53 protein-coding genes (1 of these 53 cut by a window edge) are annotated in these 56,803 nt (G+C 62.8%); 16 read left to right on the top strand and 37 right to left on the bottom strand.

The annotated features are described in order from the left end of the window. Both NKI85_RS14900 and NKI85_RS14905 read left to right on the top strand, forming a co-directional pair. A partial coding sequence (locus tag NKI85_RS14900) for a hypothetical protein (RefSeq protein WP_352524952.1) occupies positions 1-201 on the top strand: 201 nt, incomplete at its 5' end. A 33-nt stretch (positions 202-234) separates the two neighbouring features. Further along, positions 235-393, top strand: a complete 159-nt coding sequence (locus NKI85_RS14905; protein WP_352524950.1) for a hypothetical protein — start codon at positions 235-237, stop codon at positions 391-393. A gap of 75 nt (positions 394-468) precedes the next feature. Here the strand turns inward: NKI85_RS14905 and NKI85_RS14910 are convergent, their stop codons facing one another. The 5 genes from NKI85_RS14910 to NKI85_RS14930 all read right to left on the bottom strand — a co-directional run bounded on the left by NKI85_RS14910 (position 469) and on the right by NKI85_RS14930 (position 4,502). Further along, on the bottom strand, positions 469-801 hold the full coding sequence (locus NKI85_RS14910) for a four-helix bundle copper-binding protein (protein ID WP_352524948.1): 333 nt from the start codon (positions 799-801) through the stop codon (positions 469-471). Between the two features lie 10 nt (positions 802-811). Beyond that, positions 812-940: a hypothetical protein gene (locus NKI85_RS14915; RefSeq protein ID WP_352524946.1), complete on the bottom strand. Its 129-nt coding sequence runs from the start codon at positions 938-940 to the stop codon at positions 812-814. Positions 941-1,498: 558 nt separating this feature from the next. After that, positions 1,499-2,728, bottom strand: a complete 1,230-nt coding sequence (locus tag NKI85_RS14920; protein WP_352776909.1) for an NAD(P)/FAD-dependent oxidoreductase — start codon at positions 2,726-2,728, stop codon at positions 1,499-1,501. After that, a complete protein-coding gene (locus NKI85_RS14925; protein WP_352524942.1) occupies positions 2,725-3,438 on the bottom strand; it encodes a methyltransferase domain-containing protein in 714 nt (237 codons plus the stop codon). Before NKI85_RS14925 ends, NKI85_RS14920 begins: the two co-directional genes overlap by 4 nt. Then, positions 3,435-4,502 (bottom strand): type III polyketide synthase, encoded by a 1,068-nt coding sequence (locus tag NKI85_RS14930; protein WP_352524941.1) that lies wholly within the window; start codon positions 4,500-4,502, stop codon positions 3,435-3,437. Before NKI85_RS14930 ends, NKI85_RS14925 begins: the two co-directional genes overlap by 4 nt. Positions 4,503-4,763: 261 nt before the next feature. Here NKI85_RS14930 and cueR point away from each other — a divergent pair, with 261 nt between their 5' ends. Beyond that, a complete protein-coding gene (gene cueR / locus NKI85_RS14935) occupies positions 4,764-5,162 on the top strand; it encodes a Cu(I)-responsive transcriptional regulator (RefSeq protein ID WP_352524939.1) in 399 nt (132 codons plus the stop codon). Then, positions 5,159-5,716: a cytochrome c gene (locus NKI85_RS14940; RefSeq protein ID WP_352524937.1), complete on the top strand. Its 558-nt coding sequence runs from the start codon at positions 5,159-5,161 to the stop codon at positions 5,714-5,716. The genes cueR and NKI85_RS14940 overlap by 4 nt, the downstream gene beginning before the upstream one ends. A 59-nt stretch (positions 5,717-5,775) precedes the next feature. Here NKI85_RS14940 and atzF read toward each other — a convergent pair whose 3' ends face one another. Genes atzF through NKI85_RS14980 form a run of 8 tightly spaced genes read right to left on the bottom strand, consistent with a single transcriptional unit; the run spans position 5,776 to position 14,084 of the window. Beyond that, positions 5,776-7,584: an allophanate hydrolase gene (gene atzF / locus NKI85_RS14945; RefSeq protein WP_352524935.1), complete on the bottom strand. Its 1,809-nt coding sequence runs from the start codon at positions 7,582-7,584 to the stop codon at positions 5,776-5,778. Next, positions 7,581-7,931 (bottom strand): cupin domain-containing protein, encoded by a 351-nt coding sequence (locus tag NKI85_RS14950; protein ID WP_352524933.1) that lies wholly within the window; start codon positions 7,929-7,931, stop codon positions 7,581-7,583. Before NKI85_RS14950 ends, atzF begins: the two co-directional genes overlap by 4 nt. Beyond that, positions 7,924-8,592: a cysteine hydrolase family protein gene (locus NKI85_RS14955; RefSeq protein WP_352524931.1), complete on the bottom strand. Its 669-nt coding sequence runs from the start codon at positions 8,590-8,592 to the stop codon at positions 7,924-7,926. Before NKI85_RS14955 ends, NKI85_RS14950 begins: the two co-directional genes overlap by 8 nt. Continuing rightward, complete coding sequence (locus tag NKI85_RS14960; RefSeq protein ID WP_352524929.1) at positions 8,592-10,124, bottom strand: ABC transporter ATP-binding protein; 1,533 nt, start codon at positions 10,122-10,124, stop codon at positions 8,592-8,594. The genes NKI85_RS14955 and NKI85_RS14960 overlap by 1 nt, the downstream gene beginning before the upstream one ends. 10 nt (positions 10,125-10,134) lie before the next feature. After that, positions 10,135-10,836 (bottom strand): biuret amidohydrolase, encoded by a 702-nt coding sequence (gene biuH / locus NKI85_RS14965; RefSeq protein ID WP_352524927.1) that lies wholly within the window; start codon positions 10,834-10,836, stop codon positions 10,135-10,137. 14 nt (positions 10,837-10,850) lie between these two features. After that, positions 10,851-11,777 (bottom strand): ABC transporter permease, encoded by a 927-nt coding sequence (locus tag NKI85_RS14970; RefSeq protein WP_352524925.1) that lies wholly within the window; start codon positions 11,775-11,777, stop codon positions 10,851-10,853. A gap of 13 nt (positions 11,778-11,790) precedes the next feature. Beyond that, on the bottom strand, positions 11,791-12,936 hold the full coding sequence (locus NKI85_RS14975; RefSeq protein WP_352679161.1) for an ABC transporter permease: 1,146 nt from the start codon (positions 12,934-12,936) through the stop codon (positions 11,791-11,793). Between the two features lie 20 nt (positions 12,937-12,956). Continuing rightward, positions 12,957-14,084, bottom strand: coding sequence for a BMP family ABC transporter substrate-binding protein (locus NKI85_RS14980; protein ID WP_352524922.1), 1,128 nt, complete (start codon positions 14,082-14,084; stop codon positions 12,957-12,959). Positions 14,085-14,416: 332 nt separating this feature from the next. Here NKI85_RS14980 and NKI85_RS14985 point away from each other — a divergent pair, with 332 nt between their 5' ends. Continuing rightward, complete coding sequence (locus tag NKI85_RS14985; protein ID WP_352524976.1) at positions 14,417-15,076, top strand: GntR family transcriptional regulator; 660 nt, start codon at positions 14,417-14,419, stop codon at positions 15,074-15,076. A gap of 102 nt (positions 15,077-15,178) precedes the next feature. On the opposite strand, the gene doeB is transcribed toward NKI85_RS14985, so the two are convergent. From doeB to ehuR, 10 genes are all read right to left on the bottom strand, one after another. Then, positions 15,179-16,180 carry a N(2)-acetyl-L-2,4-diaminobutanoate deacetylase DoeB gene (doeB, locus tag NKI85_RS14990; protein WP_352776910.1) on the bottom strand — a complete coding sequence of 334 codons (1,002 nt, stop codon included), beginning with the start codon at positions 16,178-16,180 and terminating at the stop codon, positions 15,179-15,181. Positions 16,181-16,185: 5 nt separating this feature from the next. After that, the gene (doeA, locus tag NKI85_RS14995) at positions 16,186-17,364 is read right to left on the bottom strand and encodes an ectoine hydrolase DoeA (protein ID WP_352524920.1); all 1,179 of its coding nucleotides are present in this window, start codon (positions 17,362-17,364) and stop codon (positions 16,186-16,188) included. A gap of 38 nt (positions 17,365-17,402) precedes the next feature. Then, complete coding sequence (locus tag NKI85_RS15000) at positions 17,403-18,395, bottom strand: cyclodeaminase (RefSeq protein ID WP_352524919.1); 993 nt, start codon at positions 18,393-18,395, stop codon at positions 17,403-17,405. Next, positions 18,392-19,384, bottom strand: coding sequence for a hydroxyectoine utilization dehydratase EutB (eutB, locus tag NKI85_RS15005; RefSeq protein WP_352776911.1), 993 nt, complete (start codon positions 19,382-19,384; stop codon positions 18,392-18,394). The genes NKI85_RS15000 and eutB overlap by 4 nt, the downstream gene beginning before the upstream one ends. A gap of 10 nt (positions 19,385-19,394) precedes the next feature. After that, positions 19,395-20,168: an ectoine utilization protein EutA gene (gene eutA, locus NKI85_RS15010; RefSeq protein WP_352524917.1), complete on the bottom strand. Its 774-nt coding sequence runs from the start codon at positions 20,166-20,168 to the stop codon at positions 19,395-19,397. Further along, on the bottom strand, positions 20,165-20,824 hold the full coding sequence (ehuD, locus tag NKI85_RS15015; protein ID WP_352524916.1) for an ectoine/hydroxyectoine ABC transporter permease subunit EhuD: 660 nt from the start codon (positions 20,822-20,824) through the stop codon (positions 20,165-20,167). Before ehuD ends, eutA begins: the two co-directional genes overlap by 4 nt. 16 nt (positions 20,825-20,840) lie before the next feature. Continuing rightward, complete coding sequence (gene ehuC / locus NKI85_RS15020) at positions 20,841-21,500, bottom strand: ectoine/hydroxyectoine ABC transporter permease subunit EhuC (protein WP_352524915.1); 660 nt, start codon at positions 21,498-21,500, stop codon at positions 20,841-20,843. A gap of 186 nt (positions 21,501-21,686) precedes the next feature. Beyond that, a complete protein-coding gene (ehuB, locus tag NKI85_RS15025) occupies positions 21,687-22,538 on the bottom strand; it encodes an ectoine/hydroxyectoine ABC transporter substrate-binding protein EhuB (protein ID WP_352524913.1) in 852 nt (283 codons plus the stop codon). A 65-nt stretch (positions 22,539-22,603) separates the two neighbouring features. Further along, positions 22,604-23,389, bottom strand: a complete 786-nt coding sequence (gene ehuA, locus NKI85_RS15030) for an ectoine/hydroxyectoine ABC transporter ATP-binding protein EhuA (protein ID WP_352524912.1) — start codon at positions 23,387-23,389, stop codon at positions 22,604-22,606. Between the two features lie 121 nt (positions 23,390-23,510). Next, positions 23,511-24,896 carry a MocR-like ectoine utilization transcription factor EhuR gene (ehuR, locus tag NKI85_RS15035; protein ID WP_352524910.1) on the bottom strand — a complete coding sequence of 462 codons (1,386 nt, stop codon included), beginning with the start codon at positions 24,894-24,896 and terminating at the stop codon, positions 23,511-23,513. Positions 24,897-24,978: 82 nt separating this feature from the next. On the opposite strand from ehuR, the gene NKI85_RS15040 reads away from it, so the two are divergent. The 4 genes from NKI85_RS15040 to NKI85_RS15055 all read left to right on the top strand — a co-directional run bounded on the left by NKI85_RS15040 (position 24,979) and on the right by NKI85_RS15055 (position 29,630). Further along, positions 24,979-25,470 carry an Lrp/AsnC family transcriptional regulator gene (locus NKI85_RS15040; RefSeq protein WP_352524909.1) on the top strand — a complete coding sequence of 164 codons (492 nt, stop codon included), beginning with the start codon at positions 24,979-24,981 and terminating at the stop codon, positions 25,468-25,470. 145 nt (positions 25,471-25,615) lie between these two features. Beyond that, positions 25,616-27,109 (top strand): NAD-dependent succinate-semialdehyde dehydrogenase, encoded by a 1,494-nt coding sequence (locus NKI85_RS15045; protein ID WP_352524975.1) that lies wholly within the window; start codon positions 25,616-25,618, stop codon positions 27,107-27,109. 31 nt (positions 27,110-27,140) lie between these two features. Continuing rightward, on the top strand, positions 27,141-28,520 hold the full coding sequence (locus NKI85_RS15050) for an aspartate aminotransferase family protein (protein WP_352776912.1): 1,380 nt from the start codon (positions 27,141-27,143) through the stop codon (positions 28,518-28,520). Between the two features lie 9 nt (positions 28,521-28,529). Beyond that, positions 28,530-29,630: an alcohol dehydrogenase family protein gene (locus tag NKI85_RS15055; RefSeq protein WP_352524907.1), complete on the top strand. Its 1,101-nt coding sequence runs from the start codon at positions 28,530-28,532 to the stop codon at positions 29,628-29,630. A gap of 12 nt (positions 29,631-29,642) precedes the next feature. Here NKI85_RS15055 and NKI85_RS15060 read toward each other — a convergent pair whose 3' ends face one another. Then, complete coding sequence (locus NKI85_RS15060) at positions 29,643-31,016, bottom strand: aspartate aminotransferase family protein (protein ID WP_352524906.1); 1,374 nt, start codon at positions 31,014-31,016, stop codon at positions 29,643-29,645. Positions 31,017-31,182: 166 nt separating this feature from the next. On the opposite strand from NKI85_RS15060, the gene NKI85_RS15065 reads away from it, so the two are divergent. Further along, positions 31,183-32,301 (top strand): NAD(P)/FAD-dependent oxidoreductase, encoded by a 1,119-nt coding sequence (locus NKI85_RS15065; RefSeq protein WP_352524905.1) that lies wholly within the window; start codon positions 31,183-31,185, stop codon positions 32,299-32,301. Positions 32,302-32,538: 237 nt separating this feature from the next. Then, positions 32,539-33,546 (top strand): cell division protein FtsZ, encoded by a 1,008-nt coding sequence (gene ftsZ / locus NKI85_RS15070; protein WP_352524904.1) that lies wholly within the window; start codon positions 32,539-32,541, stop codon positions 33,544-33,546. A gap of 6 nt (positions 33,547-33,552) precedes the next feature. Here the strand turns inward: ftsZ and NKI85_RS15075 are convergent, their stop codons facing one another. From NKI85_RS15075 to NKI85_RS15105, 7 genes are all read right to left on the bottom strand, one after another. After that, entirely contained in the window at positions 33,553-34,608 is a 1,056-nt protein-coding gene (locus tag NKI85_RS15075) for a phosphotransferase family protein (protein WP_352776913.1), read from the bottom strand. Between the two features lie 6 nt (positions 34,609-34,614). Beyond that, positions 34,615-35,856: an acyl-CoA dehydrogenase family protein gene (locus NKI85_RS15080; RefSeq protein ID WP_352524973.1), complete on the bottom strand. Its 1,242-nt coding sequence runs from the start codon at positions 35,854-35,856 to the stop codon at positions 34,615-34,617. Positions 35,857-36,049: 193 nt separating this feature from the next. Next, positions 36,050-38,191 (bottom strand): beta-galactosidase, encoded by a 2,142-nt coding sequence (locus NKI85_RS15085; protein ID WP_352524901.1) that lies wholly within the window; start codon positions 38,189-38,191, stop codon positions 36,050-36,052. 18 nt (positions 38,192-38,209) lie between these two features. Then, positions 38,210-39,349, bottom strand: a complete 1,140-nt coding sequence (locus NKI85_RS15090; protein ID WP_352776914.1) for an ABC transporter ATP-binding protein — start codon at positions 39,347-39,349, stop codon at positions 38,210-38,212. 57 nt (positions 39,350-39,406) lie between these two features. Beyond that, on the bottom strand, positions 39,407-40,258 hold the full coding sequence (locus NKI85_RS15095) for a carbohydrate ABC transporter permease (protein ID WP_352524899.1): 852 nt from the start codon (positions 40,256-40,258) through the stop codon (positions 39,407-39,409). After that, positions 40,258-41,142, bottom strand: a complete 885-nt coding sequence (locus NKI85_RS15100) for a carbohydrate ABC transporter permease (RefSeq protein WP_023677182.1) — start codon at positions 41,140-41,142, stop codon at positions 40,258-40,260. Before NKI85_RS15100 ends, NKI85_RS15095 begins: the two co-directional genes overlap by 1 nt. Positions 41,143-41,213: 71 nt before the next feature. Then, a complete protein-coding gene (locus tag NKI85_RS15105; RefSeq protein ID WP_352524897.1) occupies positions 41,214-42,485 on the bottom strand; it encodes an ABC transporter substrate-binding protein in 1,272 nt (423 codons plus the stop codon). Positions 42,486-42,748: 263 nt separating this feature from the next. On the opposite strand from NKI85_RS15105, the gene NKI85_RS15110 reads away from it, so the two are divergent. Then, a complete protein-coding gene (locus NKI85_RS15110) occupies positions 42,749-43,951 on the top strand; it encodes an ROK family transcriptional regulator (RefSeq protein WP_352524896.1) in 1,203 nt (400 codons plus the stop codon). 61 nt (positions 43,952-44,012) lie between these two features. Here the strand turns inward: NKI85_RS15110 and NKI85_RS15115 are convergent, their stop codons facing one another. From NKI85_RS15115 to NKI85_RS15140, 6 genes are all read right to left on the bottom strand, one after another. Continuing rightward, the gene (locus tag NKI85_RS15115; RefSeq protein ID WP_352524895.1) at positions 44,013-45,383 is read right to left on the bottom strand and encodes an alpha-glucosidase/alpha-galactosidase; all 1,371 of its coding nucleotides are present in this window, start codon (positions 45,381-45,383) and stop codon (positions 44,013-44,015) included. A gap of 21 nt (positions 45,384-45,404) precedes the next feature. Continuing rightward, a complete protein-coding gene (locus NKI85_RS15120) occupies positions 45,405-47,072 on the bottom strand; it encodes an ABC transporter ATP-binding protein (protein WP_352524971.1) in 1,668 nt (555 codons plus the stop codon). Between the two features lie 9 nt (positions 47,073-47,081). Continuing rightward, positions 47,082-48,215, bottom strand: coding sequence for an ABC transporter permease (locus NKI85_RS15125; protein WP_352776915.1), 1,134 nt, complete (start codon positions 48,213-48,215; stop codon positions 47,082-47,084). A 1-nt stretch (position 48,216) separates the two neighbouring features. Then, entirely contained in the window at positions 48,217-49,224 is a 1,008-nt protein-coding gene (locus NKI85_RS15130) for an ABC transporter permease (RefSeq protein WP_352524893.1), read from the bottom strand. 106 nt (positions 49,225-49,330) lie between these two features. Beyond that, positions 49,331-51,415 carry an ABC transporter substrate-binding protein gene (locus NKI85_RS15135; protein ID WP_352776916.1) on the bottom strand — a complete coding sequence of 695 codons (2,085 nt, stop codon included), beginning with the start codon at positions 51,413-51,415 and terminating at the stop codon, positions 49,331-49,333. A 118-nt stretch (positions 51,416-51,533) separates the two neighbouring features. After that, a complete protein-coding gene (locus NKI85_RS15140) occupies positions 51,534-53,000 on the bottom strand; it encodes an alpha-glucosidase/alpha-galactosidase (RefSeq protein WP_352524891.1) in 1,467 nt (488 codons plus the stop codon). A gap of 277 nt (positions 53,001-53,277) precedes the next feature. Between NKI85_RS15140 and NKI85_RS15145 the strand changes: the two genes are divergently transcribed. The 4 genes from NKI85_RS15145 to NKI85_RS15160 all read left to right on the top strand — a co-directional run. Next, positions 53,278-54,075, top strand: coding sequence for an AraC family transcriptional regulator (locus NKI85_RS15145; RefSeq protein ID WP_352524969.1), 798 nt, complete (start codon positions 53,278-53,280; stop codon positions 54,073-54,075). A gap of 527 nt (positions 54,076-54,602) precedes the next feature. Next, on the top strand, positions 54,603-55,040 hold the full coding sequence (locus NKI85_RS15150; RefSeq protein ID WP_352524889.1) for a CBS domain-containing protein: 438 nt from the start codon (positions 54,603-54,605) through the stop codon (positions 55,038-55,040). 145 nt (positions 55,041-55,185) lie between these two features. Further along, entirely contained in the window at positions 55,186-56,112 is a 927-nt protein-coding gene (locus NKI85_RS15155; protein WP_352524888.1) for an NADP-dependent oxidoreductase, read from the top strand. A 384-nt stretch (positions 56,113-56,496) separates the two neighbouring features. Next, on the top strand, positions 56,497-56,803 hold the start of the coding sequence (locus NKI85_RS15160; protein ID WP_352524887.1) for an FAD-dependent oxidoreductase. It continues 1,385 nt past the right edge of the window; only the first 307 of its 1,692 coding nucleotides appear in the window; the start codon lies at positions 56,497-56,499; its stop codon lies beyond the right edge, outside the window.

The raw sequence follows: 56,803 nt of genomic DNA on the forward strand, positions 1-56,803 counted from the left end.
CGTGCTCCCGGTGCCCCACGTCCCGGATGGGCTCACCATAAGGCCGTTCCAAAACAAGAACAGCAGGACGAAAAGGCACCACAGATCACATACCGGATAATGGGTACGTGGATGATGGGCGGCATGGCGCTCGTCTGGGTCCTGGTGTTCGTCGCCCTCTTGCTCGCGATTGCAGCCCTGGTCAAATACCTGCGAACCTGAAGCCGTAGACACCGTCAGGCATACGACTATGCGATGGCAATTTCCGAGGAGAAGGGGCCATGTTGCTGCCAATGCTGGCGCTGGAAAGTGTATGGCGGACTGGCGAAGGTCTTGATCCGCGAGCACGGTTTCACCGGCAGGCAGGCCGTCGACGTCTGGGGCCTGTCGGACGGCTGCGGCGGTGGCGTGTAGACTGCCGTGGCAACACGATTCCCCGCGCCGATGGCTAATGCCGAGCCGGCGGGCTTGTCGCCCGCCGGCGGACGATCAAGCCGCCATCCTTCTGCAGCTCTCGGCGCAACGCCGACAGGCTTCGACGCAGTCCTGCATATCGCCGATGCGCTCGCAGTCTGCTGCGCACTCGTCGCAGATTTCTGCGCATTCGCGGCAGACATGTTTGTGATGCGCCGAACCGAGCAGCATGAAATGCGCAGCGGTCCGGCAGATCTCGGCGCAGGCGAGCATCAGCCGGAAATGTTCCGGCTCGGTGTGTTTACCGCCGGTTTCGAGGCAATGCCCCGAAGCGATGCCGAGGCAGGCTTGATAGCAATCCAGGCAAACCTCGATGCAGTCCTTCATTTCGGGAGACTGGTTGTGCATGATCGTGTCCTCACTCCGCCTTGGCCTGCCAAGCCTTGTGGGTTGTCATCGCTTTGTCTGTGTAGCCGGACGAGGCGGCGACGGCTGTTGCGACGCCGGCCATCAGGCCGACAACTATAAGGATTGTCTGCTTTCTCATGGTCTTCTCCAATCGGATTGGGGCTGTGAGCCCGAAAACAGGATGGACACCCTGTTTAGGCGTCCGTTCAGGACATCCGATCGATTGGCGGCCGTTCAATTCGCCGAGGCACGGTGCCATGGGCGCGCGTCGGACCGGATTGAACCTGCCTTGCCGGAGCGCTCGACGCGCTTAATGCCGTTTCATCGATGAGGACGGCATGACAGGCCGATCCGCAACACGCCGATCCGCAACACTGGACGGCATGGTGAGCGGGACAGGTTGCGTCGTCAAAGTGCCCGCCGGTAGCGGCGGGTTCGCCCGCCGCTACGGACTCATTCGAGGTCGAGAGATGCTGCACGGGCGATGCGATCAGTTGGTCGGCGGCAGAAGGAACCGGGTCGACGGCAGAAGGAACCGGCCGGCCGGCAACAATCAGCAACGCGGCAAAGATGATCCACGCCACCCATGAAAGGTCCATCCCTGTCGCAACCCGAACTTGCATTCGCGCCCAACGCGCGGTGGCCCTAACTGTTCCGACAGCCAGTGTTCGGCGTGCCCAATGCGCCGCACTACTCGTCAGACGAAGCCGGGAACCGGCCTTGTCTTGCCGCTCAGTTGCGCGCCCAATGTCAGTGCTTGCGGGAAATTCCGGACGATCGCCGCCATCAAGGTGGCGCTGCCGGGGCGAAGGGCAATTCCGGCGATAGCAGCGGCAGCGTAGACCCGGGTCGAAAACAGTCTTTTCCAGGCCGCCTCATAGCGTCTGGCGGCAGCCTCGCGCGCTGCTTGGCCACCTGGAGTGGATGCGAGTTCGCAAGCCAGCATCCAGCCAGACTGAAGCGCCATCGAGATGCCCTCGGCGATAACAGGATGAGACTCTCCGGCTGCATTGCCGACGCGGAAGATGTCCCGTTCGTAGCAGGAGCGAATTCCCGGCCGGATCGGCCCTGCGGCAAGCCACGGACCGTCGAGGAGAGCCGAATCCAGGGCGTCCCTCACGCCCCGGCATGAGTCCAGCAGGTGGCGGGAGACCGCATCGGCGGCCGACACATGGCTCCGGTGTTTGGGGCCATGTTGTTTACGCAGCCGCGCGAGCATATCGCGCCGAATGCAGCACGAGATCGACAACCGGCCATGATCCGCCGAAACCATGCCGCCGTAGCCGCCAGGGAAGGCCAGCAGAGGCATCAAATCCGGCGCCAGGGACGACCCGGTGAAATGCGCCTTGAAGCCGAGCAGGCCCGACGGGCGATTGGTCTTTCCGAGCTGGCTGGGCAATGGTCCCGGTTCCCAAGAGCCGTGCGCGGCGACAATCACCGGCGCTCGCAACGTCGTCGTTTCGTCTCCGGCTTGAATTCGTACCCTTTGCATCTCGCCATCCCGGTCGATGGCGACGGCGCGGCAGGGCTGAAAGATTTCGACACCCGCCGATCGCGCGGCCTGCAAAAGCAGGGAATCGAGAATGTCCCGGCCGAGCGCCCGGCCGACGCCATCTTTTGCAGATCTTATAGAGCGCCCATCTTTTGCACGAGGCATTTCTGCCTCGACGCAGGTCTCGCCGGAAAAGAAGCCGACACGGCGGATTTCGGGGCCGGCATTGGCACGCCAGGCATCGCCGATCTCGAGCTGGTCCAGAAGCGCAAGATTGCTTGCCGACATGTATTCGCCGCAGACCTTGCGGCGCGGGAACGCGCTCTTTTCCACAATGGCCACGCCCCATCCACGCCGGACCAGCGTGAGCGCGACGGAGGTCCCCGCCGGGCCGGCGCCGATGATGATCGCATCATGGGTCGATAATCGCGTCATGGGTCGTTGCCGGAGCTGGCGCCAACGAAAATGTGGGAAAACAGGCCGGCGCGCCGTTCCTCGACCGGTTTGCCGTTGGCGGTAAGCCAGAGCCCGGAAAGCTCGCTGCCGCGAAAGCCGGCACGCACGCTTTGCGCCGCGTCGTTTCGTGTGACGTCGTTGGCGCCGATTGCCGGGAGAAGACGGGTCGCGGCCAGCGCCAGTTTCGCCCGCAGCGGCTCTGTCGCCAGCAGCAACGGGGCTTTCGGCCTAATCAACGAAAACAGGCGCACGAGTTCGGCATCGTCCAGATGATGCAGAAACAGATTGACAGTGATCGCATCGAACCGCGTGCCCTCATTCTTTCTTGCCCAGTCGAAGACATCGGCAGTGACGCCTTCGACCGTCCATCCCAGCCTGTCAAAATCATCGCGCAATTGCGGCGTGATGAGGTCGACGCGGTCGAGCATCACCAATTCGACGTCAGGCCAATGCCTGGCCATGCGCCGCGCTACCGCCAGCATGAAGGAGCCATCGCCGGCGCCGATCTCCAGAACGCGGCGTGGCGGCTTTGGAACAAACCTCCTGAGCAACGACGTCATTATCGGCACCTGAAACATCAGCATATTGATGCGACGAAGGTCGCGGCGCGCGGTCAGCGCTCGCGGATCTTCGGCCGCAAGTCCGTCAAGGATTTCCGGCGCAAGCTGCCGGCGCTCCAGGCCGCTCATGACACCGTTCGAAAGAGCATGGTTTCGGCCGTCAGCCCGGGACCGAACGACATGCCGCAGCCGACCAGGCCGGGTGGCGCCTTCAGCATCTCCTTCATCACGAACATGACGGTCGCCGACGACATGTTGCCGTATTGGCGTAACACCTCGCGCGATGGTTCCAGCGCGGTGGGCTCCAGTTTCAAGGCCCTTTCGACGGCGTCGAGCACCGAACGTCCACCCGGGTGTACGGCCCAAAGGTCGATCGCCTCGGTCGGTCGGCCGCCGAGGATGGCGGCCTGGTTGTTGCGTAACGCTTCATGAATCGCTGCCGGGACCTGGCCGGAAAGAACCATTTCGAAGCCGTGGTCGCGAATATTCCAGCGCATCAGATCCCGCCGTTCCCTCGCCACCATACAGTGAAAGCTATCGAGCTCGATGCCGGCCGGCTCGGCGGTGATGAGCGCGGCCGCGCAGCCATCGCCCCAAAGGCAGAACGACAGCAGCTTTTCCAGTTCGGTGGTTTCACGCAGATGCATCGTGCAGAGCTCGATATTGACCAGCAGGACCTTGGCCTGCGGGTCGGAGCGAACGATGTGGCGGGCCAGTTTGAGGCCGTTGATCGCCGCGTAGCAACCCATGAACCCGATCATCGTGCGTTCGACACTGTCGGGCAGCCCGCAACGCGCAACCAGCTCCAGATCGATGCCCGGCGCCGAAAAACCGGTGCAGGTGGTGACGATAAGATGGGTGATGCGGGAAGCGTCGTCGCCAAGCTGCAACCCGTCGATGCCCTTTTGCGCCAGAACAGGTGCGGCATCGTCGAACATCGCCATTCTCATGGCCGTTCCGGGAAACGCACCCCGGATGAAGGTCCCGGCCAGGTCGGCATTTGGTCCTTCGGGGTCGGACGCCGGCGCAAAGCAGGAATAGCGGTGCTCGATGCCGGCAAGATCGGCCATGCGTTCGAAGAGTCTCCGGCGATCGGCCGCGAGCATGGAGGCCGCGAAACGCAGGTAGAATTGATGAACCTCGTGCTCCGGCACCGCTGTCGCGATCCGGTTGATATAGGCCTTGACGGGCATATTCTGTCTCCTCGGCGTATGCACGATGTAACGTGCCGCCGGAGGGTCTTCTCATCGGTACCCGGTGTCGAACACCGGGTTTTGAGCGCTGTTCGATAAACGTTTCCGAAAACTGATTTCTTCCCGAAGGTTCAGTATGCGCTGTTGGCAGGCAAACGGTTGGAGCCTGCGGGCGGTTGCGTCGGGCATCAAAATCGCCACATCAGGTTGACCTTCCATCTACTGGAAGGTCTATTGCTTCGACAAAGGAGATTTTCCACCATGAACATCGGCATCGCATCCGAAAAATCCGGCCTGCCGGCCAAGACGATCCGTTATTACGAGGACATCGGGCTCTTGCATCCGGCCCGGACAGACAATGGCTATCGCGATTACTCGACGGCCGATATTCACCGGCTGCGCTTCGTGCAGCGCTCGCGAAGCCTGGGGTTTTCGGTCGACGAATGCCGCCAGTTGCTCTCGCTGTACCAAGACAGGGAACGTGACAGCGCCGACGTGAAAGCGATCGCGAAAGCCAAGCTGGTGGAGGTCGACAGGAAGATCGCCGAACTGGTCGGATTGCGCGGCTTACTCCACCATCTGGTCAGTCACTGCCACGGCGACGAGCGGCCGGATTGCCCGATCATCGACGAGCTGGCGGGACAAGGCATGGCCCAGTGAGGCTCGCAGCTGCTGCAACAGTGCTGTCGCTTGCCTGCGTCTCTGTCGTGCTCGCCGCCGGCCATTCGGGCCGTGATGCGGTCATCGAGGCTCGCCAGGCCTCGATGAAGGAAATGGCCGCGGCGGCAAAGGCGATCGCCGGGATGTTCGACGGCAAGCGGGCCTATGACGCCGCGGCGTTCAAGGCGGCGGCCGAGACCATCCGCGCCCGCACCGGCCCTTCCCTGATTGCCGAATTCCCCAGCGCGACATTGGGCGCGCCTTCAGGCGCCAAGCCGGATATCGACCCCGCCCGCGCGGAGTTCGAAGGGCTGGCTCGCCACATCGGGACGCTGGCCAGCGCCCTGGCCTCCGACGCCGAGCAGGCGCCGCCGCGTATCACCGACGACATGAGAATGGGTTCCGGCCTGGCGATGGGCGGTGGCAGCCTGCTTGGCAAGCGGCCGGGGCCGGCGGAAGCCGACCCCGCCAAATTGCCGGCGGAGCACCTCCTGCATCTCATCTTGCAGGATTGCTCGAGCTGCCATTCGAAATTCCGGCAAAAGGTCGAGTGATGGCCGGCTGAACGCCAGCCGGCGGACGGCGATCCAGCGTCGACCGGCATTCTTTCTCGTCAGCTCCGCAGTTGCTGATCCGCCACGAAATTGCGCCAGCCGCCAAAATGCGAAATCTCCTCTGCATCGGTAAGGCCGGCACTTTCGACGAGGAAGCCTTTCGGCGAAGTTCCGTCGTCAAGCACAAGCGTTCCGATGCCGAGCGGCGGCGGGATCGCGGCGACGAAGCGGCCGAAGGCTTGCGGCGATAGCCGCCAGACTTCGACCTCGATCGCAGTCCCCTCACCGTTGCAGGTCCGCTCGAGACCTGGTCTCGACACCGACTGGCCGGCAAGCGCGTAAAGCCGGTAGAGCGGCGCCGTTCTTGCAGCCCGGGCGAACATTGCGCCGAGCCGCTGCAACTGGCCGTTCAGCGCCATCCCCGACAGATGGGCGCCGACCACGGCCAGTTCGATCGTGCCTTCATCCACGTCCGCTCGCGCATCGCCACGCAACGGCTGCGGCCAGCCGGTAGCGCCCAGCGAAAGACCGCTTGCCACATGGATGTCGCGGGCAAGCGACGCCGTCAGGTGGTCCTTGCCAGCCGCGGCAAGCAAGGTAACGCTCATCGGCAAACCGTCGCTGCGTGTTCCGGTCGGCACGGCGATGCCGCACATGTCGAGCAGATTGACGAAGTTGGTGTAGGTGCCGAGCCGGCTGTTGGTGACGATCGGATCGGCCAACACCGCTTCGACTGTGTAGTGGGTCGGCGCGGTCGGCACACAGAAAAGGTCGACTGAGGCGATGACCAGCGCAAGCTTGGCCTTGAAGGCTTGCAAGGCATAGAGCCCCTTGAAGGCGTCCGCTGCGGAAAGTTTTCGTGCGCCGCCAATGATCTGCCGCGTCACCGGATGCATCGCTACCTCGTTGACTTCCATGAAGTCCCTGATCGCGGCGTAACGCTCGGCCACCCAGGCGCCTTCGTAGAGCAGATTGGCAGTGGCGTAGAAATCGCCAAAAGGGATTTCGACCAGCCTGCAGCCCAGCTTCTCGAGCGAGGCAAGAGCGGCCTCGAAGCCATCCTGCATCGCTCCGTCGTCAAAGAATATCCGGTCGGCCTTCGCCGGCACGCCAACCGTCAGCACCGGCGGGCGCGCGGCAAGAGCCTGAATGCAGAGGTCGCGCGAATAAGGATCGGCGTCGTCCTTTGCCGCCGCGGCCTCGAACACGCTGTAGGCGTCGTCGACAGTGAGCGCGAACACCGAGACGCAGTCGAGTGTCCGGCAAGCCGGCACGACGCCGGCGGCAGAAATCGCGCCGACGCTCGGCTTCAGCCCGACGATGTTGTTGAGACCGGCGGGTATGCGGCCGGAGCCGGCGGTATCGGTGCCGAGCGCGAACGAGACGATGCCACGCGCCGTCGCCACGGCCGAGCCGCACGAGGAGCCGCCCGGCACCAGTTTTGGATCGATCGCGTTCCTCGGGATCGGATAGGGCGTGCGCACGCCGACCAGGCCAGTGGCGAACTGGTCGAGATTGGTCTTGCCGACGACCAGCGCGCCGGCGGCCTTGAGCCGCGCCACGACGGTAGCGTCTTTCACCGGCAAGTAGGCAAATTCGGCGCATGCCGCCGTGGTCGGCATGCCGGCGACATCGATGTTGTCCTTGACCGCGAACGGTACGCCCCATAGCGGCTTTGCCACCGGATCGAACGGGCCGAGCTTTTCTGCTTCGGCAAGCATCTCCGCTCTGCTCGCCAGATGGATGAAGATGCCGGGGTCATCGGCCGCCGCGAGCCGCGCATGGAGCGTATCGACCATCTCGCCGATGCCGACGCCGGCCTGATAGGCGGCGTGCAAGCTGCCTATGTCGAAGCGGATGTCGTTCATTTGGCCTCGCCCAGAATGACTACCGGCAGGTTCCACTGGATGAGCACGACGCAGCCATCCTTCGTCCACACCGAGTGTTCGGTTCCGACCGGGTTCAGGATCACGCTGCCCGAGGCATAATCGCCATTCTCGTCGCTCTGCGTGCCTTCCAGTACGATGATGGTTTCCAGCCCGGCATGGCGGTGACGCGGCACGCCGGCGCCCGCCCGGTAATTCAGGATCGCGACCGACGGCTCGACCGGACTGCCCTTGAGCAGCCAATGCACTGTGATGCCTTCGCGAAAATGCTCGAATGGCAGATCACGCCAGCCCCCTTGGATGAGAGCCTGGTATGCAATGTTAGGCATTGGAAAGTCCCTCGAGCACCTGGTCCGTTGTCGCCGTCCAGCCGACGATGGCGCCCTGCGCCCTGATCATGGCCAAGGCAGCCGCCTTGAACTCCGGAAAATAGCTCTCGGTCGCATCCTCGGCGAGCAGGCATTCATAGCCGCGGTCGTTGGCCTCGCGCATCGTCGTCTGCACGCAGACCTCCGTCGTCACCCCGGCAAAGACCAATTGCTGCGCGCCGAGCCGTTTCAGGTCATCGCCGAAGCTGGTCGCATAGAACGCCCCCTTGCCCGGTTTTTCGATGACGATCTCGCCAGGCAATGGGGCAAGTTCATCGAGGATCGCCGTTCCTGGCTCGCCGACGATCAGCACACGGCCCATCGGCCCAGTGTCGCCGATTCTGATCGACGGATTGCCGCGATTGCGCTTAGCCGGAGGCAGATCCGAAAGGTCTGCCTTGTGGCACTCCATCGTGTGGATGACCGGCAGGCCGGCGGCGCGAAATCCCTCGATCAGTCTCTTCACCGTCGGCACGATCGCCACCACCCGGCTGACGTCGTTGCCGAGGCTGGCGCCGAAGCCGCCGGGTTCGGCAAAGTCGCGCTGCATGTCGATGACGACCAGCGCCATCGCCTCAGGCTTGAAGACAAACGGAAACGGCAGCGCGTCGATCTCCGCCATCAATGATGTCCCGCCATGTGCTCGCCGATCGTCTGCACACTCGCCTGCGCGATCGGCGTCTCGTAGACCAGCGCGCCGTCGGACATGACGAAGATGCGGTCGGAGAGTTCGAGCAGCTCGTCGAGGTCCTCCGACATCAAAAGCACGGCGGCACCGGCGTTGCGCGCCTTCATGATGCGGGCGCGGATCTCGGCGACGGCGGAGAAGTCGAGGCCGAAGCACGGATTGGAGACGATCAGAAGATCAACGTCGCCTGTCAGCTCGCGCGCCAGCACGGCGCGCTGCACATTGCCGCCTGACAGCGACGAAATCGGCGAAGCGAGCGAGGCCGTCTTGACCTTGAACTGTTCGACCAGGCGGGCCGCGTAGTCCCTGATGGCACTCATCCTGATCCAGTTGATCGGCTTGCCGGCTTCGTTCAGGTCGAAGGTGCGGAAAGCCATGTTTTCCGCCACCGTCATCCGCGGCGCGCAAGCGTTGCGCAACGGTTCCTCCGGAATGAAGCGGACATTGAGCGTGCGTGCCTCGCTGCGGCTGGCGCCATAGGGCGAGCCCTTCACCAGAACGTCGCCGGCATTGCGTGCCCGCTGTCCGGCAAGGACCTCGAGAAACTCCTTCTGGCCGTTGCCGGAGATGCCGGCAATGCCGACGATCTCGCCGGACTTCACATCGAGTTCGCCGATGTCGATGGTTTTCAGCCCCGTTCGGTCGGGCGCCTTCAGCGATTTCACCGTCAGAACCTGCCGGGCTCCGGCCGGCACCGGAGCACGACTGTCGAGCGCTGCAATCGGCTGGTCGCCGATCATCATCGCCGCCATCTGCTTGTGGGAGAGTTCCGAGACCTTCCCCGTTCCGGTCAGCTTGCCTTTGCGCAGCACCGTGATGTCGTCGGCAAACGCCGTCACCTCATGAAATTTATGCGAGATCATCAGCACCGTAAGGTCGCCGCTCCTTGTCATGTCGCGCACTAGGCCAAGCACCTCCTGCGCCTCGCCGGGAGTGAGCACGGAGGTCGGCTCGTCGAGCACCAGGAAACTGCGGCCGAGATAGAGCTGCTTGATGATTTCGAGCTTCTGCTTCTCACCGGCGGCAAGTTCCGCCACCTTGACATCGAGCGGCAGCTTGAACGGCATCCGCTGCATGAATTGCGCAAGTGCGGCGCGCTCCTTGCGCCAGTCGATGACGCCGGGCACCTTCTCGCGCGAAATGACCAGGTTTTCCGCACCGGTCAGCGACGGGACCAGGGTAAAGTGCTGGTAGACCATGCCCAGGCCGAGCGCTGACGCATCCTTCGGGCTGGCGATCGCGACCTCGCGGCCATCGACCAGCATGTCGCCGGAGGTCGGGTGGTAAAAACCCATCATGCATTTGACCAGCGTCGACTTGCCGGCGCCGTTTTCGCCGAGCAGCGCATGGAACGATCCCGCCGGCACCTTGATCGAGACGTCGTCCAGCGCGGTGAAGGCGCCGAAGCGCATGGCCATGCCGATGGTCTCGACGCCGACGGCTTTCTTGCCGGGGGTTCCGCTCAAAATCGTCTCCTCACGGCAGTTGCGCGACGAAGGACGCCGAGTTCGATACTGCGCCGAACACGCCGCCCTGCATCTTGATCATCTTGATTGCAGCGAGATGGTTGCCATAGTCGGTCGCGCCGCAGCAATCCTCCAGCATCACGCATTCGAAACCGCGATCGTTGGCCTCGCGCATCGTCGTGTGAACGCAGACATCGGTAGTGATGCCGGTCAGCACGATGTTTTCGATGCCACGCTGGCGGAGGATCAGCTCCAGGTCGGTAGCACAGAACGAGCCCTTGCCCGGCTTGTCGATGATCGGTTCGCCCACGACCGGATAGAGGTCGTGGATGATATCCCAGCCCGGTTCGCCGCGCACCAGGATGCGCCCGCAAGGTCCGGGGTCGCCGATGCCGGCATTGATACGGCGTGAGCGCCAGCGCTTATTGGCCGGCAGGTCGGCGAGATCGGGCCGGTGGCCTTCGCGCGTGTGAATGATGGTGTAGCCCTTGGCCCGCATGGCTGCGAGCACCGACTTGATCGGCTCGATCGGCGCCCGCACCAGCGAAAGATCGTAGCCCATATGATCGACATAGCCGCCCGGCCCGCAGAAATCGGTTTGCATGTCGATGATGATCAACGCCGTATTGTCCGGCCGCAGCTCGCCATTATAGGGCCACGGATAGGGGTCGGCGTCGATGTAGCGCTGGGTGATCTCGGCTCTGGCGTTCATCGCAAAAACTCCAGTCATTTGGTGATCGACAACTCGCCTGGCGCGCCGGCAAGCGAGCGGCTCGGCGACGAGGTGGCGATCATGATGATGAGCGTGAGGATGTAAGGTGCGGCGTAGAAGAGATAGTAGCCCTGCGTGACCCCCACCGATTGCAATGCGGGGCCGAGCGCCCCGGCGCCGCCGAACAAAAGCGCCGCGGCAAAGCAGCCAAGCGGGTTCCAGCGCGCGAAGATGACCAGCGCCACCGCCATCAGCCCCTGCCCCGACGAGATGCGTTCGGTCCAGCTGCCGGGATAATAGAGCGACAGATAAGCGCCGCCGATGCCGGCGAGCGCGCCGCCGATGCCTGTCGCAAGCAGGCGCACAGTGTTCGGATTGAGGCCCATGGCGCGCGCCGCATCGGAGCTGTCGCCGACGACGCGCACGATCAGGCCGGCGCGGGTGTTGCGGAAGGCCCACCACAGGAACAGCGCAAGTGCCGCGCCGATCAGGAACAGGACGTTGACGTTGAGCGCGGCCTGCACCTGCGGAATGTTCGACCAGCCACCGAAGGCGATGGCCGGCAGGTTGGGCGCCGAGGGCTGGATGAACGGCTTGCCGAAGAAGAAGGCGAGACCGGAGCCGAACAGCATCAGCGCTATGCCGATGGCGATGTCGTTCACGCCGCGGAATTTGCAGATCCAGCCATGGAACAGGCCGAAGCAAAGACCGGCACCTGCGGCAGCCAGCAGGCCGAGCCATGGCGAGCCGGTCATCACCGCTACCGCATAGGCGGTCATTGCGCCGAAGACAAGCGTGCCTTCGAGGCCGAGATTGATGCGGCCGGAGCGCTCGGTGATGGCTTCGCCCAGCGACACGAAGATGAACGGCGTCGAGACGCGGATGGCGCCGCCAAGAATGGCGAGCGGCACGCCCCACAGACCGATCTCGGTCGCCTCCATCAGCCAGTCCCCTTCATGACGTAGCCCCCTTCAAGAGATCGGGCCTCTTCCACAGATCCGGATTGAAGACCTTGAAGCGGCCGTAAAAAGTTTCGCTGAACAGGATGACGACGAAGAGCATGCCTTGCAGCACCAGCACGGTGGCATCGGGCAAGTCCATGCGGCGCTGGATCAGCCCGCCGGAAGCGCCGACGCCGCCGAGCAGGACGGCGACCGGGATGATGGCGAGCGGATTGTGGCGGGCGAGGAAGGCGACGAGGATGCCGGTATAGCCGTAGCCGGCGGCGAGCGAGGCGTTGGCGCTGCCTTGCACGGCGCCGACTTCCAGCATGCCGGCTAACCCGGCAAAGCCGCCGGCCAGCCCGGTGAAGCCGACGATCAGCGGTCCGACGGCAAGCCCTTGCACCTGGGCCGCCCTGACATTGCCGCCGGCAATGCGAGCGGCAAACCCCCAGCGAGTCTTTTCGATCAACAGCCAGGACAGGACGCAGGCGACGATGCCGACGACGAGGCCCCAGTGCACGTCCATGCCTGGAATGTTGCCGATGCGGTAGGCATCCGCCAGCGGCTCAGTCGAGGGTTTGTTGAGCGAGGCTGGATCGCGCAGCGGTCCTTCGACCAGATGATTCATCAGCGCGATGGCGATATAGGCCATCAGCAGGCTGGAGATGGTTTCGTTGACGGCGCGGTAGTGGCGGAGCGCGCCGACGGCGCCGATCCAGATGCCGCCGGCGACCATGCCCGCCACGCCCATCAGCAGGATGACCAGAAAAGCCGGCGCGCCATTCACTGCGACGCCGATGGCGGCGGCGGCAACGCCGCCCAGCACGATCGCGCCTTCGCCGCCGATGACGACGAGGCCGAGCCGGGCCGGCAGCGCAACGCAAAGCGCTGCCAGCAAAAGCGGCGCTGCCCGCGACAGCGAATTCTGGATCGAGAACCACGAGCCGAAGCCGCCGCGCCACATCGTTTCATAGAGCTGCACCGGCGACTTGCCGACCAGCGCAATGAACAGGCTGAACAGCGCCATGCCGACGATCAGTGCCGCGAGCGGTATGACGAAGGCTTCCGCCCGCCGCGCCACCCATTCGAGCGCCGCCGGATAATTCTTGGCGCCAAACAGCGCCGGTGCGCCCGCAGTGCTGACCGTGTCTGCCATGGCCCCGTCTCCGATCCGGTTCAGGCGGTCGAACCGACGACGCCCTCGACGAGGTAGTCCATGCTTTCGAGCTCGATCGCGGTCTCGGCGAAGGTCTGGTCTTCGGTCGCGACAACAACGCCCTTGTTGCTCTTCAACGGACCCTTGATGACGGAAAACCCGCCTTTCATCATTTCGGCAAGCGTGCCGTCGAACTGCTTGCGGGCGGCATCGCCGACGGCGGGGCCGAGCGGGCTCATCTTGACGAAGCCGTCGGCAAGGCCGCCGCGCGTGAAATTGGGCAGCGGCGTGCCGGCCACCAGATCGTCGACGAACATCTTGTAGACCTTGGCCCAGTTCCATTCCGCGCCGGTCAGGTATTTTTCCGGCGCCAGCGGGCTCTGGTTGGCATGATAGCCGCAGATGAAGGCGCCACGTCCGGCCGCCGTCTCGACCACCACCTTGGGGCTGTCGACATGGCAGGTGATGACGTCGGCACCTTGGTCGACCAGCGCATTGGTGGCCTCCGCCTCCTTGACCGCCAGCGACCACTCGCCGGTGAAGATCACCTGGCAAGCGATGGTCGGGTCGACCGAGCGCGCGCCGAGCAGGAAGGAATTGATGTTGAGCAACACCTGCGGGATCGGCTTTGCCGCGACGAAGCCGAGCTTCTTGGTCTTGCTGGTGTGACCGGCGACGACGCCGTTGAGATACTGGCCCATGCCGATATAGCCGAAATAGGAACCCGCATTCATCGGATGCTTGTCCTTATTCCACATGCCGCCGCAATGGCGGAACTGCACGTCCGGGAATTTCGCACACATGGCGAGCATGTGTGGATCGAAATAGCCGAATGAGGTCGGGAAGATCAGCGACGCGCCGTCGAGGTTGATCATCGATTCCATCGTCTTCTGGACGTCGACCGTCTCCGGCACGTTCTCCTCCTCGACGACGGAGATGCCCTCCATTCCCTTCAGCGTGACGGCGCCTTCGGCATGCGCCTGGTTATAGCCGTAATCGTCCTTTGGCCCGACATAGATGAAGCCGACGGTGGCCGTCGCAGCAAAAGCCCTGCTGATCGGAAACGATGCGGACGCAAGGCCGAGCGCCGCTCCGGCGGCGGAAGTCTTGAGCAGGTCGCGGCGGCTAAGCATGAATCTCTCGGTCATGTGAATGCTCCCTCTGTGGGGCCTTTGGGGGCCGGTTAACACCTCAATGAAGAAGTGTATGCAATCAGCATGCCAGTTTGATAAACGGAATTTCATCAATGATATCAATGAAGACATCACCATGGCCTGCTCAAAGCCGGAGCAATTGCATACACTTTTTGCCTTTAAAATAACCAGTTTGACATGCAGGCTAAAATACAGGCATACAGAGTTGCGGCGGAGTCGAAACGGCCGATGAGCCGCCTGGCCCACGGCTGCATGCGAAAAGACTGGACGGAGGAGACGTGTCGGGAAAGCGCAATTTGATCAGGTCGGGCACGACCGTCGATCAGATGGTGAGGGCGATCAGTGACCGGATCGTGACCGGTTTCCTGCGCCCCGGCGAAAAGCTCGACGAAGCCTCGCTCGCCGCCCGCTTCGACGTCTCACGTACCCCGATCAGGGAGGCGCTCAGCCGGCTCAGCGCCATGGGCTTGGTAGAAAGACGGCCCAACCGCGGCGCCACTGTCGCCGTGGTGACGCAGGAGCATCTCGCCTCGATGTTCGAGAGCATGGCCGAGCTTGAGGCGATCTGCGCGCGCTTTTCGGCCGAACGCATGACGGCCGGCGAGCGCCGCACGCTCGAGGCAGAGCATCAGGCCTCGGCGCGCTTTGTGCAGCTCGGTGCCGAAGAAGAGTATGAGCTTTTCAACACCGAGTTCCACACCCGGCTCTATCGCGGCGCCCACAGCAAGCACATTTATGAACTGACAGTCATGACCCGCGGCCGCCTGGCGCCGTTCCGGCGCGCGCAATTCATGCTGCCCGGCCGGCTGGCCCAGTCCTGGCAGGAGCATGATGCCATCGTTACTGCAATCATGCGCGGCGACAGTGCGGCCGCCGGAACAGCCGCCAAGGATCATGTCTCAATCGTCAGCGAGGCGAGCGCCGTCTTTGCCATCGGTGATCGCCCCAAGGGCAAGGCCGAGCCGGTTCCGACATCGGCCTTCTAGAGCATTTTGCAGCCAAGCGAATCACTTGGCGTCGCAGAAATGCGGCTAAAACAAACAGATAGGGATGCCCGCTTCAAATTTGAACGCATCCCGCTCTAGCCCTCAAGAGACCAGCACCGCCACCACAGCAGCACAGTCGCCAGCCTTGACCAATCCGGGGAAATGCCGAGCCGCCAATAGACCGGACATTTTGGCCCGGATCTCCTGCGGAGCGCCGCCGGTGCGGCCTATGGAATGGACCCGCGCCAGCACCTGGTTCTCTGCCACCGGCTCGCCGACATCGATCATCGTCTCGATCATCCCGTCGTCCTCGGCGAACAAAAAGCAATCGCCGGACGGCATGTCCAGCCAGCGGGTCGGGCGCGTTTCGACCTCGCCGGCGACGATGCCGGCATGGCGCAGCACATTGAGCACGCCGCGCCGGGCGATGCGCACCGTTTCCGCGCGGGAAGTACCACCGCCGCCGAGCTCAGTGGTGATGAACAGCTTGCCCATCTCCTCGGCGGCAGTGTCGAACATGCCGACTGCATCGATCTCCAGCATCTTCATCGACCAAGGCGCGGAGAACGCTTCTACCGCCGCGAACCCCTTCTCTTCCAGCGCCTTGTCGGGCCGGATATGGGCGGCGCAGAACGGCACGAAATCGAGCGTCTTGCCGCCGGAGTGGAAATCGAGCGCGATGTCTGTACGGGGCAGCAATTCGCGCTGGAAATAGTCGGCGATCTTCTCGGTCACCGTGCCGTCGGGCCGGCCGGGAAAGCTGCGGTTGAGATTGCCCTTGTCGATAGGCGAGGTGCGCGTGCCGGCGCGGAACGCCGGATAGTTCATCGCCGGCACGATGATGACCGTGCCGCTGACTTGCCTCGGATCGAGCATGCGGGCGAGGTCATAAAGCGCCAGCGGCCCCTCATACTCGTCGCCATGATTGCCGCCGGTGAGCAATGCGCTCGGCCCGTTGCCGTTGCGGATGACGCAGACCGGGATCATCACCGATCCCCAAGCCGAATCGTCACGGCTGTAAGGCAGGCGCAGGAAACCGTGCTGCACGCCGTCGCGCTCGAAATCGACGGTCGGCGTGATCGGTGATGGGCGAAGGCTGGACATCGGGCTCAATTCTTCACCACCAGCTTGCGCGGCACATTGGCCAGGCACTCGACCCCCGTTTCGGTGATCAGGATGCACTCGGTGATCTCCAGTCCCATCGTCTCCAGCCACAGGCCGGTCATGAAATGGAAGGTCATGCCGGGCTTGAGCTCGGTACGGTCGCCGGGGCGCAGGCTCATGGTGCGTTCGCCCCAATCCGGCGGATAGGAAAGCCCGATCGGGTAGCCGGTGCGGTTGTCCTTGACGATGCCGTATCTCTTCAGCACCACGAAGAACGCGTTGGCGATGTCCTCGCATGTGTTGCCGGGTTTGGCGGCGGCAAGCCCCGCTTCCATGCCTTCCAGGGTCGCCTTCTCGGCGTCGAGGAATTCCAGCGTCGGTTTACCAAGGAACACTGTCCGGGAAAGCGGACAATGGTAACGGTTGTAGCAGCCGGCAATCTCGAAGAAGGTGCCTTCGCCCGATTTCATCGGCCTGTCGTCCCAAGTCAGATGCGGCGCCGACGCATCGGCGCCCGACGGCAGCAGCGGCACGATCGCCGGATAGTCGCCGCCGATGCCATCGACGCCGCGCGTGCCGGCGTCATAGATCTCGGCGACCAGGTCGCATTTGCGCATGCCGACTTCGATCTTGTCGACGATGCGCTGGTGCATCGCTTCGACGATGCGGGCGGCTTTGCGCATATAGTCGATTTCGGTCGGGCTCTTCACCGCGCGCTGCCAGTTGACCAGTGCCGTGGCGTCGACGAAGCGGGCGTTGGGTAAATGCTTCTGCAACGACGCGAAGGCAGCGGCCGAGAACCAGTAATTGTCCATCTCGACGCCGATGCTGAGCTTGCCCCAGCCGCGGTCGGCGAGCACGCTGGACAGAAAATCCATCGGGTGGCGCTCGGTCGACTGCACATAGTGGTCGGCATAGCCGACGATGTTGTCGTGCGCGAGATAGGCGGTGCGCTTGGCGCCGTTGGCGTCCTGGCCGCGCCCGTACCACACCGGCTCGCCCGACGGCGGCACGATAACGGCCTGGTGCACATAGAACGACCAGCCGTCATAGCCGGTCAGCCAGGCCATGTTGGACGGATCGCTGACGATCAGCAGATCGACGCCCTTGGCCTCCATGGCCTTCCGCGTCTTGGCGAGGCGGTCCGCATATTCGCCGCGCGAGAATTTCAAATTCGGCTGCATTGTTCTTGGTCCTCGTTTGTTGGGCCTTGCGGCCAGCATCAGCTTTCGAAAATCGTACCGCTCTTGGCCGCCCGCGCACGGTCGCGGGCGAACGTGGCGATCGCCGTGTCCTGCACGCCGGTGCCGGTCAGGTCGGCGATGGTGATGTCGCTGTCCGAACGCCGGCCATGCCTTTCGCCGGCGATGATGTGGCCGAGCTCGGTGATCTCGGCATCGGCCGCCATCACGCCCGCCGCGATGGCATGGTGCAGTTCGCCCAGGCGCCGCGTCTGCTTGGCGCTGTCGGCGACGTAGAGATCGGCCATGCGCAGGATCGCCGGCGCGATCTCGTTCTTGTGCTCGGCATCCGACCCCATCGCGGTGATGTGCTGGCCGGCGGAGACGAAGCCGGCCTTGATCAGCGGCTCGGTCGACGGCGTCGTGGTGACGATAATGTCGGCATCGGCCGCTGCCTTTGCCGCGTCGGGCTCGGCGTGAACGATAATGCCCAGCCTTTCGCGCAGCGTATCTGCCGCCGCTTCGGCCTTGGCGGCATCCCTTGCCCAGATGCGGGCCTCGGTGATCGGCCGCACCAGCATCAGCGCCTCGAGCTGCAGTCCGGCCTGAACACCGGCGCCGAAGACCGCAGCGACGGAGGAGTCCGGCCGCGACAGATGCTTGGCGGCGACCGCACCGGCGGCGGCGGTGCGGATGTCGGTGAGATAGCCATTGTCGAGCAGCAGCGCCTCGACCAGACCGGTTTTCGCCGACAGCAGCACCATCATGCCGTTGACGCTGGGCAGGCCGAGCTTCGGATTGTCGAAAAAGCCGGGACTGATCTTGATCGCAAAACCATCGATGCCCGGCACATAGGCGGTCTTGACGTCGACCTCGCCACGATGCTCTGGAATGTCCAGCCGTAGGATCGGCGGCATCGCCACCGGCAAGGTGGCGAGTGCACGAAATGCGTTCTCGACGCAGGCGACGGCATCGAGATCGAGCTTCACGATCTTGCGCAATTCAGCTTCGGTGAGGATCGTCATCCGGCTCATGCTGCGTGCTCCGCAATTGCTTCGCCGCAGATGATCTTGCGGTGCAGTGTCATGTCAATATTGCGGCCGGACAGAACGAGCACCGTCGCGCCGTTCGCTTTGACCTTGCCGGCAAGCACGGCCGCGATGCCGACCGCGCCGGCGCCCTCGACGACCTCGCGCTCCTGCTCATAAGCATGACGAATGCCGGCGGCGATCTCGTCCTCGCTGAGCAGGATCACGCCGTCAAGCAGGTCGCGACACATCGAGAAGGTCAGCCGGTTGTCGAGGCCGATGCCGCCGCCGAGTGAATCGGCCAACGTCGGAAGTTCCTCGACCAACACCGGATGCCCGGCATCGAGGCTTGCCTTCATCGCAGCACCGCGCGCCATCGAAACGCCGACGACCTTCGTTGCCGGGCTGACGCCCTTCACGGCAGCAGCGACGCCAGCCGCCAGCCCGCCGCCTGACAGCGGCACCAACACCAAAGCGGCGTCCGCAACTTGTTCCATGATCTCCAGCCCAAGTGTCCCTTGCCCGGCGACGATCGCAGGATGGTCGAAAGGCGGCAGCATGATCAGCCCCTCTTCCGCGACCAGCCGTTCGACTTCCTGCTGCGCCTCGTCCTGGCTGTTGCCGACGATGCGGATCTCGGCGCCAAGCCGACGGATCTCCTCGAGCTTGTTCTCAGGCACGAGCCGCGACATGCAGATCGTCGCGTGGATGCCTTGCAGTTGAGCGGCATAGGCAAGCGCCCGGCCGTGATTGCCGGTCGAGGCGGCGACTACACCGCGCGCCTTCTCCCCTTGTGTCAGCGAAGCGATAGCATTCGAGGCACCGCGCAACTTGAAGGCGCCGGTGGTCTGCCGATGTTCGAGCTTGAGATAAACAGGCGCGCCCAAGTGATAGGAAAGACTTCGGGAAGTGACGGTCGGCGTACGCTCGACTTTGCCTGCGATGCGCTCGCGCGCGGCGTGGATATCGGAGAGGCTTATCTGGGAAGCGGTCATGGCTCATCAATCAGTTCAACGGCAGCGTCATCAGGCGGCCGAATTCGGCCCGCGGCTCGTCGTCGCCGCAAAGCCGCAGGCAATTCCAGGCCGTCGCCTGGTTGCTGGTGACGACGGGGCGGCCGATGGCTTCCTCCATGCCGACCACTGCTGCCGCCGACCGTAGCGCCGTGCAGGAGACGAACAGCGCGTCGGCTTGCGCATCAGTCGCTTCGCGGGCCAGATCGACCAAGGACTTCGGCGATATCCGCGCCATCTCACGGTCGTCCTCGAAGCCAAGGCAAGTGAAGCTGGCGATCTCGAAACCGTGCGCCGCGAAATAGGCCGCCATCGGCCGGCTGGTCTCGACCGTATAAGGGGTGAGAATGCTGATTGTCCTGGCGCCCAGCGCCTTCAGGCCGCGCACCGCCGCCATCGGCGGCGTGACCACCGGCGCGCCGGGTTTCGCGGCCTGCACCGCCGCCTCGATTTCGGCATCGCCAATCACGACGGAGGCCGAGGTGCAGGAATAGCAGATCGCGTCGAGCGGCTCGTCGGGAAGGATGAGGCCCGCGCCCGCCGTCAGTGACGGCTGCATCTTGCGCAAATTCTCGGGCGTCGTCGGGTTGGCGTAGGGAATACGCGCGACATAGACGCCGATGCGGTCGCTTGCCACCATGCGGCGAAAATCCGGTTCGCTCGTATGGTCGGTGGCAAGGATGATCAGCCCGACCCGCTTTTCCAGCGGACGCGCATCGAGCGCCGGCCGGGCCGAGCGCAGGCGGATATCGGGTGCAGCAATCATCTTTCGATCCGCCCATAGCGGTGTTCCAGCCAGCGCAGCAGCACCACCGAGAACAGGCTGATGACGAGGAAGAAGGCGCCGACCAACGTGATCGGTTCGATATAGCGATAATAGGTGTTGGCGACGCTCTTGGCCTGGTTCATCAGTTCCAGCACGGTGATCGCCGACAGCAGCGGCGTCTCCTTGAACATGGCAATGAAATAATTGGCAAGCGCCGGGATCATCGGCGGAATCGCCTGGGGAATGATGATGTGCGTCCACGTCTGCGTGGCGTTCAGATTGCAGGCCTTGGCCGCTTCCCATTGGCCGCGCGGCACATTATCGATGCCGGCGCGGTAGACCTCGGCCGTGTAGGTGCCGTAATGCAGCCCGAGGCCGATCACGCCCGCCACCAGCGGCGGCAACAGCACGCCGAAATCCGGCAGCACGTAGAAGATGAAATAGAGCTGCACCAACAGCGGCGTGCCACGGATGAACTCGGCAAGGAAACCGACGGTGCGCGACAGAGCCCTGTTCGGCGAACGGCGCGCCAACGCGATGCCCAGCCCCACGACGGCCGCCAGCACCGAGCCGAGCAGCGTCGCCAGGATGGTGATCTTCACCCCCTCGATCAGCGTCGGCAGGATCTGCCGGACAAAATCCCAATCCCATTCCATTATGAGGCCCGATCCATCAGACGCGCACCCCGTCCAGGCCACGCGCCATGCGGCGTTCCAGCGACCGCACGCCCCATGAGATGAGCAGCGCCAGGGCGAAATAGATGACGAGGATGGTGCTGAACGGCACCAGCGTGTTGCCGGTCTGCGAGCGCACCACCTGCGCCTGGAAGGTCAGGTCGGCAAGCGAGATCAGCGAGACGACGGCGGTGGCCTTGAGCAATTCAATGGCGTTGTTGCCGAAGGTCGGCAGCATCACCAAAAGCGCCTGCGGCAGGATGATATGGCGCATGCCTTGCCAGCGGCCGAGATTGAGCGCAGTGCAGGCCTCATATTGTTCGCGGCCGATCGACTTGATGGCGCCACGTACCACTTCCGCTGCATAGGCGCCGACATTGAGGCCCAGCGCCAGCACGCCGGCCTGCAGCGGCGTCAGTGAAATGCCGGCCAAAGGCAGCACGAAATAGGCCCAGAACAGCTGCACGAAGATCGAGGTGCCGCGAAAGAACTCGATATAGGCGGTCGCCAGCGCGCGCAGCACGAAAAACCGCGACAGCCGCCCCAGTCCGGCAAGAAAGGCCATGATCAAGGCCAGCACCGACCCCATCAGCGTCAGCTCGATGGTGACAAGCGCTCCTTGCAATATCAGGCCGAAATAGCCGGACCATTGGGTCATTGGATCGAAAAAGCTCCGCATTGAATATTTGGCAAGGCGTTCGCTTCAGCGTCCTTCTCCCCGTCTACGGGAGAAGATGCCGGCAGGCAGATGAGGGGCAGAGCCAACTTGTCAGAAGCTGGCGTCGCCCCTCATTCGGCCCTTGGGGCCACCTTCTCCCCGCGAACAGGGAGAAGGAAGAGGTGGTTACTTCGCCGAGCAGAGCTTGTCGCGCGTCGTCGACATCGCCGCCGCCGCCGAGAAGCCATAGGGCTCGATGATCTTGGCGAACTCGCCGGACTTCTTCAGCTTCGCCAGTTCGACGTCATAGGCGTCGCGCAGCGCCTCGTCGCCCTTCTTGAATGCCGCGCCGTCGCAATAGACCGGTGCGCCGACCACCGGCGCGACGACTTCGAGGTTCGGATCATTGGCCTTCTTGACCAGGTCGTTGATCGACAGCACCGGCAGCGAATAGGCATCGATGCGGCCGTCCTGCAGCATCTTCAGGCCGCTCTGGCCGTCCGGCACAACGATGACGCGCTCGCGCGGCACGCCGGCGGTGAGCGCCAGCTTCTCTTCGGTGCCGCCGCCCGGCGCGCCGATCGTCGCGCTCGCGTCCTTGGCGACATCCTCATAGCTCTTGAAGCCCTTCGGGTTGCCCTTCTTCACCAGCATCGCCTCGGCGTCGCACAGCACCGGCTCCGAATACACGACCGCCGCGCAACGTTCCGGCTTCATGAACAGGCCGGCGGTGACGACGTCGAAGCGGCCGGCCTGCAGGCCGGGGATCATCGCGCCATATTCCGAGATCGAGGCGACGATATCGTTGACGCCAAGGCGTTTGAAGATTTCACGGGCAACGTCGGGCGCCGCACCCGAAACCTTGCCGTCGGCAGCGACCGCCGTATAGGGCGGCTCGTTGGCGATGGCGACGCGGGCAAAGCCTTGCGCCTTGAGCTGCTCGAGCTTGCTGTCATCGGCCGAGCCGGCCGTCGAGGCGGCCAACACCGCCGTCAGTGCAATACCGGCGACGCCGGCCAAAATGGCAAATTTCTTCATTGTTCCCAACTCCTTGTTTGTCTGTCTTCTTGGTTTGCTTGAGGCGTCGCCGCCTCGCATGGCGGTCAGACCCGATGTCCGGCCGCAATGATCTTCTTCAGGAAGCCTTGCGTGCGCTCCTGTTTGGGATGGCGGAAAATCTCATCGGGCTTGCCCTCCTCGACTATTCTGCCGCGATCGAAGAACAGCACCCGGTCAGCGAAGTCATGGGCGAAACCCATCTCGTGGGTGACCAGCAGCATGGTCATGTCGGTCTCGGCGGCGAGCTTGCGCATGACGTTGAGCACCTCGTCGACAAGTTCCGGGTCGAGCGCCGAGGTGACCTCGTCGAACAGCATGATCTTCGGCGAGAGCGCCAGCGCCCGGGCAATCGCGACGCGCTGCTTCTGTCCGCCGGAAAGCTGCGCCGGCATCGCTTTGGCCTTGTCGACCATGCCGACCATGTCGAGCAGTTCCATCGCCCGCTTCTCGGCGGCGGCCCGCGGCATGCCTTTGGTCAGCATCGGTGCCAGCGTCACATTGTCGATGACGCATTTGTGCGGAAACAGATTGAACAATTGGAAGACCATGCCGATCTTCTGGCGCATCTTTGCCAAATGCCGCTCATCCGCCGTCAACAGCCGGCCGTTACGCTCCATGTGGTACAGCTGCTCGCCGTCGACCTGGATGTGGCCGCTGTCAATGCGCTCGAGCGTCATCAGGATGCGCAGGATCGTCGTTTTGCCCGAACCCGACGGGCCGATCAGCGCCAGCTTCTCGCCGGGCATGACTTGCATCGAGAGGCCGTCCAGCACCTTGAAGGTGCCGAAGCTTTTCGAAATGCCGTCGATCTTGATGATGGGCGCCGACAATGAATTTCCCGTGCTGGAGAAGCTATGCCTTAACGATGCGGATCGCGGCAAATCATGTCAATCAAGAAAATAATATCATGACAATATTTTGGACTCCGCAGAATTCCCCGACAGTTGCTGCCTAGATCGCGAGCAGAAGATGCTCGGGATCGCCGAGCAGAAGCTTGGTGACAACGCCGAGACCGGCACGCAGTTCCCCCTCTGTGGTCGAGCCCAGCGAAATCCGTACGGCAGGATGCCAGGGCATCTGCGAAATGCGAAAGGACGTGCCGGGCGCGATCGCCACGCCCTGCAGGCGAGCCTGGGAAACAAAGCTTTCCTCGCCCCGGTCATCGGGCAGCTGCAGCCAGACATGCAGCCCGTCGCGATGGGCCCGATAATCCACTCCGGCAAGCACCTCGGCGGCGATGGCCAGACGCCGCCGCAAAGCCAGCCGCTGCCATCGGACGAGTTCCATCGCGGTGCCGTCAGTCACCCATTTGGTGGCGATCTCCGCCACCATCGGCGTCGCCATCCAGTTCGAGACCAGGTGGCGGTTGGCGACGGCAGCGACATAACGATCGGGCGCCGCGAGATAGCCGATGCGCAGGCCGGGCACCACGATCTTGGTGAAGCTGGTGACGTAGAGCGTGCGCTCGGGCGCAAACGCTGCGACGGGCGGCGGCCGGTCCTCGACCAGCGGGCCGAGAACGTCGTTTTCGATAATGGCGATGTCATGCCTGCGCGCCACGGCGGCAATCTGTTCGCGCCGGGCGGCGTCCATCAGCGTCGCCGTCGGGTTGATTACCGAGGGCTGCACGAACACCGCGCGGATGTCGGAAAGCCGGCAGGCCTCGTCCAGCGCTTCCGGGATCAGGCCATTGTCGTCGATCGGCAAACCCTCGAGGTTGAAGCCGAGATAGCGGGCGAGCGGGATCAGCGTGTGATGGCCGATCGCTTCGGTGGCGACCGTCGAACCGGGCGGCGCTACGCTCATCAGCGCCACCGTCATCCCGGCCGTGGCGCCGTTGGTCAGGCTGATGTTCTGCGACGACACGTCGAGGCCGCAGAGCCGCAGCCATTCGACACCCACCACGCGGTGGCGCGGGAACACCATGTTCGGCCTGAACGACAGCGCCGAGCTCGACGGCAGGTTTTCGGCGAGCCAGCCCAGCGCCTGCCTCAGCCGCTCCAGATGCATCGGTTCGCAGACCGGCTTCAGGATGGAGAGGTCGATGAGCTCGCCCAGCCGCTCCGGCAGATAGGGTGGCTCCGGCTCCCGGCGCTGCGTCTGCACGAAGCTGCCGCGGCCGACCTCGCCGGACACCAGCCCGCGGCGGATCAGCTCCTCGTAGGCACGGCTGACCGTCTGCACGGAAAGTTTCAGATCGTCGGCCAGCTGCCGGTGCGTCGGCAACCGCACGCCATTGGCCAGGCGCCCGTCATGGATGGCGCGCGCGAACTGGTCGGCGAGCGATTGATAGGCCGGCCGCCGGATAAGAGCGGGATCTGGTCGCCAAAATGTCATGACTTATTAGAGATCGAAATCAGTGCAATTGACAATCGAAATAATGCGCCGTCATGGTGTCCGGAACTAGAAGTGGACGATCATGGCTGCAGCGAAACTCGATCCGATCGATCTGAAAATCCTCGACGCTATCCAGCGCGACGGCCGCATCACCAAGCTGGCGCTGGCCGAGAAAGTCGGCCTGTCGCCGACGCCTTGCTGGACGCGGCTGCGCAAGCTGGAAAAGGCCGGCATTGTCTCCGGCTATCACGCCAGGATCGCCATGCGTGCCATTGCTCCAGTCGCCACCGTGCTGATGGAAGTGACGCTGGCCAGCCACCGCCAGGCCGATTTCGACCGTTTCGAGCGGGTCATCCGCGATGTTCCCGAGATCGTCGCCTGCTGGTCTGTCGGCGGCGGTGTCGACTACCTGCTGAAGGTGATGGCGCGCGACATCGACGCCTATCAGCGGTTGGTCGACACTCTGCTCGAACGCGAGATCGGCATCGACCGCTATTTCACCTACATCGTCACCAAGACGGTGAAGGAGGAGAGTGCCCTGCCGGTCGCCGATCTGCTGCCGGCGTCTTCCTGATACCGAAGCGTCCTCCTGATACCGGAGAGATCGTCTGGCTGGGCAGGGCGATAGAGACAATCTCTCTACGTGCAGGCGCCGAAACAGCCTCTCTGTTTGCGGCGCAGAGCTAGTCTTGCGGCATCACCCGAACCGGGAGCCGATGATGTCCGCACATTTTGCCCGCTCGCAGCGCCATGAAGCGCTTGATCGCCTCGCCGACCGACGGCTGCTGCGTGAGCTCGCCTATGTCGATGGCCACTGGACGGCGAGCGAGACCGCTGAGAGTTTCGAGGTGACCGATCCGGCCACCGGATCCACCGTCGCTTTCGTTGCCGCGCTCGACGTCCGGCAGACGACATCGGCGATTGATGCGGCATCGCGCGCCTTTCCCGCCTGGCGCTCATTGCTGCCGCAGGAACGGTCGAAAATATTGCGCAAATGGTTCGATCTGATTGTCGCCGCCAAAAATGACCTAGCCCTGCTGATGACGCTCGAACAGGGCAAGCCGCTGAAGGAATCACTAGGCGAAATCGACTACGCCGCTTCCTTCGTCGAGTGGTATGCCGAGGAGGCCAAACGCCTCAACGCCGAAAGCGTCACCAGCCATTTGCCGGGCGCCGAGATGATGGTGCGGCGCGAACCGCTCGGCGTCGTCGGCGTCGTCACGCCGTGGAATTTTCCCGCGGCCATGCTGACCCGCAAGGCGGCGGCCGCGCTTGCAGCGGGCTGCACCATCGTCGCGCATCCTTCCTCGGAAACGCCGCTCTCGGCACTGGCGCTGGCCGAACTCGGCGAACGTGCCGGCCTTCCGTCAGGCGTGTTCAACGTCCTCACCGGCAAGGCTTCGAGCATCGTCGGGCGGATGTGCGAAGACCCGCGCGTCCGCGCCATGAGCTTCACCGGCTCGACCGAGATCGGCAGGCTGATTGCCGCGCAGAGTGCGCCGACGATGAAGCGTCTGGTGATGGAGCTTGGCGGCCATGCGCCGCTGATCGTCTTTGCCGATGCCGACCTCGACAAGGCTGTGACCATAGCCATTGACGCCAAATTCGCCACTTCCGGCCAGGACTGTCTCGCCGCCAACCGCATCTATGTCCAGCGCCCGATATATGATCGGTTCTGTGCCGCTTTCGCCAAACGCATCGAGGCGCTGCGGACAGGCAATGGCCTGGTTGATGAAACCGACATCGGACCCTTGATGCACGAACGCGCCGTCAAGAAGGTTGAGGAGCAGGTCGCCGATGCGCTTGCCAAAGGCGCGCGCTGCCTGACAGGCGGCAAGCGCCATTCTACCGGGCCGCTGTTCTATCAGCCGACCCTGCTTGCCGACGTTGGAGACGACGCCCTGATCATGCGTGAGGAAACCTTTGGTCCGGTCGCCGCGGTGACGCCTTTCGACGGCGAAGACGAAGTCGCCGCCCGCGCCAATGCCACCGAATACGGCCTCGTCGCCTATGTCGTGACTGAGAATGGCGGCCGCCAATTGCGCATGGGCCGCGCGCTCGACTACGGCATGGTCGCCATCAACCGCGTCAAGATCACCGGCGCGCCGATCCCCTTCGGCGGCGTCAAGCAGTCCGGCATCGGCCGCGAGGGCTCGCGTCACGGGCTCGAAGCCTTTACCGATCTCAAATATCTCTGCCTCGACGTGGCGTGACGCGCCCGACCTTTTCCTTAGGAGTAAAAAAATGCTCGACCAGTCCAACGAACTCGCCGCCTGGGATCGCGATCACTTCTTCCATCCCTCGACCCATATGGGCACCCACGCGCGGGGTGAATCACCGACCCGCGTGATCGCCGGTGGCGAAGGCGTCACCATCTGGGACAGTAATGGGCGCAAGAGCATCGATGCTTTCGCCGGCCTCTATTGCGTCAATGTCGGCTATGGCCGCCAGAAGATCGCTGACGCCATCGCCGCGCAGGCCAAGAACCTCGCCTATTATCACGCCTATGTCGGGCACGGCACCGAGGCGTCGATCACGCTTTCCAAGATGATCATCGACCGCGCCCCGCAAGGCATGTCGAGGGTTTATTTCGGCCTCTCCGGTTCCGACGCCAACGAAACCAACATCAAGCTGATCTGGTACTACAACAACGTGCTTGGCCGGCCGGAGAAGAAGAAGATCATCTCGCGCTGGCGCGGCTATCACGGCTCCGGCATCATGACCGGATCGCTGACCGGCCTCGACCTGTTCCACAACGCCTTCGACCTGCCGCGTGCGCCGGTCCTGCACACCGAGGCACCTTACTATTTCCGCCGCGCCGACCGCTCGCTGAGCGAAGAGCAGTTTTCGCAATACTGCGCCGACAAGCTCGAGGAGATGATCCTCGCCGAAGGGCCGGAAACGGTCGCCGCCTTCATCGGCGAGCCGATCCTCGGCACCGGCGGCATCGTGCCGCCGCCGGCCGGCTACTGGGAAAAGATCCAGGCGGTGCTGAAGAAATACGACGTGCTGCTGGTCGCCGACGAGGTCGTCACCGGCTTTGGCCGGCTTGGCACTATGTTCGGCTCCGACCATTACGGCATCAGGCCCGACCTGATCACGATCGCCAAGGGCTTGACCTCGGCCTATGCGCCGCTGTCGGGCGTCATCGTCTCCGACAAGGTCTGGCAGGTGCTGGTGCAGGGTTCAGACAAGCTCGGCTCGCTCGGCCATGGCTGGACCTATTCGGCGCATCCGATCTGCGTGGCCGCCGGCGTCGCCAACCTGGAACTGATCGACGAGATGGACCTGGTGCGGAACGCCGGCGAGACCGGCGCCTATTTCCGCGCCGAGCTGACGAAAGCCGTCGGTGGTCACAAAAATGTCGGCGAGGTGCGCGGCGACGGCATGCTGGCGGCAATCGAGTTCGTAGCCGACAAGGACGACCGCGTGTTCTTCGACGCCTCGCAAAAGATCGGACCGCAGATCGCAACCGCCCTTGCGGCAAGCGGCGTCATCGGCCGGGCCATGCCGCAGGGCGACATTCTCGGTTTCGCGCCGCCGCTCTGCCTGACGCGGGAAGAGGCCGATATCGTCGTGTCGAAGACGGCCGACGCGGTGAAGAGCGTGTTTGCAAACATCTGAAGAACCGACATGAATGCCATGACCAAAACCCTCCCCGCCACCATGGCCGCCGTGCTGCTGACCGGCCATGGCGGACCGGAAAAGCTCGTCTACCGCACCGACGTCAAAGTACCCTCGCCCGCCCCGGGCGAAGTGCTGGTCAAGGTCACCGCTTGCGGCATGAACAACACCGACGTCTGGGTGCGCCAGGGCGCCTATGGCACGGAGGAAGATGCCGCCGCGGTGTCGACCTGGCGTCGTCAGGGCAACACGCTGACTTTCCCACGCATCCAGGGTACCGACACGGTCGGCAACATCGTTGCCGTCGGCGACGGCGTTTCGCCGGCTCGCATCGGCGAGCGGGTGATGGTCGACTTCTCTATCTACAACCGCGACGACGATTCACTCGCCGACATCGACTATATGGGCCACGGCCGTGACGGCGGCTATGCCGAATACCAAACCGTGCCGACGGAGAACGCCCATTTCGTCGACACCGATCTGAGCGACGTCGAACTCGCCACCTTCTGCTGCGCCTATCTCACCGGTGAACAGATGCTGGAACGCGCCGCATTGAAAGCCGGCGAGCGGGTGCTGGTCACCGGCGCCTCGGGCGGCGTCGGCTCCGGCATCGTGCAACTGGCGCGGGCGCGCGGCGCCATTCCCTATGCGGTCGTCGGCAAGGGGAAGGAACAGGCCGTGCGAGACATCGGCGCCGAGGCGGTGATCACCCGTGGCGTTGCCGATCTGCCGGCCGCAGTCAACCAGGCGACCGGCGGCCAGCCGATCGACGTCGTCGCCGACCTCGTCGGCGGCGCGATCTTCAACGACCTGCTGCGCATCTTGAGGCCCGAAGGCCGCTACACAACGGCCGGCGCGATTGCCGGCCCGGTCGTGCAGCTCGATCTGCGCACGATGTACCTCAAGCAGTTGCAGCTGCATGGGTCCAGCCAGGGAACGCGGGCGGACTTCCGCCGCATCGTGCGCTACATCGAGGAGCAAAAGATCCGGCCGCTGGTCGGCGGCGTCTACAAGCTCTCCGATTTCCATCGCGCCCAAGCGGATTTCATCGCCAAGGACTTCGTCGGCAAGCTGGTTGTCGTGCCGGATTCGGTAGAGATCGCTGAATAGCCGTTGACCTGATCAGCTCTGTGATCGGACCTGCTTGGCGGCGGCCTCGAGCGATCGTTCAAATGCGTCGATCATTTGGTCGACCTGCGGCTCGGTGATGATCAGCGGCGGGCAGAAAGCCAGCGCGTCGCCCATGTTGCGCGAGATGACGCCGTTCTGCTGCATGAAGGCGTTGACGAGCCCGCCCAGCGCCCCGGCCGTCCCCGGCGCCTTGCTCGCCTTGTCGCCGACCAGTTCGACCGCTGCGACCAGGCCGACACCACGCACCTCGCCGACAAGCGGGTGCGACGCGAGCGTGCGCAGCCGCTTCTGCATATGCGCACCGACCGTGCGCGCGTTGCCGACAAGGTCGCGCTCCTCGATCAGCTTCAGGTTCTCGAGCGCGACCGCTGCCGCAACGGGATGACCGCCGCCGGTGAAGCCGTGGCCGAAGGTGCCGATACGATTGCTTTCGTCGGCGATCGGCTCGAATACCTTCTCGTTGATCAGCAAGGCCGAGATCGGCAAATAGGACGAAGAAATCTGCTTCGACAGCACCATGATGTCGGGCCTGATGCCGAAGGTCTGCGAGCCGAACATCTCACCTGTTCTGCCAAAGCCGCAGATCACCTCGTCGGCGACGAGCAGGATATCGTATTTCGACAGCACCGCCTGGATCTTCTCCCAGTAGCCGGAAGGCGGAACAATGACGCCGCCAGCACCCATGATTGGTTCGCCGAAGAAGGCGGCGATGGTTTCCGGTCCTTCGGCGAGGATCAGCTTTTCCAGCTCGTCGGCAAGCCGCGTCGAAAACAGCTCTTCGCTTTCACCCGGCAGCGCCTCGCGCCAATGGTGCGGCGTCGAGGTGTGCAGCACATTGGCAATCGGCAGGTCAAAGGAAGTGTGGTTGTTGGGCAGTCCGGTCAGGCTTGCCGAGGCGATGGTGACGCCGTGATAGCCCTTCTTGCGGCTGATGATCTTCTTGCGCGCCGGCTGGCCGAGCGCATTCGACCGGTACCAGATCATCTTCATGGCCGTATCGTTGGCCTCGGAGCCGGAATTGGTGAAATACGCCTTGCTCATCGGCACCGGCGCCATCTGCACCAGTCTCTCGGCGAGATCGATCAGCGGCGAATGCGATTTGGAGCCGAAATCGTGATAGTAAGGCAGCTTCGACATTTGCCGTACTGCCGCATCGACCAGCCGCTTCTCCGAAAAACCGACCGCAACGCTCCAGAGCCCCGCCATCGCCTCGATATAGCGGTTGCCGGCACGGTCCTCGACATAGATGCCGTCGCCCTTCTCGATGACGAGCGGCCCCGACTCCTGATGCTTACGCGCATTCGTATAGCCATGCATGTGAAAGCTTATGTCGCGGGCTTCGGGTGAATTCGGTCTTGCGTCCATGACGGCTCCTGTGCTGCACGCGGAACAGTCCTGCCGCCGGTCCGGCTCAGCAGGTCCCCGTGCGTTATGCCGTTTGATGCATCTTTCTCGAACGGTATAGTGTCAAGCGCTTTCGACAGGGCCAGCGGATGGATGGACGCATGCAGAACTTCGGCTTGACCTAACCGTGGACCATGTCGACTGCATTGTCGCCGGCGCCGGCGTTGTTGGCCTGGCGATCGCGCGAGAGATGGCGCAGCGCGGCATCGACACGCTGGTCCTGGAAGCCGAGAGCGCCATCGGCACCGGAACGAGTTCGCGCAATTCCGAGGTCATCCATGCCGGCATCCACTATCCAGTTGGATCGCTGAAGACCCGGTTCTGCGTGGCCGGCCGGGAAAAGCTCTATCGCTACTGCGACGAGCGGGCGATTCCGCATTCGCGCTGCGGCAAGCTCATCGTCGCCACGAATGCCGAACAGGAGCCGGTGCTCGCCTCAATCCGGGCCAATGCACGCGCTTGCGGCGCCGGCGACCTGGTGCGCTTGCGCGAAGCCGAGGCGCATGCGCTGGAGCCCAGCCTTAAGTGCACGGCGGCGCTGCTGTCGCCCGCCACCGGGATCATCGACAGCCACGCTCTGATGCTCGCCTTGCTGGCTGATGCCGAAGCGCACGGGGCGGGACTCAGCCTCAACACCCGCGTCGCCTCCGGACGCATCGAAGCGGGCCGCGTCGTGCTCGACACGGTGGACGCTACCGGCGGCGAGCGCTTCGAGATCGCCACCACGCGCTTCGTCAATGCCGCCGGGCTTGGCGCCACCGCACTTGCCCGCTCGCTTGAAGGGCTAGATCAGCAATTCGTGCCAAGGCTGCGTTACGCCAAGGGCAACTATTTTTCCGTGGCTGGCCAGGCGCCTTTTTCGCGGTTGGTCTATCCGGTGCCCGAACCCGGCGGGCTCGGTGTTCATCTGACGCTCGACCTCGATGGCGTCACCCGCTTCGGGCCGGACGTCGAATGGACCGATCAACTCGACTATCGCGTCGATCCAGCTCGTGGCGAGCGGTTCTATAGCGAGATCCGCAAATACTGGCCGGATCTGGCCGATGACAGCCTGCAGCCCGCCTATAGCGGTATCCGGCCAAAGCTGTCCGGTCCGGGCGAAGCCAATGCCGACTTCGTCATTCAGGACGTGGCGGTGCACGGCGTGGATAGCCTGGTCAATTTGTTCGGCATCGAAAGCCCCGGCCTGACCTCCTGCCTGGCGATTGCCGATCATGTCGCGCAGCGCCTCGCGCCGAAGTTGTAGCGCGTGCCGGCGACACGCGCCATACGGCAACGATCTGCATTAACGAGTATCAAGACGCATTGCGTGAACTTTCAGGCGCAAGTCGCCTATGAGGCACATCGCGCACTTGCAGCCCGCTCCGCGCTCTGATTCCCTGCATTCTGGGCTGTCCTGATTCGCACTGCCCGGTTCAAAGTTTTCGCAGTGCGCCCGGGACAAGCTTCCAGCGACCACTCGGCGTATCCAGGGAGAACGGCAATGAACACCGCGACGAAGCCGGTAATCTCGGAGATGAGGCCCAAGATCACCGTCGTTGGGGTCGGCGGCGGCGGCGGCAACGCCGTCAACAACATGATCGCCGAAGGCCTGCAGGGCGCGGAGTTCATCGTCGCCAACACCGATGCCCAGGCCCTTGCCATGTCGAAGGCAACGAGGCTGATCCAGTTGGGCGCTCATATCACCGAAGGTCTGGGCGCCGGGTCCCTGCCCGAGGTCGGCCGTGCCGCGGCCGTGGAATCCATCGACGAGATCATGGACCACCTTGCTGGAACGCATATGTGCTTCGTGACCGCCGGCATGGGAGGTGGAACCGGAACAGGTGCCGCGCCGGTCATAGCGCAGGCAGCGCGGGCCGCCGGAATACTGACTGTCGCCGTTGTCACCAAGCCATTCGTCTTCGAAGGCAGGCGCCGCATGTACGCTGCCGATGAGGGCATCGAGCGCCTGCGCGAAAGCGCCGATACCGTCATCGTCATTCCCAACCAGAACCTGTTCAGGATCGCCGACGCCAGAACCACGTTCGCCGACGCCTTCGCCATGGCCGACCGGGTCCTCTATGCGGGTGTCGGCTGCATCACCGATCTGATCGTCAAGGAAGGCCTGATCAATCTCGACTTCGCCGATGTAAAGTCGGTGATGCGCGACATGGGCCGCGCCATGATGGGGACCGGCGAGGCCGCCGGAGAAGGCCGCGCCAAGAAGGCGGCGGAAGCGGCAATCGCCAACCCGCTGCTCGACGAAGCTTCGATGATGGGCGCCAAGGGCGTCCTTGTCTCGATATCGGGCGGCATGGACATGACGCTGTTCGAGGTCGACGAGGCGGCTACCCGCATCCGCGAGGAGGTCGACAGCGATGCCGACATCATCGTCGGCGCCATCTTCGACAAGGCACTCGCCGGAAAATTCAGGGTGTCGGTCGTGGCGACCGGCTTGCGGCGTGGCCTAGAGATTCCACTGCTCGCGGAACCGGAAGTTCGCATGAACTAAACCGCGTTATCGCTGCAACTCGCTCGGCTGATTGCCAGCCTCGCGCCACCACGGCCGCGCGCCGTCGATGACTTCCATGGCGCGTGCAGCAAAACGGCGGGCGAGAGGCGCCACATCTGCCGCATTGGTCGCAACCGCGCTGCCGGCCAGCACCCGGTCGGCAATGCCGACGAAAATCACGGCAAAGCGGAACATGGCAAACACCAGATGGAAGCGCTGCAGCGGCGCCGTGGGAACGGCGTGGGCGAAGTAGTGATCGAGGAATTCGCGCTGTGTCGGAATCCCGAGCGCTGCCTGATCGAGACTGAGGATGCCGCCATATTCATCTGCTGAGGAGTGCCAGGGCATCGAGCAGAAGCCGAGATCGGCAAGCGGATGGCCGAGCGTCGACAATTCCCAGTCGAGTATGCCGATTACCTCGGGCCGCTCGGGATGAAAGATGAGATTGCCGAGACGGAAGTCGCCATGCGCGATCGAGACGCGGCCGTCGTCTGGGGGAAGATTTCGCGGCAGCCATTCGGCTACGGCTTCGAGCGCGGCGATGCGGTCGCTCGGCGATTCCCGCAACTGCCTGGTCCAGCGCGCGATCTGCCGTTCAAAATAGTTCCCGGGACGGCCATAGTCGCCCAGCCCGATCTCTTCCGGCCGGACGGCGTGCAGTTTTGCCAGCGCCTCGGCCATGCCGAAATAGATGCCGCGCCGCTCGTCCCGCGCCAGTCCCGGCAACGCGCCATCGTGGAACACCCTGCCGTCGAGCCGCTGCATCAGATAGAACGGCGTGCCGAGCGGCTCGTCGCCGTCATGAAAGAGCACCGGCCGCGGCACCGGCACGTCTGTCGCCGCTAGCGCTTCGATCACCCGGTATTCGCGATCGATGGCATGAGCGCCGCGCAGGATCGGTCCCGAAGGTTTCTTGCGCAGCACCATGCGGCGGCCGCCGTAGTCGACGAAGTAGGTCGGGTTGGATTGGCCGCCGACGATCCGCTCAAGCGCCATCTGACCATCGCCAAAATGCGCTCTCAGAAAATCCTCCAGGCGCGTTGGATCGAAATCCGTTCTCATGCCGGCTCAGCCGTTCTCGCCGCGACCTGTTTCGTCTTGCGTGCCGGCTTCGACATGCCAGCGCCAGAAGCCTGCACCTTCCTCGTTGAGGAAGCGGTTGAGTACCATCTTGTGGACCTCGTCGGCGCCGTCGACCAGGCGAGCCTGGCGGGCATAGCGGTAGATCCATTCAAGCACCGTGTCTTTCGAATAGCCGCGGGCGCCATTGATCTGGATCGCCACGTCGGCGGCATCGTGCAGCACATTGGCGACCTGGATCTTGGCCATCGAAACCTCCTTGCGGGCAAAGCCGCCGCGATCGAGTTCCCAGGCCGCCTTCATCACCAGCAAGCGGCCGATCTCGATGCGCATGGCAAGGTCGCCGAGCATCAGCTGGATGCTCTCCCTGTCGGCCAGAAGCTGCCCGAAACCGGTGCGCTCGGCGGCATAGGCGCGCGCGATCTCGATACAGCGCTTGGCAAGTCCGAGCCAACGCATGCAATGGGTGAGCCGCGCCGGACCGAGCCGGACTTGGGTAACCCTGAGGCCGCTGCCTTCGCCGGCAAGCACGTCCTCGACCGGGACTTCCAGGCCGTCGAATTCCAGCTCGCAATGGCCGCCATGTTCTTCCGGTCCCATGATCTCGATACGCCGCAGGATCCGCCAGCCCGGCTGGTCCTTGTGAAACAGCAAGGCCGAAAGCCCGCGACGCGGATCGTCCGAGGTGCGCGCAACGAGGATGAAATGGCTCGCCTCTTCCGCCCCGGTGATGAACCATTTGCGGCCTTTGACGACATATTTGTCGCCGCGCCGCTCGGCTCTGGTCACGATCATCGACGGATCCGAGCCGCCGCCCGGATGCGGTTCCGTCATTGCGAATGCCGAGCGCACCTTGCCCTCGACGATCGGCTTCAGCCATCTTTGTTTCTGCTCCGGCGTCCCCAGCCTTTCCAGCACCATCATGTTGCCGTCGTCGGGGGCCGCGGAATTGAACACGACCGGACCGAAGATCGAGCGGTTCATCTCTTCGTAGCAGACGGCCATATCCATCTTGGAAAGCCCGGCCCCGCCGGTCTCGGCTTTCAGCTGCAGGCACCACAGGCCGGCCGCTTTCGCCTTGCCCCGCAGCGTTTCGAGCAGCGGCAGCGCGATGTTGCCATGGCCATCATAGGAAGCCTTGTCTGCTTCGAGCGGCAGGATTTCGCGCTCGATGAAGTCGGCGATCCGGCTGCGAAAGGCCTCGGTGCGGACGGGAATGTCGAAATTCATGGCGCTCACAAGGATGAAACGGGGGCCATCGGCTCCGATGGTCAAACCAGCAGTGTAGCCGCCGGCATCGGATGCGAGCAACAGCAGCGCGTCGAACCGTGTCTAGCGCGGTCCAAAGCGCCCGGTTCGATATGGATCGATCCCGGCCGGCGTGCTGCCGATGCCGGTCGAATTGCTACGTCCGCGACAATGCTCAGATCAATTCGATGATAGCGCAACCATAGCCGTCCAGCGTCAGCACTCCGGAGACAGGCCTTTCGCCGTCGAGCAGGTTGCCGCCCGCGGGAACGCCAGTTACCGCAACCGGCGTGTCCTTGATGTTTTGCACGAACAGCAGCCGGCGCTCGTCATTCTCGCGCATCGTGACCTCGACGCCGTCCGGCAGATCCGGAACCAGAGGCTCCACATTCGCGTCCGCGAAAGTGCGGGTCGCGAGCTGAGCTGTCAGTTCCGGAGTCAAGTAGGTGCCGACATAGAGCACACGGCCCTTGCCGACCGCGCGGGAGGTAATTGCAGGCATTCCCTCCGCGTAGCGGTTCGACCAAACCCCGATAATTTCGACATCCGGTTCGACTGCGAGGTTCTCATAGAAATAACCGGCATCGAACTCGTGATTGCCGACGGAAAAACGACGGATACGGCGGCTGGATTCGGCCGGTCTGTCGGGGGGAATGACGAGCCCCCCGGAGCGCGACATGGTGTTGAACAGGCCGTTGGCCCCAGGTGCCGCCAAACGTCCGAAATCCTCGACGCGAACGCCGGTCAGCTTCGACAACGACCGACCTGGCGCCGTTTCGCGGATGACGTGGTTGTTTTCGTCGCGGGTTCCGGTGCGCGCGCCGATGATGACGGTGCCACCATTTTCGGCAAAGACTTGCAGCCGCTCGGTCCAGCGGTCCTTCCAGATCACCCAGTGCGGCACGTAGAACACCCTGAGCTTCGACAGATCGTCTTCCGGGTGGATGAAGCCGCAGGCGATGCCGCGGTCATAGCAATACTGATGCAGTAAGGTTGCGTCGTCCTGCGGACTCGGCAGGCCGATGGGGAAGGTCTTGTGGGCTTCCTGATTATCGAAGTCCGAGCCGGCGATGCCGACATCCATCCGCACATAGGTGCCCAGGATCTTGTCTTTCAGCGCCGTCATCTCGGTGGCGAACTGCCTGGCTTCGTCATAGCGCTGGCGAGCGACATCATCGTGGTCGATGATGCCCATCCAGTATATCTCGGCGCCGAAATGCGCGGGACGCCAGCGGAAGAACATGATGCCATCGGCGCCACGCGCAACCGACGACATCGCCATGCGTCGCATTTCGCCCGGCTCCGGCGTCAGCGTGCAGAAGCCCGGCTGGGCGCCAAAACCCGACTGTTGTTCCGGCACTATGTAGTTGCCGGAAAATCCCCGGCAGATGTCGAGATGCAGCGCCTGGATCTTGGCGTGATTGCCGAGGCGAAAGAACTCGTCATAGAGGAACGGATAGATGTCGTAGCCGACGAAGTCGAGATCGGTGGAGAATTGGCCGCGAAAGTCGATGTCGCGCAATCCGCCAAGATTGTGGAAGATGAACCAACCGGCATTCGCGGCTCTCAGGATCTCGACCTGGTCGTGCTGGAACCGTGCCGTCGAGAAGGCGAGAAAACGGTGGTAGTCCTGGAGGTGACCGGGACCCGGAAAGGACGGTGAGAATTCCAGCGGGAAGACAATTTCGCTGAAATCGCCGTAAGCCGTTGCCCAGAAGTCGCCACCCCAGACGAAGTTCAGCCTTTCTATCGTCTTGTAAGTTTCTCGCAGATAAGCCTGGAATTCCTTCAATGCCGACGGCGAATAGGATTCCGGCATGCTGGTGTTGAGTTCGTTGTCGGTCTGCCAGCCAATGACATTTGCATTGTCGCGGTAGTGGTCCGCCATCGCCTTGGTGATCTTGCGGCTATAGTCGCGAAACACCGGGCTGCTGGTGTCGGCATACTGGCGCGAGCCGTGGCTCATCGACCGGCCATTTCCATCAAGTCGCAGGATTTCCGGGTGCTTTGCGGTCAGCCAGCGCGGCGGGGTGGCGGTCGGCGTGCACAAGATCGTCTTGACGCCGTGACGCGCGAGGCCCTCGATTGCCCGGTCGAACAGGTCGAAATCGAAGGTGCCTTCACGCGGTTCGAAAATGTGCCAGGCGAATTCGCCGAGGCGGGCGACGTTGAAGCCGGCCTCGGCCATGCGCCTGGCGTCATTGTCCCAGTAACTCTCGTCCACATGCTCGGGGTAATGCGGCACGCCGACCAGAAAACGGTCGGTCTGGATCGTGCGCCAGACCGATAGGGGGCGGCCGTTTGAAGTCTTGTTCACGAAGGATGCTCCTGCAGATCAGTCGGCGATGGTGGGTTTGCGGGCGCTGATGGCCCGCTCATCGACAGAGGAAAAGAGATAGACGTCACGCGGCTCGACCTTGAAGCCGACGCTCGCATCGGCAGAGAGGGCGCTCGCATGGCCGATCTGGACGGTGACGTTGCCGCTGCCGCTTTCGGAACTGACGCATTGCAGCGGGCCGGCGTCGGCATAGAGGATGGTCTCGCGGCCGAGATGCTCGACCAGCCGCACCCGTCCTGCAAAGCTCGCTGTCTCTTTCGTGACCAAACTGATGCTCTCCGGCCGGATCCCCATCGTCACCCTGTCGCCGACCTGTACGGATGCCGCTTCCGTCAGTTCGACAGTCAAGGGAGAGAGACCGGCGGTCGACAGCGTGGCGCCGCCGCTGGAGACAGCGGCGACGGTCACTTCGAAAAAATTCATCTGGGGTGCGCCGAGGAAGCCCGCGACGAAAAGATTGGCCGGATTGCGGTAGAGTTCGAGCGGAGCGCCCACCTGCTCGACCGAGCCGCGATTGAGCACGACGATACGGCTCGCCATTGTCATCGCCTCGGTCTGATCGTGCGTGACATAGACCATGGTGGCGCCGAGCCTGGCGTGAAGATCGGAAAGCTCGACGCGCATCTGCGTGCGCAGCGCGGCGTCGAGATTGGAAAGTGGTTCGTCGAACAGGAACACGTCGGGCGAGCGGGTGATGGCGCGGCCGATGGCGACACGCTGACGCTGGCCGCCGGAAAGCTGTTTCGGCCGCTTGTCGAGTTGGTCGGTGATGCGAAGGATCTTGGCGGCTCGCAGCACGGCGGCGTCGATCTCGGCCTTGGGGCGATGCGCCATGCGCAGCCCGAAACCCATGTTCTCGGCGACCGTCATATGCGGATAAAGCGCATAGGACTGGAAGACCATGGCAATGCCGCGCTCACCCGGCTCGGTGCAGGTGACATCGCGGCCGTTGATGAGAATTTCACCGGACGAGACGGTTTCAAGCCCGGCAATGATCTTCAACAGCGTTGACTTGCCACAGCCGGAGGGCCCGACGGTGACGATGAACTCGCCCTGTTCGACACTGAGATCGATGCGGCGCAGCGCGTGATAGGTTCCATAGTTCTTTTGTATCTGCCGGAGTTCAAGACTGGTCATGGAGCCCTGCTTGCGAAATCGGTTTCAGATCGGGCGATGCCCTAAAGCCATGGCTGTTCATCCCTTGACCGCTCCCATGGTGAGGCCGGTGATGAAGTGCTTCTGCATGAGGAAGAACATGACGACCGGTGGCAAAGCCACGACGATGGTTCCAGCCGAGATCAGGTTCCAGGCCGAGACCCATTCGCCGCGCAGATTGGCGAGGCCGGCGGTGACCGGCTTGACGGTATCGCTGATGGTGAGCACCACCGCCCAGAAATAATCGTTCCAGATGAAGGTGAAGAGCAGGATGGCCAGCGCCGCGAGAGCCGGCCGCACCAGCGGGACCACGACATGTACTAATGTCTGAAACGGTGTCGCACCTTCCGCCCTGGCGGCCTGAAACAGTTCTCCCGGCAGGGCAGCAATGAAGTTGCGCATGAACAGTGTCGCAAACCCGGTCTGGAAGGCGATGTGGAAGATGATCAGGGCCGCCATCGTGTCATAGAGATTGAGCCGCACCATGAGATCGCGAACCGGGATCATCATGATCTGGTGCGGCAGGAAGTTTCCGCCGACGAACAGGGCGAAGACGAGCATGTTGCCGCGAAATCGGTAGCGGGCGAGCACGAAGCCGGCGAGCGTGCTCAAGATGAGAACGCCGATCACCGAGGGGATGGTGATGGTCAGGCTGTTAAGGAAGTAGCGGGCCATCGGCGTCTGGGTGAAGACCGCTGTATAGTTGTCGACCAGGCCGAATTGCGTCGGCCAGCCCCACAGATTGCCGCCCATGACATCCTGCGTAGAGCGGAACGAGGTGAGAATGATGGCAAAAAGCGGTGCCAACCAGACAATCAGGATGCCGATCACCAGCACGACATAGAGGCGACGCTGCCAAATAGCAGTTTCGGGAATCGGGCGAGGAAACATCAGCCGCCCCTTTCATCGGCACGGATCATCCGCGTCAGGTACCAGGCGATGAAGACTGCCATGATCACGAACAGCACCGAGGCAATGGCCGCGCCATAGCCGAAGCGGTAGGAAAAGATCGATTGCTCGAACATCTGGTAGGCAAGCACCTCGGACGAACCGAAGGGGCCGCCGCTGGTCATCACCGAGACCATGTCGAAGGAACGCAGTGCGCCGACGACGGTGACGGCGATGGCGATAAAGGTGACCTGCGTCAGCTGCGGCAACACGATGTGGCGCAGCATGTTCCAGCCCCTGGCGCCGTCGACCCGCCCGGCGCCGATCAGGTCTTCGCTGAGATTGTTGAGGCCGGCGAGATAGAGCACCATGCAGAAGGCGATCTGCGGCCATAACGCTGCGATCACGACGGCGAAGGTGACGAAATTTTCATCCGACAGCACTGCCGGGGCGGTCGCGCCGAAGGTACGGAAGATCAGGGCGAGAAGCCCGAATTCCGGCGTATAGACCCAGGTGAAGACAACGCCGACGGCAACCGAAGCCAGCACCAACGGAATGAAGAACAGCGATTTGAGGAGGCGCATGCCGCGGATTTTCTGGTTGACGAGCAGCGCGATGGCGAGGCCGAGCGGCGGCGCCAGCATGAACATCACCAACCAGATCAGATTGTTCTTCAGCGAAACATAGAACTGTGGATCGGCGAACAATTCGCGGTAGTTGCCAAGGCCGATCCAGACCATCGGGCTGAAGCCGTCCCATTCGTGCAGACTGATCCATAGGCTCTCGACCGCAGAGGCCAGAATGACGACGGAAAACAGCACAGCGGCTGGCAGGATCAGAAGTGTCGGTGTCAGCCACCAGCGATGGCGGCGCCAAAGCTTCGTCATTTTGGGAGACCTCATTCACCGGAAGCATCGGGGAGCGGGGGCACGAACCCCGCTCCCCTCCGCTGGGAGCGCTAGATCTTGAAGATCCGGCGACGAGTTCCCTCGAGACGCTGAAGAATGGCATCCCGGCGCTCCGGCTTGGCCATGAATTCCTGGAAACCGACCAGACCCGCCTGGGCCATGTCGGGATCGGTATCGCGGTCGTAATATTGCGACGTGCCGGCCACCGTCTTCAGGCTTTCCACAGCCGCGTTGACCAGCGGGTCCTTGCTGGCTGGAAGGTCGTTGCGCGGCGGAACGTTGCCGCCAGGTTCCAGATAGAGGCCGAAATTTTCCGGCTGGTAGAAGAAGGCGAGGAACTCGCGGGCACCCGCCTTGTTCTTGGCGTTGGCCGGGATGTGGACCGAATTGACCGAGAATTCTTCGTAGCGGTCGAGGGCGCCGTCAATCTTCGGGAAAGGGGCGAATGTCAGCTGCTCGAGATCCTGCTCAGGGAAAGTAGCCTTCACGAAGGCGCCGAGGTTCATCATGCCGGCCTTCTTCTGGGCGAGGAAGGCGCCGGCCTCCTGCCAGCCGAACGACGTTTGATCCGGCGTGAAGAAACCCTGCTTGATCAGCTCTTCCCAGTGGTCGAAAACAGGCTTCAGCGCCGGGTCGGTATAGGCCATCTTGCCGTTCATCAAGGCAAAGTGCTTGTCGAGACCATTGATACGCAGGTTCATCTGGTCGAACCATCCGGCCGCCGGCCAGAGTTCCTTGGTGCCGATGCTGACGGGGATTAGGCCTGCGGCCTTGGACTTCTGGCCGTAAGCCAGGAATTCGTCCCAGGTCGCCGGTACCGTAAGTCCGTGCTCGGCAAAGACGTCCTTGCGATAGAACATGCCCCACATCGTGCCGCCGGTCGGCAGTCCATACTGCTTGCCGTCGACCGTGACGGCACCGGTGGTAGCACCCAGCACGTCCTTGTACTTTTCCTTCTCGAACAGATCCGAAATGTCGTCGAACAGGCCGCGGTTGACGAAGGCACGCATGCGGTTTCCGGAGAACCAGAAGCAGACATCCGGCGCGCCGGCCACAAGGTAGTTGCGGATCGCGGTCTTGTGGGCCTCGTGATCCATGTTGTTGATCACAACCTTAGTGCCGGACTGCTTCTCGAAATCGGCCGCGATGCGCCGCAGAATCTGCAGCGCATCGGCATTGTTTTCGTCTGAAATGATGGTGACTTCGCTCGACTGGCTGAGTGCCGGCATCGGGAAGTCCGCAAGCGCTGCGGCAGAAATGCCGCCGGCTCCCTTCAGGAAATTGCGCCGCGTCGACGGCTTTTCAATCCACTTGAACGTCATTGTCACTCCTCCCTTTTGTCAATTCTCGGCCGGCACTCCGGCAGGCGCGGTCGTTCTCCTCAACGGCGCTTTGCGAACCCGACAACTCATCTCCCGGGCAAGACAACATGCTTGCCCGCTCCTTCAGAGCGCGATGACGTTGCCGGGGTATGAACCGGATTAATTTCGCTGACCCCGGTTCGGGTGTTGAACAGTTGGGCAAAGTTATGCATATGTTTGATCGAGAGGCAATAATTAATTTACAAAATTAAGAAAGCAAATTTGTGAAGCTCAAGGGTGACCCGAGCACGACCCGGGCGATGAACCGCAGACTGATCCTCAATCTCTTGCGGCAGGAGGGTGCGCGCAGCCGGGCCGACATAGCGTCCGTTACCGGCCTCAGTCCGGCGGCCGTTACCTTCGTCGTGGCGGACCTCATCGAGGAAGGCCTGTTGATCGAGGGCAAGACAGTCGTGGGCTCGGCCGGGCGCCGCCCTATCCCGGTGGATATCAACTATGCCAACGGCCTCGCCATAGGCTTCAAGCTGATGGTCGGGTCGGTCGAATGCGTGGTCACCGATCTTGCGACCAATCCGCTGGGCTCCATGCGCGTCAAGCTCTCGGACAGCGATCCAGACCATATCATAAAGACCTTGGCCAAGGCGGTGCCGGAGCTGATTTCGATTGTCGATCGGCCCGGCGCCAAGCTTGCCGGGATCGGCGTTTCAATGCCTGGCGTCATAGACAACCAGAAGGCCGTGTGTGTCCGCAGCAATCGCTACAACTGGGACAACGTCCCCCTTGGCCCGATGCTGGCCGAACGAGTGGACGTCCCCGTGTGGCTTGAGGACGACACCAACGCCTATGCCATTGCCCAGCAACTCTTCGGCCTCGGACGCCAGCACCGCAACATGGCGGTGCTGGCGATCGGCGTCGGGATAGGCTGCGCGCTCGTGTTCGAAGGCAAACTCTATCGCGGCGCGAACGGTGCCGCCGGCAAGTTCGGCCACACCTCCTATGAGGAAAACGGCCGCCTTTGCGAGTGCGGAAAACGCGGCTGCCTGATGGCCTATTACGCCGAGCCGGCGATCCTGCGCACCTGGCGCGAAGCCACCGGGCACGGCGAAGCGGATAGCAAAGCCACCCTTATGGCAGCCTTGGCAAGCCGCGAACCGCGAGCCGTCGCCATTCTCGAAGAAGCCGGACATGGGATCGGCCGGCATCTCGCTAATCTTGTCAACATCACCGACCCGGAGGTCATTGTCGTCGGCGGTGAAGCGGTGTCGTTTGGCGATGCGCTGTTTGGCCCGATGCGGGTGACGCTCGGAAAAAACACCTTTCGCCAAGCGCCGCCAATGCTGCTGGACTGGGAGGACAATTCCTGGGCAAGAGGAGCGGCTGCACTCGTGACGCAGAAGCTCTTTGATTTCGAAACATCGGCCGGCAACGCCGCGCCGCTTTCAAAGCAGGCTCTATGGTCAGCATAGAGCGATGAACTGGGCAGCCCTGCTCCTGCTCGACAATGAACAGCCAAGTGGAATTGGCGCCTCAGGCCGCCCGAACGCTGCGCGCTCCGCGCGCCCAGGCCGGCAGCCAATCGCTATGCGCAACCAGCAAATCATCGACCAGCGACCATATCTGGTCGAGGTCGAGTTCAGCCGCCGTATGCGGGTCCATCATCGCCGCGTGATAGATGTGCTCGCGGTTCTCGGTCATCAGCGCCTGAACCGTCAGTTCCTGCACGTTGATATTGGTGCGGATCAATGCGGTGAGTTGCACCGGCAGGTCGCCGATGAAGGTGGGCTGAATGCCGGAGGCGTCGACGAGGCATGGCACCTCGGCCGCACAATTATACGGCAATGACATAATGCAGCCATTGTTGCGGACGTTGCCGTAGATCACCGAAGGTTCCCCGGTCCAGACCGAGTTCATGATCGAGGAGGCATATTCCTTCGACTGCTCGACCTCGATCTTGTCAGCCGAGCGATAGGCTTCCGCTTGCCCTTTCCAGCGTTCGATCTGCTCGATGCAGCGCTTCGGGTATTCGTCCAGCGGGATACCGAATTTCTCGATCAGATCCTCGCGCCCTTCCTTGATGAAATAGGGCGTGTATTCCGCGAAATGCTCCGAACTCTCGGTGACGAAATAACCGAGGCGCTTCAGCATCTCGTAGCGGACCTTGTTCGGGCAGCGCGGGTTCCATCCCGGCTTCGGCGCCCGCCCTTCGCTGTAGGCGCGCAGCAGATCCGGATAGAGGTTGCGGTAGGAGCCATCCGGCTGGCGATGCTCGAAGCTGAGATAGAAGGCCATGTGGTTGATGCCGGCCGAGCGGTAGCGAATCTCCTCGTAGGGAAGGTCGAGATCATGCGCCAGCTCCATCGCCGTGCCTTGCACCGAATGGCAAAGCCCGACCTGCTTGATGTCTGGGTATTTTTCCGCGATCGCCCAGGTGTTGATCGCCATCGGGTTTACATATTGCAGCATGATCGCCTGCGGGCAGACCGCGAGCATGTCTTCGCAGATGTTCCAGAGATGCGGTACGGTTCTCAAACCCCGCATGATGCCGCCGACGCCGAGCGTATCGGCGATGGTCTGGCGCAGCCCGTATTTCTTCGGGATTTCGAAGTCGGTGACCGTGCAGGGCTCGTAGCCGCCGATCTGGAAGGCGACGACGACAAAATCGGCGCCCGCCAGCGCCTTGCGCTGATCCGAATAGGTTTCGGCCTTTGCCTTTACGCCGAGCGTCGAGATCAGCTTGCCGACGACGATTGCGCTTTCTTCGAGCCTCTGCGGATTGATGTCCATCAGCGCGATCGTCGCGCCGGATAAAGCCGGACGCTGCAATATGTCGCCGACGATGTTCCTCATGAACACGGTCGAGCCAGCTCCGATGAAAGCGACCTTGGGATTTCTTGCCACGACAACCTCCGGAATATGCAATCAGGCTACCTCGAACGCGGCTTTGACCAGCCGTTCGGTGTAAGCGGTTTTGGGATTGGACAGGACTTCGCCGACGGGTCCCTCTTCCACGATCTTGCCGTGCTGCATGACGATGACGCGGTGGCACAGCGCCCGCACGACCTTGAGATCGTGCGAGATGAAGATGTAGCTCAGGCCCCGTTCCCGCTGCAGCTTGCGCAGCAATTCTATGATCTGCGCCTGGACTGAGAGATCCAGCGCCGATGTCGGTTCATCGAGCACGATGAATTCCGGTTCGAGCGCGACAGCGCGGGCAATCGCAATACGCTGGCGCTGGCCGCCGGAAAACTCGTGCGGGAAGCGCGACAGGATATCGCCGGGCATGCCGGCGCTGATCAGTGCCTCGCGCACCCGCTCGATCCGATCGTTCTTCGTGGCGCCGATGCGGTTGACGACCAGCCCTTCCTCGATGATCTGGCCGATCGTCATGCGCGGATTGAGCGACGAAAACGGATCCTGGAAGACGACCTGCATGCGCGACCGCAACGGCCGCATCTGCGCCCGCGAATGGCCATGGATCGGCTGCCCATCGAAATAGATCTCGCCGCTATCCGTGGTGTTGAGCCTGAGCAACGCTTCGCCGAACGTCGTCTTGCCCGATCCGGATTCGCCGACGAGGCCCAGTGTCTCGTGCCGCCGAAGGGTCAGGCTGAGGCTGTCGACGGCGACAAGCTCGCGCAGGTCCGGCTTCATGAACGTGCCATGCCGCAGCATGAAGGAGACGCGGACATCCTTGGCTTCAAGAATGACGTCGGCGCCTTCCGGCAACGGATTTGCCTGGCCGCGCGGTTCGGAGGCAAGCAGATGGCGTGTGTAGGCATGCTGCGGATCGGCGAACAGCCTCTCCGTCACATTGTGCTCGCACATTCTCCCATGCTGCATGACATAGACATAGTCCGAGAACTGCCGCACCACGGTCAGGTCGTGCGTGATCAGGATCACTGCCATCCGCAGTTTCTTCTGCAGGTTGCGGATGAGATTGAGGATCTGCGCCTGAACCGTCACGTCGAGTGCCGTCGTCGGCTCATCGGCGATCAGCACATCCGGATCGTTGGCCAGCGCCATAGCGATCATCACACGCTGGCGCTGACCGCCGGAAAGCTGGTGCGGATACTGCTTCAGCCGCGCCTGCGGCTCAGGAATTTGCACCTGCTGCAGCAGTTCGAGCGCTCTTGCTTCGGCCTGCCTGCGGCTCATCTTGCGATGCACCCGTATTGCCTCGACGATCTGGCTGCCGATCGTGTAGATCGGGTTGAGCGAACTCATCGGCTCCTGGAAGATCATCGAGATGCGGTCGCCGCGCAGTTTGCGCCGGGCACGCTCGGAAAATTTCAGGATGTTCGACCCATTGTATTCGACGGTCGATTTCGGCGACACGACCGCGCGCTTCGACAATAGGCCCATGACGGTGCGCGCCGTCACCGACTTGCCCGATCCGGATTCGCCGACGATGGCGATCGTCTCGCCGCGATAGAGCTGGAAGGAGATGTCCTTGACGGCCTCGACCATGCCGTCCTCGACCTTGAAATCGACGGCGATGTTGCGGGCATCGATGACCGGGTTTTCCGAACGCCCGTCATGGTCGAGCCGGACAGGCGGTGCGAAGGAATTAACGAGCGCGTGTTGCATCATGTCACGTCAATACGGATCGACCGCATCGCGCAGTCCATCGCCAAGCGCGTTGAACGCGAAGACGGTGATAAGCACGAAGCCGACGGGCGAGAGGATCCAGGGATAGGTGCCGATGACCGAATAGGTCGCAGTGTCTTGCAGCATCAGGCCCCAGGAGATTAGCGGCGGTTTCACGGCGAACCCGAGAAAACCGAGGAAGGATTCGAGCAGGACGACACTGGGAATCGCCAATGTGACGGCAACGATCACGTGGCTCATCACGTTCGGAAAAATATGCTGCATGATGATGCGGCCGTCCGTGGCGCCGACCGCCATTGCGGCACGGACGTAGTCGATCCGCGCCAGCGCCAGGGTCTTGCCGCGCACTTCGCGCGACATCTGCGCCCAGCCGAGTGCCGACATGACGACGATCACGAAAGCCAGGAAGACATTGGTTGGTGCCGTCACCGGAACGAGCGAGGTCAGCGCCAGGTAAAGCGGCAATTGCGGAAATGCGAGCACCAGTTCGACGAAGCGCTGGACCCAGACATCGAATGTGCCGCCGAAATAGCCCGACACCATGCCGACGGTCGTGCCGATCACGGTGACGATGAAGACCACGGTCAATGCAATCATCAACGAGATGCGCGAACCATAGATGGCTCGAGCCAGCACATCGCGGCCGAATTTGTCGGTGCCAAGGAAGTGCACGGGCTGGCCGTCGGTCGAGCCGAAGAAGTGCCGGTTCGCGGGAAGCAGGCCAAGCAGTCTGTACTCCGCTCCCTTGACGAAGAAGCCGAGCAGCCGCGGATGGTCGTAGTCCGGCCCGACGACGGGTTGGAAGGTGACCGGGTCGAGGTCTTCCGAATCCGCCAAGGCATAGACGCGTGGCTGGAAGACGAAATTGCCGTCCTTGTCATGGAAGCTCATCATCTGCGGCGGGGCAAAGCCGACATCGGTCACCTTGGGATCCATCGGCGCGAAAAAGTCGGCAAACACGGCCAGCAGCACCAGAAGCGCGACCAGGATGAGCCCGGCCATGCCGGTCCAGGACCGTTTCAGGCGGCGCCAGACGAGCGCGATGTAGCTCTCATTGCCGCGCGCCTTGATCTTGGCCGGTTCCTCGGCAAGCGGCGGCAGCGAGGGCTCGAAAGCAAGCATCTCAGGCCCCTGCATATTGACGCACACGCGGATCGAGCATGACGAGCAGCATGTCGGCGATGATGTTGCCGACGATCAGCGTCGCCGACAGCACCATCATGAAGGTCGCCGTGACATAGACGTCGCCGACCGCCATCGAGCCGACGATCGCCGGGCCAACGGTCGGCAGGGCAAAGATGATCGCCGTCTCGATCTCGCCGGTCAGCATGTAAGGCAGCACCACGCCCTGATACATGACCAGCGGATGCAGCGCATTGGGCACCGCATGGCGCATCACGACCGCACCACCGCTGAGACCTTTGGCGCGAGCGGTTTCGACATATTGCGCGTTCAGCGTGTCGAGCAAATTGCCGCGCATCACGCGCATGTTGTAGGCGAGCCCGCCGAAGGTGGCGATCGCGACAACCGGCCAGACGTGCGTGACGAGATCGAAGAACTTCGCCCAGGACCACGGCGCGCCGCCATATTGCGGCGAAAAGAAGCTGCCGATCTCGGACACGTTGAACTGGAAGACCAGCAGATAGACGATGATCAGCGCCATGAGGAAGCGCGGCACCGTCATTCCGAGGAACGATATCGCCGACAGCGTGCTATCGATCCAGCTGTACTGCCGGGTCGCCGCCCAGATGCCGAAGCCGATGCCCAGCACAGAAGCCAAGAGGTGGCAGACAAGCGCAAGCAGCAATGTGCGCGGCAGCCGCTCGCCCACCACGTCGGCGACGGGCTTGTTGTAATAGAGGCTGTAGCCGAAATCGCCGCGGGTGACGATGCCGGCGATCCAGTTCAGGTATTGCAGCGGAACCGGCTTATCGAGGCCATGCTCCACGCTATAAGCCTTCGCCTGGGCATCGGCCTCGGCAAAGGAGGCTCCGCCCTGGTTGATGAGCTGTGAGCGGATGTAGTCGGCATAGTCGCCCGGCGGTGCCTGGATGATAGCAAAGGTGACCAGGCTCAAAATGGCGAGAACCGGTATTGCGGATGCTATGCGCATAAGCAGAAATCGCAGCATCGGCCGTTTCTCTCCTCGCTCAGGTTTTCAATTATGCCTCACCCCCTGGCTTTGTCCCGGCCACGCCCGCAGCGCGGCCGGGAATTTTCAAGTCAGGGGAGGAAACTCAGTTCGTCGGACCCTTGTCCCCGGGTTTTCCGGGAAGCTGCTCGGGAAAGAGTTCATATTTCTGCTGCTTGTCGGCGGCCACCCAGACCCGCTCGCGGACGATCGAGTCCTCGGCCCAGTTGAACATGAAGATCGGCGTTCCCTGCGGGATGTTGGAGAAGCGTTTGTTGATGATCAGCGCGCCGGGATATTCGGTCAGCCCGACGGTGTAGACGTGTTCCGTCGAGATCTTCTGGAATTGCTTCATCAGGCTGGCGCGCTGGTCATTGTCCTGCGTCGAGACGAACTTGTTGACGATGTCGACAAGGTCCTTCTCGAACGGCATCAGATCGACTTGGCCATTTTCCGGAGCACGGTGATTCCAGCTGGTGCGTGGGCCGACGGGCGCGAGTTGCTCGGTGTTCTGCACGACCGAGGTGAGCTCCTGATCATTGCGCCTGACCATCCAGTCGAAACGGCCGGAATACATAGACGCGTCGCGCTGGATGCCGTTCAAGCCGTTCAGGACAACGCGAAGACCTAGCCTCTCCATCTGGCCGACGACGCCCTCCGCCAGGCTTTTGTCGGTTGTGTAGTCGTTGTTGACGAGCATCACGATCTCGACGTTCTTGCCGCCGGCGGTGCCGGCCGGAAAATTGACGAAGCCGTCGCCGTCGGTGTCCTTCAGACCTGCCTTGGCGAGTTCCGCTTTGGCGCCTTCGAGATCGAAGGGGTAGTATACGGTCGAGTTGCGGTCATAGAAGCTCGTGCCCGAGGAGAAGCCGCCCGGATAGATGGCGGTGAACGGGCCCTTGACCAGCGAGTCGCCGAGCGCCTTGCGGTCGAGCGCCATGGTGACGCCCTTGCGGAAGTCCTCGTTGCGGTTCAGCTCGCGAACCGCCTGCCCGCGCTCGTCGGGATCGCCCCAGCCATTGGCGGAGAAATTCATCCGCAGATTATAGCCGATCAGGCGTGGGCCGAAGGCAAGTCGTGCCGGCGCGTCCGGCTGCGCCGCACGTTTCAGCGAAGCAACGAAGTTTTCGGGCTGCTCCAGGTTGGAGATGTCAGCCGACCCTGCCACCGCCTGAACGTCGCGGTCGGCCCAGGTCGACAGCTTGTAGTGCAATTCGTTGAGATAAGGCAGCTGATTGCCCTTCTCGTCGACCTTCCAGTAGTAGGGATTGCGGCGCATGACGATGATGTCGTCCGGACGGTAGTCGACCGGCACCCAGGCGCCCATCACCGGCAGATTCATATACTCCGGCGGGAAGGCATTCTTGAACTGCTCGTAGGTGTTCTTCGAATATTTCGGATGTTGCGGCTTGAGGATATGCGAGGGGCCGGGGCAGAACGTGCCGTAAGCCATGGCGTAGAGGTATTGCTTCGGAAAGGCGTCCTTGAACGTCCACTCGACAGTGTAGTCATCGACCTTCTTCAGCGTCGTGCCGACGCCGAAGGTTTCCTGGGTCGCGCCGTTGAGAGGCGAAACGTTCGGATCCATGACCTCGTCGTCCCAGTAGAACATGACGTCATCGGCGTTGAACGGAACACCGTCAGACCATTTGGCGCCCTCGACCAGATGCATCGTCAGCGTGTGTCCGTCCTTCGACCAGTCCCAGCTCCTGGCGAGGTTCGGCAACGGCTCCGTGTCCTTGGCCTCGACCTGGAAAAGCGGCGCGGTGCGCGTCAGGCACTCGGAAAGGCCGATGTCGATGCCGCCCCAGCCTTGCGTCTGGCCCGCGCCGTAGTTCCAGCCCTCCGGTCGGCCGCCGATGACATGGCGCATCGTATCGCCGTAGACGCCGACGCCGTCCGGCATGTTGCCCGTCTTGAAGACCAGCGGCTCCTTCGGCAGCCGGTCCTTGACCGGCGGCAGCTTGCCTGCCTTGACGTATTTGTCGGTGACCCAATCGGGTTCGTGGTATTCTGGAAGTGCCTTGAACTCCAGGATGGAGTCGCGCGCGACGTATTTGATCTTTCCCTCGGCGGGAAATTGCGCGGGCACGGGCGGCACGGTCGGCTCGGATGCATATGCGCTCAGCGCCGAGGCCGAGACGCTAAGCGCCAGCCCGGCGAGAATGCCAATATCTCGAAAATTCCTCATCGTCTCTCCTCCCTGTTGTTCAGAAGCGCGTTGACGCCGCTCCGTTTCTCCTCGAACGATATGCAGACGGTGCGGCGCTGAATCCTCCGAAAATTGGCCGCCATCCGCTTGATGAAATTCAGACGGCCTGCTTGAGAGCCGCTTTTTCGGCACGCAACTCCTCGATCGAACGGACGTCGCGTCGTGCCGCACCGGCCCATTCGCGGGTCTTGACCCTGGATTTCGAAAGCCGCTCCTTCGCAGCCGGCACCGCGCCGGCATATTGCGGCAGCCAGCGGGCCTGGGCGACAACCATCTCGTCCACCATCTGCCAAACCTCTTCCGGCGTCGAAACGGCGCCGACCAGCGGGTCGTGCAGGACGGCGAGCTTCAGCAGGTCGATATCGCCGGAGATCGCAGCGTGGACCGACATGCGCTGGACGTTGATCGAGGAAATGCATGTGGCGGCGCAGGCCTCCGGCAGCGCGATGCCGGCGGCCATGTTGATGCCGAAGCGGTCGACGAAGCCGGGCGACTCGATGATCGCATCCTGCGGCAGGTTGGTGATGATGCCATTGTTCTTGACGTTGAAATGGCCGCGATAAACGCGATTCGTCTCCAGCGCCTCGAGAATGTGGCTGGCGTGCTCGTTGGAGCGCTTCGCGGGGTCGATCGGCCTCGCGGCGGATTCCAGAAATTGCGGGAACTCGGTTTCGAACCAGTTGCGCGTTTCGGTCGAATAACGAAGGTAGCCGCCGGTCTCGCCGTGGATCCAGTCGGACATGTCGATCCAGCGGGTGATTTCGTCCGGCCGCTTGCGGTACCAGGGCAGGTATTCGGAAAGATGGCCGTTGCTTTCGGTCGAATAGACGCCGAAGCGCTTCAGGACGTCGATGCGCAGCTTTTCCTGCTGCGAATAGACCGGATGCGCCTCGAAGGCGGCTACCAGCTCGTCGTTGCCGATCTTGCGGCCGTTGAGACGCAGGTCGATGAACCAGGTCTGGTGATTGATGCCGGAGCAGATGTAGTCGAGCTCGGTGCGCGACTTGGCGCCGAGCACCTCGGCGATCTGGTCGGCGCCGTGCTGGACACCGTGGCAGAGGCCGACAGTATCGACCTTGCCGTATTCGATCGCCGCCCAGGTGTTCATGGCCATCGGGTTGGCGTAGTTCAGGAATTTCGCGCCGGGCTCGGCGACTTCGAGGATATCCTTGCAGAAATCGAGGATTACCGGGATATTGCGCTGGCCGTAAAGAATGCCGCCGGCGCAGATTGTGTCGCCGACACACTGGTCGATGCCATATTTCAACGGAATGCGTATGTCGTCGGCATAGGCTTCGAGACCGCCGACGCGAACGCAGCTGATGACGTAGCGGGCACCCTCGAGGGCAGCACGACGGTCGGTCGTTGCCGTAACCTTGGTCGGCAGCCTGTTGAATTCGACGACCCTGTCGAGGATCGACTTGATCATCTGGAGGTTGTGCTCGCTGAGATCGGTCAGCGCGAATTCGACATCCCTGAATTCAGGAACGCATAGAATGTCTGTGAACAGCTTCTTGGTGAACCCGACGCTTCCCGCACCGATGATAGCGATCTTGAAACTCATCAGTCTCACCTCGACCTGATCGAATGTAAGGGCAAAGGCGGTGAAAAGAGGCCTGGCCCACCTGCCCTGGCATGCAGGCTGGAATCCGGCACTTCCTCCCGTCCGCTCTTTGACCGCAGTTTCTTTTGCTTTTCTCAGGGGATTATGCGCCTAATTCAGCAAGGGACCAGAGAAGGATTATGCTTTCAGGGGTAATTTTGTGCTGCGGAACTTGATCGACACCGGGCCGGCGGGCAGGACGGTATCGCTGCCGCGCGGCCGCCAGCGCCTGCACACCATGCCGACAAGCACCGGCTATGAAGTGCGCGAAAACGAGGTCTACGACTGGGATGGGCGCAAGCGCGGCCAGACGCCGTTTACGGTACTCCAGCATACGATCAGCGGTACCGGCCAATTGCGCTATGAGAACCGCAACTACCGCCTGCAAAAGGGCGATACGTTGCTGGTTCTCGTGCCGCACAACCATCGTTACTGGCTGGCCAAGGGGGACCGCTGGGAATATTTCTGGATATCAATGAACGGCGAGGAGGCGCTGCGCATCCACAAGTCGATCCTTGCCGCCGTCGGTCCGGTGCTACGGCTGCAGCCATCGACGATCGATCATCTCGCCGATTGCAGCGTGCGCCTGATCACGGGAGCGGTCTCGCCTGGAGCCGCCTCGGCCGTCGCCTATGAAGCAGCCATGGCGCTCTACGACGATGTCTTCGGCTCGCATGCCGTCACCGACGAAAAGAGCGCCATGCAACCGGTCATCGACCACGTCAAGGCCAATCTCGACAGGCCGCTCCGTGTTGCCGATCTGGCCGAAATCAGCGGGCTGAGCCGTGCGCATTTCTCGCGCTGCTTCGCCGAGAGTGAGGGTCTTCCACCTGCCGAATTCGTGCTGCAGCAGCGACTGCAGCGCGCGGCGAAGTTGCTGACGAAAGCCGATTTCCTGCCGGTGAAGGAGGTCGCCATCATGTGCGGCTTTGAGGATGCCAATTATTTTTCGAAGGTCTTCCGCCGCCTCTACGGCATCAACCCGACGCAATTCCGCACCAACGGAATGTACGCCAGCATGGGACCGCCCCGATAGCTTTGGCGCCGCGCTTGGCGTCGGGTGCGGGAACGCTTTTGCTTCCCCTTGGTTTAAGACAGGAGTGCCTGTTCGCCGCCGCTGGCAACGCCATGATCGGCGCTCGCCGCGGAGATCAAGCCGTAACTCTCGGGTAAGAACAGACTTCAGGGAGTGATCGATGAACAATCCCGATCCGAACGACCCGAATCCGCTGCCGGACAATCCCAATCCGGAGCCAGCTCGGCCGCCCACCCCGCCGGAGACTCCGCCGGGTGAACCTCCAGGCGTACCGCCGCCTTCGCCTGATCCTGTTCCGTCGCCGGACCAGGAGCCGATTGGGATTCCTCCCGGCACCCCGTCCGAAATTCCTTCGGAACCGACCTTTCCCGGGCCGACCCCCGGAAGGGCGGTCGGGGTGGAGGATGGCAGGGTGATCTCGGCGAAGCGCTCGAAACGGGTCTTGCCATGGAACGTTTTGCGCTGGCGCTCATTCACCCTTCCATCATGCAATTCGGCGGCGGACCCTGCAACCAAAGGAGGTTAAAGTGAAAGTTGGCAACTGCATGACAAAGGACGTCGAGATCGCCAATCCGCAGCAAACCCTGCGCGATGCGGCAGAAATGATGGCGCGCCTCGATGCCGGCGCGATGCCGGTGGGCGAGAACGACCGGCTCGTCGGCATGATAACCGATCGCGACATCGCAATCCGCGGCGTCGCCCAAGGCAAGACACCTGACGCCAAGGTGCGGGAAGTGATGAGTACCGAGGTCAGGTATTGCTTCGATGACGAAGACGCGGAGGATGTTCTGCGCCACATGGCTGACCTGAAAGTGCGCCGGTTGCCGGTGCTTAATCGCGACAAGCGCCTGGTCGGCATCGTTTCGCTGGGCGACCTCGCCACTAACAGCGAGACGGCGACAGCAGGTGAAGCGCTAAGCGGCATATCGCAACCCGGCGGCGAGCATTCGCAAACGATACACTGACGGCGCACCATCGGCCGAACCGGGCGGCATCTTCCGGCCTATGGCCCGTGACCGAGCTGCCGCCCCGGAAGACCGGATGGACACCGGCCTGCCGGCGAAACTGTTCAGAGGCTGAACTGGACGGCAAACCGACGAGGAGCAAGTCATGATTACCATGAAGGCAGTCCGTATCCACGATTTTGGTGGGCCGGAGGTTCTTTCGCTGGACGACGTTCCGTTGCCTCAGCCGCGCGACGATGAGGTCACGCTCAAGGTCTGCGCGGCAAGCGTCAATCCAGTCGACTACAAGGTTCGCGAAGGCTCGTCAGGCGCAGATCTGCCCGTCACGCTCGGCCGCGACGTATCCGGCGTGGTGGAACTGTGCGGCACGCGGGCCTATACGCTGAAGAAGGGCGATCCGCTTTATGCCATGCTCGGCCACGACCGCGGCGGCAACGCCGAATATGTCGTCGTCAAGGCGACGGAGGCGGCGGCGAAGCCGCAACGTCTAAGCCACGTCGAAGCCGCTGCCGTGCCGCTTGCGGGCCTTGCCGCGTGGCAGGGCCTTTTCGTCCACGGCGGCCTCAAATCCGGGCAGCGGATCCTCATCCATGGCGGCGCCGGCGGCGTCGGCCATCTGGCGGTGCAGTTTGCAAAGGCTGCGGGTGCCTTCGTCGCGACGACGGTGTCCGCGCAAGATTTCGATTTCGTCCGCGCGCTTGGCGCCGACCAGGCGGTCGACTACAAGAACCAGCGTTTCGAGGAGGTCGTCGAAGACGTCGACCTGGTCTTCGACCTGATAGCGGGCGAAACGCAGGACCGCTCCTGGGACGTGCTCAAGCCCGGTGGGACGCTCGTCTCAACCCTTTCTGAACCGTCGGCGGAAAAGGCCCGCCTGCATCGGGCCAGCGGCGTTTCCTATATGACCAAGCCGAACGCAGCGCAGCTTGCCGAGATCAGCCGCCTCATCGACGCCGGGAAGGTCAGGCCATTCGTGCAGGCAATCTATCCTCTCGAGGAAGTCGCCAAGGCCGAGGAACGGCTTGAGAGGCAGCATACGCGCGGCAAGATCGTGCTTCAGGTAGCCGCCTGAGCAGAGAAGTTGGCTTTGTCGAGCTTTGGCACCTCGCCGAAGAACCGGCTGCAGGCAAATTTGCGGAGTGCTCGGACCCGGTCCGTTTCCTGCTGCTCAGCTGCCCGGCGGCCGAGAGTTTGACACAGGACGGCGCGCCGGGCCTGGCCGGCTTAGGCAGGCGCCGGCCGAAGCAGCATGAGCTGGGTTTGCCGGGATACGCAAATCAAACAAATCAAGGAGATGCAACGGAGTGTGAGGCACGTCGCGATACCGCCGCACGGGCCGCCGTCGTGGAATCCCGAAGCGAAGGGCACAATTTGCCGACAGCGGGCTCGGTTTGTACCGGCCCGTGAGCCACAAAAACCGCTTCAAACCGGTGGATGCCGGCGTTAGGTTCGAACCATGTCTAAATCCGCCAATCCGATCTCCATTGCCCGTCGCGATCAGATGTTTCCCGCGCTGGCTGAGGCCGACCTGGACCGCATGGGCCGTTTCGGCGAAGCCGTATCCTATGCTGCAGGCGAACAGATCGTCAAAGCCGGCGAGCTGGCACCCGGCCTGATCGTGGTCCTGTCCGGCAAGGTGGACATTATCCAGGGCGGCAGCTTCGGCCGGCGCGAAACGATCGTCACGCATGGTGCGGGCAATTTCGTCGGCGAGTTGGCGCAGCTGTCAGCCCGGCCCTCGCTGGTGGATGTGCAGGCGGTCG

The sequence above is a fragment of the Mesorhizobium sp. M0571 genome (genome assembly GCF_040320985.1).
Taxonomy (GTDB): domain Bacteria; phylum Pseudomonadota; class Alphaproteobacteria; order Rhizobiales; family Rhizobiaceae; genus Mesorhizobium.

What these genes read in the sequence shown, in the direction of transcription:
- ehuR (WP_352524910.1), bottom strand. Translation starts at nt 24,896, where the DNA reads ATGACATTTTGGCGACCAGATCCCGCTCTTATCCGGCGGCCGGCCTAT.
- NKI85_RS15060 (WP_352524906.1), bottom strand. Translation starts at nt 31,016, where the DNA reads ATGGACGCAAGACCGAATTCACCCGAAGCCCGCGACATAAGCTTTCAC.
- atzF (WP_352524935.1), bottom strand. Translation starts at nt 7,584, where the DNA reads ATGAACGACATCCGCTTCGACATAGGCAGCTTGCACGCCGCCTATCAG.
- eutB (WP_352776911.1), bottom strand. Translation starts at nt 19,384, where the DNA reads ATGACCGCTTCCCAGATAAGCCTCTCCGATATCCACGCCGCGCGCGAG.
- eutA (WP_352524917.1), bottom strand. Translation starts at nt 20,168, where the DNA reads ATGATTGCTGCACCCGATATCCGCCTGCGCTCGGCCCGGCCGGCGCTC.
- NKI85_RS14955 (WP_352524931.1), bottom strand. Translation starts at nt 8,592, where the DNA reads ATGGCGGAGATCGACGCGCTGCCGTTTCCGTTTGTCTTCAAGCCTGAG.
- NKI85_RS14905 (WP_352524950.1), top strand. Translation starts at nt 235, where the DNA reads ATGGCAATTTCCGAGGAGAAGGGGCCATGTTGCTGCCAATGCTGGCGC.
- NKI85_RS14910 (WP_352524948.1), bottom strand. Translation starts at nt 801, where the DNA reads ATGCACAACCAGTCTCCCGAAATGAAGGACTGCATCGAGGTTTGCCTG.
- cueR (WP_352524939.1), top strand. Translation starts at nt 4,764, where the DNA reads ATGAACATCGGCATCGCATCCGAAAAATCCGGCCTGCCGGCCAAGACG.
- NKI85_RS15155 (WP_352524888.1), top strand. Translation starts at nt 55,186, where the DNA reads ATGATTACCATGAAGGCAGTCCGTATCCACGATTTTGGTGGGCCGGAG.
- NKI85_RS15055 (WP_352524907.1), top strand. Translation starts at nt 28,530, where the DNA reads ATGAATGCCATGACCAAAACCCTCCCCGCCACCATGGCCGCCGTGCTG.
- NKI85_RS14925 (WP_352524942.1), bottom strand. Translation starts at nt 3,438, where the DNA reads ATGAGCGGCCTGGAGCGCCGGCAGCTTGCGCCGGAAATCCTTGACGGA.
- NKI85_RS15140 (WP_352524891.1), bottom strand. Translation starts at nt 53,000, where the DNA reads ATGAGTTTCAAGATCGCTATCATCGGTGCGGGAAGCGTCGGGTTCACC.
- NKI85_RS14950 (WP_352524933.1), bottom strand. Translation starts at nt 7,931, where the DNA reads ATGCCTAACATTGCATACCAGGCTCTCATCCAAGGGGGCTGGCGTGAT.
- NKI85_RS14920 (WP_352776909.1), bottom strand. Translation starts at nt 2,728, where the DNA reads ATGACGCGATTATCGACCCATGATGCGATCATCATCGGCGCCGGCCCG.
- doeB (WP_352776910.1), bottom strand. Translation starts at nt 16,180, where the DNA reads ATGTCCAGCCTTCGCCCATCACCGATCACGCCGACCGTCGATTTCGAG.
- NKI85_RS15095 (WP_352524899.1), bottom strand. Translation starts at nt 40,258, where the DNA reads ATGTTTCCTCGCCCGATTCCCGAAACTGCTATTTGGCAGCGTCGCCTC.
- NKI85_RS15130 (WP_352524893.1), bottom strand. Translation starts at nt 49,224, where the DNA reads ATGCTGCGATTTCTGCTTATGCGCATAGCATCCGCAATACCGGTTCTC.
- NKI85_RS15100 (WP_023677182.1), bottom strand. Translation starts at nt 41,142, where the DNA reads ATGACGAAGCTTTGGCGCCGCCATCGCTGGTGGCTGACACCGACACTT.
- ehuB (WP_352524913.1), bottom strand. Translation starts at nt 22,538, where the DNA reads ATGAAGAAATTTGCCATTTTGGCCGGCGTCGCCGGTATTGCACTGACG.
- ehuC (WP_352524915.1), bottom strand. Translation starts at nt 21,500, where the DNA reads ATGACCCAATGGTCCGGCTATTTCGGCCTGATATTGCAAGGAGCGCTT.
- NKI85_RS14985 (WP_352524976.1), top strand. Translation starts at nt 14,417, where the DNA reads ATGGTGAGGGCGATCAGTGACCGGATCGTGACCGGTTTCCTGCGCCCC.
- NKI85_RS15135 (WP_352776916.1), bottom strand. Translation starts at nt 51,415, where the DNA reads ATGAGGAATTTTCGAGATATTGGCATTCTCGCCGGGCTGGCGCTTAGC.
- NKI85_RS15090 (WP_352776914.1), bottom strand. Translation starts at nt 39,349, where the DNA reads ATGACCAGTCTTGAACTCCGGCAGATACAAAAGAACTATGGAACCTAT.
- NKI85_RS15075 (WP_352776913.1), bottom strand. Translation starts at nt 34,608, where the DNA reads ATGAGAACGGATTTCGATCCAACGCGCCTGGAGGATTTTCTGAGAGCG.
- NKI85_RS15040 (WP_352524909.1), top strand. Translation starts at nt 24,979, where the DNA reads ATGGCTGCAGCGAAACTCGATCCGATCGATCTGAAAATCCTCGACGCT.
- NKI85_RS14915 (WP_352524946.1), bottom strand. Translation starts at nt 940, where the DNA reads ATGAGAAAGCAGACAATCCTTATAGTTGTCGGCCTGATGGCCGGCGTC.
- NKI85_RS15000 (WP_352524919.1), bottom strand. Translation starts at nt 18,395, where the DNA reads ATGAGCCGGATGACGATCCTCACCGAAGCTGAATTGCGCAAGATCGTG.
- NKI85_RS14930 (WP_352524941.1), bottom strand. Translation starts at nt 4,502, where the DNA reads ATGCCCGTCAAGGCCTATATCAACCGGATCGCGACAGCGGTGCCGGAG.
- NKI85_RS15145 (WP_352524969.1), top strand. Translation starts at nt 53,278, where the DNA reads ATGCCGACAAGCACCGGCTATGAAGTGCGCGAAAACGAGGTCTACGAC.
- ehuD (WP_352524916.1), bottom strand. Translation starts at nt 20,824, where the DNA reads ATGGAATGGGATTGGGATTTTGTCCGGCAGATCCTGCCGACGCTGATC.
- biuH (WP_352524927.1), bottom strand. Translation starts at nt 10,836, where the DNA reads ATGAACGCCAGAGCCGAGATCACCCAGCGCTACATCGACGCCGACCCC.
- ftsZ (WP_352524904.1), top strand. Translation starts at nt 32,539, where the DNA reads ATGAACACCGCGACGAAGCCGGTAATCTCGGAGATGAGGCCCAAGATC.
- NKI85_RS14970 (WP_352524925.1), bottom strand. Translation starts at nt 11,777, where the DNA reads ATGGAGGCGACCGAGATCGGTCTGTGGGGCGTGCCGCTCGCCATTCTT.
- NKI85_RS14980 (WP_352524922.1), bottom strand. Translation starts at nt 14,084, where the DNA reads ATGACCGAGAGATTCATGCTTAGCCGCCGCGACCTGCTCAAGACTTCC.
- NKI85_RS15080 (WP_352524973.1), bottom strand. Translation starts at nt 35,856, where the DNA reads ATGAATTTCGACATTCCCGTCCGCACCGAGGCCTTTCGCAGCCGGATC.
- doeA (WP_352524920.1), bottom strand. Translation starts at nt 17,364, where the DNA reads ATGCAGCCGAATTTGAAATTCTCGCGCGGCGAATATGCGGACCGCCTC.
- NKI85_RS15045 (WP_352524975.1), top strand. Translation starts at nt 25,616, where the DNA reads ATGTCCGCACATTTTGCCCGCTCGCAGCGCCATGAAGCGCTTGATCGC.
- NKI85_RS15105 (WP_352524897.1), bottom strand. Translation starts at nt 42,485, where the DNA reads ATGACGTTCAAGTGGATTGAAAAGCCGTCGACGCGGCGCAATTTCCTG.
- NKI85_RS14975 (WP_352679161.1), bottom strand. Translation starts at nt 12,936, where the DNA reads ATGGCAGACACGGTCAGCACTGCGGGCGCACCGGCGCTGTTTGGCGCC.
- NKI85_RS15050 (WP_352776912.1), top strand. Translation starts at nt 27,141, where the DNA reads ATGCTCGACCAGTCCAACGAACTCGCCGCCTGGGATCGCGATCACTTC.
- NKI85_RS15120 (WP_352524971.1), bottom strand. Translation starts at nt 47,072, where the DNA reads ATGCAACACGCGCTCGTTAATTCCTTCGCACCGCCTGTCCGGCTCGAC.
- NKI85_RS15125 (WP_352776915.1), bottom strand. Translation starts at nt 48,215, where the DNA reads ATGCTTGCTTTCGAGCCCTCGCTGCCGCCGCTTGCCGAGGAACCGGCC.